Below are 49,180 nucleotides of genomic sequence, written 5' to 3'. Positions count from 1 at the left end.
TCTGCTCCCCGCGCACGCGGGGATGGACCCATGATCCGGGCCGCTGTCACCTCCGTGACGGCCTGCTCCCCGCGCACGCGGCGATGGACCCGTACCACTCGGCAAAGGTGGAACGTTACCCATCTGCTCCCCGCGCACGCGGGGATGGACCCGCTCATGCGCTGGTTGCGTGGACGGACGGGCGCTGCTCCCCGCGCACGCGGGGATGTCGGGCCGCCCTGCGCGCTCGCCCCCAACTCCCCACGCGCGCACGGCGTTCGCCCCACGACAATTTGATGTGACAAGTTTCCGGGTTTTCTGTGTGTCTTTGCCGCCACACCGATTAGATGTGCCGCATGAACGTGGAAAGCCCCGTTTGGGCCCGGTCTGGTGGGCTCTCGCGTGCCGCGCGCACCGTGTGGGCCAAGCATGAGCGGGACGCCGGCGGGTGGCTGCCGTTGTGGCGGCACATGGCCGACAGCGGGGCCGTGGCCGGGCTGTTGTGGGACGAGTGGCTGCCGTGCCAGGTGGCCCGGCTGGTAGCCGACGCGCTTCCCGGTGGGGCGGAGGACGGGCGGCGGCTGGTCGGGTGGCTCGCCGCCACGCACGACGTCGGGAAGGCGACGCCCGCGTTCGCCTGCCAGGTCGAGGAGTTGGCGCACGCCATGCGTGCGCAGGGCCTGGAGATGCCGTTGCAGAAGCAGCTGGTCAACCGGAGGCTCGCCCCGCACGGCCTCGCGGGGCAGGTGCTGATCCAGCGGTGGCTGGAGGAGCGGCACGGCTGGGCGGCTCCGGCGACCGCGCAGTTCGCGATCATCGCCGGGGGCCACCACGGCGTGCCGCCCGGGCACTCCGACCTCCACCACCTCCACGCCCACCCCGCCCTCCTGCGCACCCCGGGCAGCGAGCCCGTGTGGCAGCAGGTGCAGTGGGAACTCCTCGACGTGGCGGCCGAGGCGCACGACGTGCGCGACCGCCTCAAGGACTGGCAGGACGTCAAGCTGCCGCAGCCCGTGCAGGTGCTGCTGACCGCGCTCGTCATCGTCGCGGACTGGATCGCCAGCAACCCCGAGCTGTTCCCGTACTTCCCCGACGAGACCCGGACCGGCGCCGAGCGTGTCGAGGCGGCCTGGCACAAGCTGGCGCTACCGCGCCCGTGGCGCGCGGTGGAGCCCGAGGGGAGCGCCGACGACCTGTTCGCCGCCCGCTTCCGGTTACCGCTCGGCGCCCGGGTGCGGCCCGTGCAGGAGGCGGCCGTACGGATGGCGCGCGAGATGCCCGCCGCCGGGCTGATGGTGATCGAGGCGCCGATGGGGGAGGGGAAGACCGAGGCCGCGCTGGCGGTGGCGGAGATCTTCGCCGCGCGCTCCGGTGCGGGTGGCTGCTTCGTCGCGCTGCCCACGATGGCGACCGGCAACGCGATGTTCCCCCGGATGCTCTCCTGGCTGCGTGCCCTCCCCGACGCCCGCCCGGTGGCCCGGACCGGCGCGTACGCCGTGCATCTCGCGCATTCCAAGGCCGCGCTCAACGAGGAGTACGGCGACCTCGTGCACGCGGGCAAGTACGGGAGCGCGGTCGCGGACGTCGACCGGGACGCCGGGCACGAGGCGTCGGCCCGTAGTGGCGGCGAGCGCGCCGCACCTGCCGAACTCGTCGCGCACCAGTGGCTGACGGGCCGCAAGAAGGGCATGCTGGCGCCCTTCGTCGTCGGCACGATCGACCAGTTGCTGTTCGCCGGTCTCAAGAGCCGCCATCTCGCGCTGCGCCATCTCGCGGTCGCCGGGAAGACCGTGATCATCGACGAGGCGCACGCCTACGACGCGTACATGAACTCCTATCTGGACCGGGTGCTCTCCTGGCTCGGCGCCTACGGCGTGCCCGTCGTCGTGCTCTCCGCGACGCTTCCCGCCGGGCGCCGCCGCGAGCTGGCCGAGGCGTACGCGGGGCCCCGGGCGGCGGGGCACGAGGGAGCGTACGAGCAGCTGGCGGCGGCGGACGGCTATCCGCTGCTCGCCGCCGTGACGCCGGGAGCGGCCCCGCGGCTGGCCCTGCCGGAGGCGTCCGGGCGTGGCACCGACGTCACCGTCGAACGCCTCGGGGACGAACCGGAGGCGCTGGCCGCCGTCCTGGACGAGGCGTTGGCCGAGGGCGGCTGCGCACTCGTCATCCGCAACACCGTGGGGCGGGTGCTGGAGACCGCCGCGCACCTGCGCGCCCGGTTCGGCGCGGACCGGGTCACCGTCGCGCACGCCCGCTTCCTGGACCTGGACCGGAGCGAGAAGGACAAGGAACTGCTGGCCCACTTCGGGCCGCCGGGTGCGCCCGAGTCCGACCCCGAGTCCGCCCCCGACCCCGAAGCCGAGCCCGCCGCGAAGCCCCCGAGGCGGCGCGACGGCGGCCACATCGTCGTCGCCAGCCAGGTCGCCGAACAGTCCCTCGACATCGACTTCGACCTGCTGATCACCGACCTGTGCCCCGCCGACCTGCTCCTGCAACGCATGGGCCGGCTGCACCGCCACCAGCGCGGCGCGGGCCAGTCCGAGCGCCCGGCGCGGCTGCGTACCGCCCGCTGCTGCGTCACCGGGGTCGACTGGACGGCGACGCCGCCCCGGCCCGTCGCCGGTTCGGTCCGCGTCTACGAGGAGTTCCCGCTGCTGCGCGCCCTCGCCGTGCTGGAGCCGCACCTGACCGGCCGCGCCCCGAGCGGCACCACCGTGCGGCTGCCGGAGCACATCAGCGGCCTCGTCCAGCAGGCGTACGGGCCGGGCCCCGTCGGCCCGGACGACTGGCAGCCCGCGCTCACCAAGGCGGCGTCGGCGCATGCCGTCCGGCGGGTGAGACAGCGGGAGAAGGCCAGGACCTTCCTGCTCAACGAGGCCGGACGGGACGGCAGGCCGCTCATCGGCTGGGTCGAGGCGGGGGTGGGCGACGCCGACGACACCCGCGCGGGGCGGGCGCAGGTCCGGGACAGCCAGGAGAGCCTGGAGGTCATCGTCCTCCAACGACGTTCCACGGACGGCGCGTTGACGACCGCAGGCTGGCTCAGCCCGGACCGGAAGGGGAACCCGCGCGGTGGCCTGGAGCTGCCCACCGACGCCGTGCCCGCAAGGCGCCTCGGCCGGATCGCCGCCGCGTCCCGGCTGCGCCTCCCGTACCACTTCTCCTTCCCCAGGGAGATGGACCAGGCCATCGACGAACTGGAGCAGAACTACGTGCCCGCCTGGCAGCACAAGGACTCCGCCTGGCTCGCGGGCGAGCTGGTCCTCGTAGTGGACGAGGATTGTCAGACCTCCCTGGCAGGCTTCGACCTGAGCTACCACCCCGCTGACGGTCTTGAGGTCCAGCGTGCAGAGTGAGCAACCCGAAACCGGCCACCCCTCCCCGCCCTCCTTCGACCTGGTCACCCGGCCCTGGCTCCCCGTGCTGCGCACGGACGGTTCCGAGGCCGAGCTGTCCCTGCTGGAGGTCTTCGCGCAGGCGTCGGACGTACGGCGCCTGGTGGGCGACGTGCCCACGCAGGATTTCGCGCTGCTGCGGCTGCTGCTGGCCCTCCTGCACGACGTGCTCGACGGCCCGGAGGATGCGCAGGAGTGGGCGGAGCTGTGGCAGGAGGTTTCGGAGGGCGGCGCCCTGCCGATGGGGGCGATCGAGGCGTACCTGCGTGAGCACCGTGCGCGGTTCGACCTGCTGCACCCGGTCACGCCCTTCTTCCAGGTCGCCGGTCTGCACACGGCCAAGGGCGACCTCTCGGCGCTCGACCGCATCGTCGCGGACGTACCCAACGGCGCGCGGTTCTTCACCATGCGGGCGCGCGGCGCGCAGCGGCTGAGCTTCGCCGAGGCGGCCCGCTGGGTCGTGCACGCGCACGCCTTCGATCCGGCAGGCATCAAGTCGGGTGCGGTCGGCGACCCGAGGGTCAAGGGCGGCAAGGGTTATCCGCAGGGCGTGGGCTGGGCCGGGAGCCTGGGCGGCGTGTTCGCCGAGGACGCCACCCTGGCCCGGACGCTGCTGCTGAACCTCATCGCCTCGGACACCGACCACCTGCGTGCGGACAAGGACGACCGTCCCGCCTGGCGCAGGCCGCCGGCCGGTCCGGCCCCGCTGCCGGACGTGGAGCTGGCCGCCCGGCCCTCCGGTGTGCGCGACTTGTACACCTGGCAGTCCCGCCGCCTGCGGCTGCACCACGACACCGGCGGTGTGCACGGCGTCGTACTGGCCTACGGCGACCCGCTGGCGTCCCGCAACACGCACGACCGCGAGCCCATGACCGCCTGGCGGCGCAGCCCCGCCCAGGAGAAGAAGCTCCGCCTGGGCACGGTCTACCTGCCGCGTGAGCACGACCCGGCCCGCAGCGCCTGGCGCGGGCTGGGCGCGCTGGTGACCGGCGTGACTCCTGGCGCGGCGCAGCGTCAGGAGGCGGCGGGCACCGTACGGCCGCGCGTCCTCGACTGGGTGGCCCGGCTTACCGTCGAGCGGCACCTTCCCCAAGACCTGCTGATCCGCGCCCGGTTGGTCGGCGCCGCGTACGGGACGCAGCAGTCGGTGATCGACGAGATCGTGGACGACGGCGTGGCCATGCGCCTGGTGCTGCTGCACGCGGACGACCGCGCCCTCGGGCAGACGGCGGTGGACGCGGTCGGCCACAGCGACGCGGCGGTCCGTGCCCTGGGAGACCTGGCCGCCGATCTCGCCGACGCCGCCGGAGTCGGCCCGGAGGCCCCCCGGACGGCCGCCCGCGAGCGCGGTTACGGGGAGCTGGACGGCCCGTTCCGTGACTGGCTGGCCCAGCTGGCACCCGGCGACGACCCCGCCGCATGCGACGCCGACTGGCAACGCCAGGCCCACCGCATCCTGCGCGAGCTGGGCGCCGCACTCGTCGCGGACGCCGGAGACGCCGCCTGGCAGGGGCGGGTCATCGACACGAAGGCGGGCAAGCTCTGGCTCAACTCCTCGCGCGCCGACCTGCGTTTCCGCAGAGCGTTGAACGCCGCCCTCCCGCTCGCCCGCCCCGCGCAGCCACCGACCCCGGAAGGCACGGACCGCCCATGACCGCAGCAAGCCCTGCCCAGCGGCACCGCACCCCGCCGCTGGGGCGGACCGGCACCTTCGTCCGCGGACGCGTCCGCCAGCTCCAGAAGTCCTACCTGGCAGACCACGCTTCGGCCGTGGCCGCGCTCGCGCAGCTGCGCCGCGGCGCCGGGAAGCGCCTCCAGGACGTGCCGGAAGTGTGGGGCCTCACCTGCGACGAGACCTTCATCCCCGAGGGCACCCTGCTGGAGGACGGCCCCAGCCCGCAGGAGAGGGCCGTCCACATCGCCCTCACCCTCTACGCACTGCACCAGCAGTCCCGCAGTGAGCCCATGCACCAGGAGGGCCACGGCCTGGGCGCCGCCGTACGGCAGCTGGTGTCCGGACCGGACGTCGACGACCCGATGCGCGTACGGCTCGTCCAGGTGGGCAGCGCCCACCACATCGACGCGCTCGCCGTCCGGCTGCGCGAGCTGGTCAGCAGACTGCGGACCGACGGCGTACCGCTGGACTACGGGCTGCTGGCGGACCAGCTCGTCAGGGCCCAGCGGCCGGGCGGCATGGCCGAGGTCCGCCAGGTGTGGGGGCGCGGCTTCCACGCGCACCGCGCCAAGGCGTACTCCGGCGAGGACGACGACGGCGCGGAGCCCGGTCCGCCCGGCGACGCACCCCCGCCGACCGACGCCTGAACACACCACAGACCCGACCGACCACCCCGCCGACAAGGACGTCCCATGGGCAGCCGCACCATCCTCGATCTGCACGTGCTCCAGACCGTGCCGCCGAGCAATCTCAACCGTGACGACACCGGCGCGCCGAAGACCGCGATCTACGGCGGCGTACGGCGCTCGCGGGTCTCCAGCCAGGCATGGAAGCGCGCCACCCGGGCGTCGTTCGCGAGCCTGCTGGACCCGCAGGACCTGGGTACCCGCACCAAACGCGTGGCCGAGCTGCTCGCCGGGGCGATCCAGGAGCTGGACTCCTCCATCGGCACCGACGAGGCGCTGCTGCTGGCCGCCGAGACGCTGACCGCCGCCACGGGGTCGAAGATCGAGGTGCCCGCGCGGAAGGCGGACAAGGCGAAGAAGGAAGGCACTCCGAAGCCGCCGCCGGAGTCCTCGTACCTGATGTTCCTCAGCGCCCGGCAGCGGGACGGCCTCGCGGCGCTGGCGATCGAGGGCCGGGCGGACATCAAGGCGTTCGTCAAGGCCAAGGAGAACAAGGACCGGGCGAAGCAGATCGCGGACACCCGCCACTCGGTCGACATCGCGCTGTTCGGCCGTATGGTCGCCGACGGCGCGGACATCAACGTCGACGCGGCGGCGCAGGTCGCGCACGCCCTCAGCGTGCACGCGGTGGACAACGAGTCCGACTACTTCACCGCCGTCGACGACCGGAACACGGAGGCGGAGCCGGGTGCCGGGATGATCGGCACCGTCGAGTTCAACTCCGCCACCCTCTACCGCTACGCCGCCGTCGACGTCGACCTGCTCGGCCGCAACCTGGGTGCCGGACTGCGCGAGGACGAGCCCGCCGAGGAGCCGCTGCGGCGCGCCGTCGAGGCGTTCGTGCAGGGCTTCGTCACCTCCCTGCCCACCGGCAAGGTCAACACCTTCGCCAACCAGACGCTGCCCGACGCCGTCGTCGTCAAGCTCCGCACGGAGCGGCCCATCAGCTTCGTCGGCGCGTTCGAGGAGCCGGTCCGGTCGGAGGCGGGCAGCGGAAACCTGCGGGCCGCGAGCGAGCGCCTCGCCGCGTACGCCGCCGAGGTCGAGCGGGCGTACGGGGCGGCGGACGCCCAGACCTGGGTGGTGCGGGTCGGCGAGGGCACCGGAAAGCTCGCCGGGCTCGGCACCGAGCTGACGCTGCCCGAGCTGGTCACGGCCGTCGGCGCGGCAGCCGTACGGCAGCACGCGGCATGAGCGTCCTGACACTGCAACTGGCCGGGCCGCTCCAGGCGTGGGGCAGCGCGGGCCGCTTCGCCCGCCGCACGACGGAGCGGGCACCGACCAAGAGCGGAGTGATCGGCCTCCTCGCGGCGGCCCAGGGGCGCGACCGGCAGGCCGACGTGAGCGACCTGGCCGCGCTGCGTTTCGGCGTCCGCGTGGACCAGCGGGGCACCCGCGTACGCGACTACCAGACGGCCGTGCACCCCGACACGGGTCGGCGCATGCCGGTTTCCGAACGCTTCTACCTGGCCGACGGCGTGTTCGTGGCGGCCGTGCAGAGCGACGACGCGGCGCTGATCCGGGAGCTGCACCGCGCGGTCCGGGAGCCGGTGTACCTGCCGTACCTGGGGCGCCGGTCGTGTCCCCCGGCGCGGCCCGTGGACCTGGGCGTGCACGACGGCACTGACCTGGCCGGAGCGCTGGCGGGGGAGGAGTGGCGCGCCTCCCGCTGGCACCAACGGCGGCGTCGCCGCGAGGAGTTCGTCCAGCTGGACGTCCTGCTCGACGCCGCACCCGGCGAGGTCGCACCCCTCGACACCCAGCGCGACCAGCCGCTGAGCTTCGACCCGCTGCACCGCCGCTACGCCCTGCGGAGCGTGAGCGCGGGCAGGGTCACCGTCCGCAACCCGGCAGCTGCCCCCGGCCCGCCCGATGCCAGCCCGTCGAATCCCGTCCCGCCCGACCACGACCCGACCGCAGTGTTCGAAGGTGACTGACCGATGTACCTCACCCGGTTCCGCTTCAACACGGCCCGTGCGGGGGCCCGTCGGCTGCTCACCTCGCCCCAGACGATGCACGCGGCCGTCATGGCCTCGTTCGCCGAACCGCCGCCACAGAGCGAGGCGGGAGCGCCGCGTACGCTCTGGCGCGTCGACCACAAGGCCGACACCGACGTGCACCTCTACCTCGTCAGCCCCGCCGCACCCGACCTCACCCACCTCGTGGAGCAGGCCGGCTGGCCCACCACGGCCACCTGGCAGACGCACGACTACAGCGCCTTCCTCGGCCGCCTGACCCCCGGCCAGACCTGGGCCTTCCGGCTCACCGCCAACCCCGTGCACAGCATCCGCCGCAAGGACGGCGAGCCGACGAAACCCACCGCACACGTCACCCCGCACCACCAGACCGGCTGGCTGCTGCAACGCCAGGAGCGGGCGGGATTCCGGGTCCTGGAGCGGGGGCGGGGGCGCGAGGCCGACGCCGTCGACCGACGGCACCGGCCCGAGGGCAGCCAGTACGAACTGCTGGTGCACGGCCGCAACAGCCGCAACTTCGGGAAGACCGAACGGGCCACAGGCCGCAGGAACCGCGTCCCCCTGGTCTCCGTCACCTTCGACGGACGCCTGGAGGTCACGGACGCCGACGCGCTGCGCCGCACGCTCACGGCGGGTCTGGGGCGCGCCAAGGCCTACGGCTGCGGCCTGCTGACGCTGGCACCGGCGCCGCAGGTGTCGCCATGACGACCGTCGGCACCCGGCGCGCCGCCACACCGCGCGAGCTGACGCGGGCGGCGGACCGGCTCTCCTTCGTGTACCTCGAACGGTGCACGATACACCGGGACGCGAACGCCATCACGGCGGAGGACGGCGAAGGCGTCACCCACATCCCGTCCGCCACCCTGGGCACGCTGCTGCTCGGCCCCGGCACGCGCGTGACGCACCAGGCCATGAGCGTGCTCGGCGAATGCGGGGCAGGCGTGGTGTGGGTGGGCGAGAACGGCGTCCGCTACTACGCGGGCGGACGCTCCCTCACCCGCTCCGCCGCCCTGCTGGAGGCGCAGGCCACCCTCTGGGCCAACCGGAACACCCGGCTCCAGGTGGCCCGTGCGATGTACACCCTCCGCTTCCCCGGCGAGGACGTCTCCGGCCTCACCCGGCAGCAATTGCTCGGCAGGGAAGGCAAACGCGTCAAGGAGCACTACCGCAGGGAAGCCGAACGCGTCGGCATCCCCTGGCGCGGCCGGCGCTACACACCGGGCGACTTCGACTCCGGCGACGCGGTCAACCAGGGCGTCACCGCCGCCGCCCAGTGCATGTACGGCATCGCCCAGGCCGTCGTCGCCGCGCTGGGCTGCGCCTCCGGCCTCGGCTTCGTCCACTCGGGGCACGAGCTGGCGTTCGTCCTGGACGTCGCCGACCTGTACAAGACGGAGATCGGCATCCCCGTCGCGTTCGACGTCGCTGCCGAAAGCACGGAGGAAGTCGGCGCACGCACACGCCGGGCACTGCGCGACCGCGTCCACGAGACGCGCCTCCTCGACCGCTGCGTCACGGACATCAAGCACCTGCTGGCCCCCGGCAGCCCGGCGGACGGGGCACCTCCTGCAGACTCTGCCGACGACCTGACCGACCGCGTCACCCTCCAGTCGGACCACGGCCTTGACGTGGCCTCGGGGCGCAACTACGGGGACGGGGTGATCTGGTGACCGTGCTGGTCCTCGCCAACTGCCCGTCCGGCCTGCGGGGCTTCCTCACGCGCTGGCTGCTGGAGATCTCCCCCGGTGTCTTCATCGGCGGCCCCTCGGCCCGCATCCGCGACGTGCTCTGGGAGGAGGTCCAGCAGTACGCGGGAAACGGGCGCGCGCTGCTGGCCTACTCCACGAACAACGAGCAGGGCTTCACCTTCCGGACGTTCGACCACAAGTGGTCCCCGATCGACCACGAGGGCCTCACCCTGATCCACCGCCCCTCCTCCCCGGACCCCACGGGCTCGACTCCGGCCCCTGCCACGGGCTGGAGCAAGGCATCCAAGCGCCGCCGCTTCGGGGGGCGGTAGGTGGCCTCGTGGGTGGTTTGCGGCATTCCTGGGAAGCGATGGACGACTCTGTGCCCGGAGAGAACCCCCAGGCCATCCAGCCTGCTCCCCGGGCACGTGGGGATGGACCGGAGTGAGCCTCCGCCAACTTGAAGTCGCAGGTCAAAGGGCTGGTGTGATCGATCCTCGGGGTGCTTGTACTGGTCGTGGGTAGCTGTCCGCGTAGTAGATCGTCTGTCAGCGGTTGGGTTTCGATTTTCCGGTGCTTGAATCAGTGGGTGACGTGTGCTTGCCGACCAGTGACAGGCGTAACTCTGAAGCCCGAGCTGTTCGACGTACGATGCCGAGATGCACGCAAACAGCCCTTGGGACGCTCACGCCCTCCTCCTCAATGGCACCGTGGGCGTGGGAAAGACAACCGTTGCCGAGGCCGTGGGCGACCTTCTCGCCGATGCCGGGGTCCCTCATGCCGTCGTGGATCTCGACTGGCTGCGCAAGTCGTGGCCTGCGCTTCCCGGTGACCGTTTCAACTTCGGCATACTGCTGAGGAATCTGCAGAGCGTCACCGGTCACTATCTCGAGGCCGGAGCGAAGCGCCTCGTCCTCGCCGGTGTAGTTGAAGACCAGGACCAGAGGAAGCTACTGGCCGATGCCGTGGGTGTTGAACTCGCGGTCTGCCGGCTCCAGGCTGAGCTGTCGATCATCCACCAGCGACTGGCCCAGCGCCACGACAGCGAGCCCGAAGCACTGCAATGGCACCTGAACCGGTCCGGTGAACTGGACGGAATCCTCAGCCGGTCCGCAGTCGACGACTTCACCGTCGATGTCGGCACAGCCTCCGTCACTGACGTCGCGGTATCTGTGCTCAGGGCAGCGGGCTGGACGTGACCGTCGGACTGCAGCCGTAGTCGTCACGGAGGCTCGATCACACCCAATTTCCGGGAAGCCCCGTCAACGGCCTTCTATGATCTGCACATGCTGGATCCCGAACTGCTGGAACGGATCCGTCCGTCGCTGGCGCGACGAACTCATCGGACTGCTCGCCGCCGGGCTGCTCCCCGCACGTGCGGTATGGGCTGTTGGCCGCAGCGGCGGCCCCGCTCCTCACGTCACCCCGGCTCGCCGCTGACAACTTGGTACGGTGCCCCCGGGCTGCACCGTTCGGGGAGCGCAGCAGCGTTCAACGGTGGGGGGTCGGGCGACGATGCAGGCGTCGGAGGTCTCGCGTGCGGTGGCGGCGGCCACGTCGACCGCTTCGTCGCTCGGCTTGGCGGCCGACGACGTGATCGTCCTTCAGGACTCGAACAAGCTCAGTCTGCGCCTGCTCCCCTGTGACGTCCTGGCCCGCGTGGCGCCTGTGGCAGATCAGGTCGCACAGCTCGAGATCGACATTGCTCGACGACTCGGCGAAGCCGGAAGCCCGGTGGCCGCTTTGGACCCTCGGGTGGAGCCGCGCGTCTATGAACGTGACGGCTACGCGGTCACGCTGTGGACCTACTACGCACCTGCGGAACCCCCAGAAACGGTCCTGCCGGAGGACTACGCCCGTGCACTCAAGCGGCTGCACGTCGGCATGCGCACGCTCGACGTCCCCACGCCGCATTTCACGGACCGAGTCGAGCAGGCCCAACAACTCGTGGCAAGCCGCGCCCGTACGCCGGAGCTTGCGGATGCGGACCGGAAGCTTCTCGCCGACACGTTGAGCAGCCTGCGACGAACCATCTCCGAGCGTGGCAGCGCTGAGCAGGTCCTGCACGGCGAGCCGCACCCGGGAAATGTGCTGACCACGAAGAACGGTCTGCGATTCATAGACCTTGAGACGTGCTGCCGTGGACCCGTCGAATTCGATCTCGCCCACGCGCCGGAAGAAGTCGGCGCGCACTATCCGGGTGTGGATCGAGACTTCCTACGTGAGTGCAGGGCCCTCGTGTTGGCCATGGTCATCACTTGGCGCTGGGATCAAGACGACCAACTCCCCGGCGGGCGCCAACTCGCAGCACAGTGGCTCAACCAGCTCCGAGCAGCGCTTGATCGCGATGGGCTGGACGATCCAGCCTGATCGCGAGCTCCAGCGTCGCAGCTGGGAGCATGTCCTGCGACTCCGGTCCCAGCCGAGATCACGGCAGCGAACGACGTGTGTCTCACGGGTCTAGCCTGGCCCGATGAGCTACCCAGCGGGTGATTTGCCGCATTCTTGGGAAGTGAACGAAACCGGCCTCCCCGCCGGATAAACCCCCAGGTCATCCAGCCTGCTCCCCGCGCACGCGGGGATGGACGCAGCCCGTACTCCGGCCGCTGGGAGCTGGACTGCTGCTCCCCGCGCACGCGGGGATGGACGCGGAGAGCTAACTATGTTGTTGGCAGCGATCACCTGCTCCCCGCGCACGCGGGGATGGACGCGTATGGAGTTGGGGAGGGCTGCCCAGAAGGTTCTGCTCCCCGCGCACGCGGGGATGGACGCCACTGGGGGTTCTGGGCGTCGTCCCTGGTCATCTGCTCCCCGCGCACGCGGGGATGGACGCTCGCCCTGCCGGGCGCTGATCACCCCGGCTACCGCGAAGAGTGGCCGTAGCCGTACCCGGACACACGGAAGCGCGCGTTCGGGGGCTCTACCGCAAGGCGGTGTCGTGCCCGGCCCCGACCGGGGCAGGCGTGTCGAGCCAGAACTGCTGCCCGGTCCGGGAGACGGCCAGCCCGTGCCGGGCGGGCTCGGGTTCCCCGGCCGCACGCCAGCCCGTGTAGGCGGCGACGACTTCAGCCCATAGGTCGCGCGACCCATAGCTGGTCACCGCACCCTCCTCCTGCCACCGGCCGTAGTTGACGAGCGTCACCGAAGTGCCGGCCTGGTCCCAGAACTGGGCCTGCCGCTGATCGCCGTCACCTCGATGGGCGAAGTCGATGTCCGGCACCCGCAGTCCGACGGCGAAGTCCTGCGCCCAGCCCCCGCACATCACCTCAGCCGGATCGAGAACGGCCGCCGTCCTGCGCTTCTCGTCAGGCGGGTTGATCACGCGCTGGGGACGCTGGCCGCGAACCCACATGTAGCGGGCGGTGCCCACGAACCGGCCAGACGCTGCCCCGTCTTCGACGGTGAGGCGGGCGAGGGCGCCAGCAGCGTAGGCGGTGCCGACCGGCGTGACGATGACCGCTCCCTCCACCGCCTGCTCCACCCACGGGTACGGCACGCTACGGAGGGCGGCTGTGGCGATGATCCGGTCGTAGGGGCCGTTGCTGGCGCCGCTTTCCGTCCCGTCACCGCAAATGACCTTCGGGTGGTAGCCAGCCTCCGCCAGGTTGCCTCGTGCCCAGCCGGCCAGGTGCGGATCGACCTCGATGGTGGTCACGTTGGTGGCGCCGACTCGCTCGCAGAGCAGCGCCGCCGAATACCCGGACCCGGTTCCGATCTCCAGGACCCGCATTCCCGGCTGGAGATCGAGGCGGGTCAGGAGGTCGCACACGGTGTCGGGTGCGGAGATGGACGAGGTGAAGTCCCCGCGCGCCGCAGTATCCGGGAGTCGGTGGTCATCGAACTGGGTGATGACGCTGCGGTGAGGATGCCAGACGGCCCGCTGCCACGCCTCGGGGTCCGTGTCGCGGCTGATGACCTGGTAGAGGCCGTCGGCGCCGGGGGTTTGGGTCCAGATGCGGGCGGGCGTGAACCGGGCGCGGTCGACGGTGGTGAAGGCACGGCGGACCCAAGGGGTCCGCAGGGATGCGTCGGCGTCGAGTTCGTCGATGCAGGCCTGCCGCGGGTCAGTCATTCGCGTCGGGTTTCTTCCCGTCGGGGCTGGGAGGTTCGGGCGGCGGCGTCCACGGCTTGTCGGATGGGTCGCCTCGGTGCTTTCCGTCGGGCATCGCTCGCCTCCGTGTGGTCTCGGGGTGACGGTAGTACCGCCGTAGGGGCCGGGCTAAGGGCGCGCGGAGGGGGCACCGGAGCACCGCGCACACCGCGAGCGCGACAGCGTAGATCAGCAGGATGGTGGGCACCACGAAGGCGCCGATGAACGCCGGGAAGTCGCGGAGGATCAGCGGACGATGCTGCTCCCCGCGCACGCGGGGACGAAGGCGGCCTCGGCCCATGGTCGGGGACGGGACGGGCCCGGGGGCCGATGCGCCCGGTCTCCGTCCTGGGTGAGCATGGCCCGATTGCCGGGTGTGGTCGAAGGGGCGTCATGCGGGTTGAAGCGGTGGACTGGGTGGAGGTGCCGGCGGGGCCGGTGTGGCGGGGGACGCCCGTGGGGGAGGTGGCGGGTGTGGCGCGCCGCTATGCCGACACCGGTGTCCCCGTGGAGTGGTATGCGAAGGAGGCGCCGCGTACGGAGGTGCACGTCCCGGCCTTCCGGATCGCCCGCACCCCGGTGACCGTGGGCCGGTGGACGGACTTCGCCACCGCGACCGGACGCCCGACGCCTCAGGGGCCGCCGGATCATCCGGTGATCGGCGTCAGCTGGGCGGAGGCGGTGGCCTACTGCCGGTGGTTGGGAGGGGAGTTGGGCGATCCGGGGGTGCGGCTGCCCACGGAGGACGAGTGGGAGCGCGCCGCCCGTGGCGACGACGGCCGGGAGTTCCCCTGGGGGAACGAGTACCGGAGGGGGCTGGCCAACCTGGTGGACCTCGGCATCGGTACCACGACGCCGGTCGGCTCGTTCCCCGAAGGCGCCAGCCCGTTCGGCGTCCTGGACATGGCGGGGAACGCCGACGAGTGGACCTCCACCCGCTACGCCCCCTACCCCGGCGCTCCGCCCGAGGTGCCGCAGGTGGAGGGCTGGGCCTGCGACCCGCACGTCACCCGGGGCGGTGCCTTCCGCCATGACCGGGACCTGGCGCGCTGCGCCCGCCGCCACGGCGCGTACGAGCGGGACCTGACAGCGATCGGCGTGGGCCTGCGCCTCGCGGCGGCGCCCAGCAGAGCCGCGGCACCGCAGAGTTGACCGACTGGCAGGCAGTGCGGCCCCGGCCGCCGCGACCTGTCAGGCGCGTTCCACCGGAATCCACAGCTCCGCGTCCGCCGCCGTCCCGTCCGGCGAGAGCTGGGTGCGGAGGATCTCCGGCCCGGGCACGCTCTGGTACGGATTGGACGGGAACCACTCGACGTACACGTCCCGCCAGAGGTGCTGGAGGGCCTGCGGGAACGGCCCCGCGCTCTCGAACACCGCCCACGTCCCCGCCGGTACGTGCAGCGCGTCCATGTCCTCGGGCACGGAGCGGCCGGACACCACCCCGTGGTGGTAGTCCAGTTCGGTGCCCTCGGCCCGGCTCTCGTCCAAGTCGCTGCTGACCGTCACGATCCCGCGCGGCTCCTGGTCCGACAGCTTTTCCATACGCCGCAGGGTCTCCGGCGGGATGGCCCGTACGAACTCGACGATCGACGGGTTGAGCCCCTCGTGCACGAGCGGGACGCGCGCCCGCTTCCCCACCACCTGGAACTCCTCCTTCTCCACGATCCGGTACCTCATGCTGCTGCTCCCTTCGACGACGAGATGAAAGGACATCCGCGACTGTGCGCGCAGCGCCGCACCCGTGCGCCTGGCCGCCGAGGGTCCGACGCCGTGCTGGGCGGGGAACGCGCGGGCGAACGCCTCGCCCGAGCCGTATCCGTGGCGCACCGCGATGTCGAGCAGCGGCTCGCGCCCCGCGAGCACCTGGGCGCCCGCGAGTGTCAGCCGCCTGCGCCGGATGTACTCGGACAGCGGGATGCCCGCGAGGGCGGAGAAGACCCGCCGGAAGTGGTACTCCGACATGGCCGCGATCCGTGCCAGGTCGGCCCCCTCGATCCGCTGGTCGAGGTGCTGCTCGATGTGTTCCATGGCCTGGTTGAGCCGTTCCAGCACGCCGGCCTCCCTTCCTCGCTGAGCCCTCAACCTAGGCGCCCGCCGCACCGCCGGGCCCGACCATCGGTGCCCGTCCCGGTCGGGTGGCGCCGGTCGGGGCCGGTCGGAGCCCGTCGGGGCCGGGGAAATTCGGAGGCCCGGCGGGCGGGGCCGTTGGTACGGTCCGGCCATGTCTGAAGCCCCCGCAGCCGCCCTCCGCCCCGTCACCGCCGATGATGTCGCCCTCGCGGTGCGGCTCTCGCTCGCCACGCTCCGGGCGGAGACCCGGGAGGGCGAGGACCGGGTGGCGGGGGACTGGTCCGTGAAGGCGGGCGCCCTGGAGTGGGACTGCTGGGAGACGGTCGAGCACCTCGCCGACGACCTGATGCAGTACGCGGCGCAACTGGGGCCACAGGCACCGTCGCGCGAACGGAACCTCGCGTTCACCTGGTTCCCCAGGCGGCCGGGCGGGCCGTACAACGTGGTGCACGTCGAGCGCGAGTCGGGTGTCGCCGGGCTGCTGGAGGTGCTGGAGGCTTGCGGCGCGCTGCTGGTGGCGATGGTGCGGACGGCTCCGCCCGAGGCGCGGTCCTTCCACGTCTTCGGGGTCTCGGACCCGGAGGGCTTCGCGGCCATGGGCGTCGTGGAGACGCTGCTGCACACCCACGACATCGCCGCCGGGCTGGGGCTGCCCTGGGCTCCGCCGGACGACCTGTGCGCACGTGTCCTGCACCGGCTGTTCCCCGACGTACCGGCAGGCACCGACCCGTGGCCCACGCTGCTGTGGGCCACCGGGCGCGGTGTGCTGCCCGGCCGCCCCCGCCGCACCTCCTGGCGCTGGGACGGCACGCCGCGCGGGAGCTGAGGGGGTCGTCGGGAGAACGGCACACCGGATGTCCCGGCGCCATGCCCGCCACGGTGGGGGCGTGGTGGACGCGGCGGTGGAGAGCGCGGCCCCACCGCCACGCGACGGCGGCCCGCGTGAGGTCAGAGGCCCAGCAGGTCCACCACGCCCGCGAGGGAGGTGACCTCGTGCGCGTGGTAGTAGGGAGCGGAGGGCTCGGTTCCCCTGTTGAGGTAGACCGTGTCCCGCACGCCGAGGTCGGTCGCCGACTGGAGGTCGTAGCGCGGGCTGGACGACACGTGCATCGTCTCCTCCGGGCGGCAGCCCAGCTGCTCGTACATGAACTCGAACGCGCGCAGCCTCGGCTTGTACGCACGCGACATCTCCGCCGTGTACACCGCGTGGAAGCGTGCGCCGAGCTTCGCGGCGTTCTGCGCGGCGTGGGCGTCCGAGGCGTTGGAGACGATGACGAGGGGGAAGTGCTCGGCGAGCTTCGCGAGGGCCTCCGGGACGTCGGGGTGCGGGCCCCATCCGGGGATCTCCGCGTAGACCTTCGCGGCGTCACCCGGCCGGAACTCGACCCCGGCGCCGTGGCAGGCCCGTTCGAAGGCGCGGGTGATCACCTCTTCGTACGGGCGCCAGTCGCCCATCGCCTCGTCGAGCTGGTAGCAGCCGAACAGGTGGAGGAAGGTCTCCAGCCGCTCGGGCGGGGCCACGTCCGCGACCACCGCTTCGGCGGCGGCTTTGATGGCGAAGTCGGTCAGGGTGCCGTACATGTCGAAGGTGAGGTACTGGGGAGCGGCGCCGTTCAACGGAATCTCCTGGGGAAGGTGGCTGCTCCGGCCCGCTGCGGCGGGCCGGAGCAGGGTGGCTGCTGGCCACAACCGTAGCGACCTGCGCGGGATTCCCCGGCAGGTCGCGGGCGGGTGCGGGGCGGCCGGACCACGGCCGCCCCGCACCGGTGTGCCTCAGCGGCGCAGCACCTCAGCAGCCGCGCGTCACCTCAGCCGCGCAGCGCCTCCTCGATCAGGTCGGCGGCGCGCGGCGCCCCGCCCTCCGCACGGGCCTGCGCGCGCAGGCCGTCCGACCGGCGGGCGACCTCCGGGTCGGAGGTCAGCTCGGTCAGCGCCGAACGCAGGGCCTCCGCCGTCGCGTCGGCTGTGTCGAGCCGGCGGGCCACGCCCAGCTCCACGAGTTTGTCGGCGTTGGCGAACTGCTCGGCGGCCTGCGGGACGGCGATCATCGGCACCCCGGTGAACAGGCCCTCGGAGCTGCCGCCCATGCCCGCGTGCGTGACGAACGCGTCGGCCTGCTCCAGGATCGCCAACTGCGGTACCCAGGAGTGGACTTCCACGCCCGGCGGGAGATCCCCGAGCACCGCCGGGTCGGTGTACTTGCCGATCTGGAGCACCAGGTGCCAGCCCGGCAGCCCGCCGAACGCGGCCAGGCACCGGCGGTAGAACTCCGGCTGCCGGGTGCTCGCCGAGCCCAGCGAGACCAGGAGTACGCGCTCGGCGCCGGCGGGCCGCGTCCAGCCGCCCTGGTCCGCGCGCTCGCCCAGGCAGGGGCCGACGAAGGTCACCACCTCCGGGTCGACCAGGTCCGCGTAAGGCTGCATGGCGCGCGGGATCATGGCGAGGGCGCGCGCGGGGTGCCCGGCGAACGTGTCGACGTCCGTGGTGGTGGCCCCGCAGCGGGCGAGCCAGTCGGCGAACTTCCCGAGGTGGGCGTCGGCTCCGGGCAGCGCCTTGAGCTGCGCGCCCACCTCCTCCTGGTAACCCTTCCAGGCCACGTAGGTGGGGGAGAGCTGGACGGTGGGCCTGCCCTGCGCCTCGGCGAGGGCGCGCGCGGCGTAGGACCCGATGTCGTACAGGTACAGGTCGGCGGGGTCGTCGTCGTAGAGCGCCCGCAGCTGCGGCAGGGCCTGGATCTGGTCGTCGAGGAAGACGTCCATCGCGGCGATCGGGTCCTGCGGCCAGTCGTTGTCCGCGACGGGCAGCGTGGACGCGTACGGCCGGAACTCGGCGCCGGTGGGGGCGATCAGCTCGGCCACAGCCGGGTCGTTGGCGTACGTCACCCGGTGGCCGCGGGAGACCAGCGTGCGGATGATCTCCAGGCTGGGGAGGGTGTGGCTGACGGCCGGGATGCCGATCATGGCGATATGGGCGCGGGCGGCTGAGGTGCCGTGGCGGGACATGTGCGATCACTTCTTCTCAGGTCTGTGGCGAAAAGGGACACGACGGCCCGGCACCCGGGCGCATGGCGGCGCCGGGGTGCGGGCGGGGAGGGCGGGGCGGAAGCGCCGCCCGCAGGCCGCGTCAGCCGTAGATCTGGAGGAAACTCATGAGTGGGAGGCTAGTCCTTCGGGGAGAGGGAGGGCCACCGGATTTCGCGCTCACCGGCGGCGGCGCCACTCCTCGATGATCGGCTCGGGGTCGAGGGGGGAGAGGTTGAGCGGCGGGCCGGGCGCGGGGTGCCGGAGGGCCTCGCGGATCTTGTCGTTGAGGTCGGCCACGATCCGCCGCGCCCGCGCCTCGGACGGCGCGCTGACCGCCTCGGCCACGGTGTCCTGCGCCTCCTTGCGCAGGGCGAGCGCGGGCGGCAGGTAGGAGAGGCCTTCGCGCTCCATCTTCTCCTTGACCCACCACAGTTCGTCGTACGGTTTGTCGAGGCCGGGCAGCGGCTTGCCCGCGCCGGGCAGGTCGTCCAGCTCGCCGCGTTCGGCCGCTTCGCGGATCTGGCGGTCGGCCCAGCTCTCGAAGCTGAGGCCGGGCGGTTTGCGCTCGGTCACGGAAGTCTCCCTCGGAGTGCGCGGGTCCCGCCGTCCGCGGGTCTGGTGCGGCACGGGCCCGGATGGTCGCCTGCTTTGATGATACCGGCGTACCATAAAAATAGGCAGGTTCTCCTCGCCGCACCCCGGCCCGGGAAAGCGCCTGACCCTCCGTCAGTTGACGCAGGCCGGCGCCCCCCCCGCACTGCACTGCGTAAGGATGGCGCCCATGGCCACCGCACCCGTGCCGATCCCTGTCGATCAACTTCGGCGTGCCTCGGACGTGGCGCTTCGGCACATGGAAGCGTCAGCCGGGGCCACCGTGACGCTCAAGGAACGAGATCCGCGCGATCGGCCAGGACGTTCCCTGAAAGGGCTGCCGCCGTGCCGCGCCCGTAACGGCGGTCGCTCATGTACCGACCTGGGAGGAACCCTGTATGACCCCCGTGCCGACAGTCCGACGCGTGTTCGGCGACGGTCCCTTCGCCGAGATCGGAGAACCCTCTCCGGCCGTCGTTGACGAGCGCTCGCGGACGGTCGCGGTGGGTGGGGACCTCGGACACGTCCAGTGGAGTGGCAGTGGGACCGCGGACTCCCGGTGGACGGGGTACCGGATCGGTGTCTATGAGCAGAGCGGGCTGCGGTGCCGGCACCTGGTGCGCTCTTGGTACCCGGTCCGGGCTCTCGCCTTCCACCCCGTTCTTCCCCTGTTGGCCGCTGGTACGGGGCGCTACGACGGCGGCTACTCGTTCGCAGGTGAGCTGCTGCTGATCCACCTGGACTCCGGCGAGGTGGTGTCCGCCCTGGAGGACCCGCGGGAAGTGCTCGGCGTGGAATGGCGCAGCGAGAGGGCACTGCGTCTGGTCCTGGCTCCGTGCGACGACTGGGAGAACCCGCAGGCACACGAGCAGGGTCATGCGGTCGATGTGGCTCGCCCGGACTGGGGTGCCGTCGGGCGGGGGGAGATCGGTGCCGAGGAGCTGGCCGCCCCTGCGGAACCGGTCGTCCGGGAGAACCGCAGCGGTCAGGCCCGCCGAATCCTCGCGGACCTCGCGACCTCGGCTGGCCGACGGTGGTCCGTACGCCGCCGGGTGTGGGCTGTCGAAGGAATGGAGGACGGCCGCGTGCTGGCCGCTTTGGACGGGGTCCTGGCGGAGTCGTGGCTGCCGTCAGGAGACCTGCAATGGGCGGTCGAGGACGAGGAAGGGGGCCGGCAGCTGCTTCTGGCCTCCGACGGCACATCGGTCTGGACCAACGCCGAACGTCGCAGTCGCCACAGGGGAAGTCGCTGGGGGCCGTCCGCTCCCCGGGTCGCCCGGATCGCCGTCGAGAGGGGGCAGGTGCTGGAGACCTTGAGCCCGGAGGTGTTCACGGTTCTCGTCGCAGGCGGCCGGAAGACGATCCTCCGGCCGTTGGACGACCGCCGCAAGCCTCCCGCACGGTTGATGATGTGCGACCTCGACGGTCCGGTGGAGGGGCCGGAGGTCGGCCACTTCGACCTGTTCAACCACCCCTTCGCCGTCCGCCGCGCGAGCCGCCCGTACGTCCTTGTCGGCACTGACCCGGACGAGCCGCACAAGGACAAGTGGGTCACCGCCCTGGACGCCGACGGGACGTTGCGGCGGCTCTTCCCGCACTCCTGGGTGCCGGAAGAGCATCATTTCGGGGGGCCCGCGGTCGAGATCGGGCAGTCCCTGGTCCATGCGGGAGCCGTCCACCACGGTCACGGGCTCCAGCCCGGTGGCGCCTACGTCGTGCGGCGGTCCCTGAGCGGCTCGGTGTGGTGGCAGTACCGCACCGATCATCCTGCCACCGCCCTCGACGCAAGTGGGGACACGGTCTACGTGGCCTACAACTCCGGAGCCCTGGCCGCACTGGACGCTGCCGACGGCTCGCTACGGTGGCACACCGACCTCGAGGTCGACGGAGCACCGACCACCGCACTGTCCCTCGCTGTGGCACCCCGGGGAAACTTGCTCATCGGGACCGTCGACGGCCGAATCCTGGAGTGCCGTCCTCGGCCGTGACCCGCCTCGTTCCTCGTATTTCCATGGTTCACCGCGATGGCGGCGGCGCGCAGGCTCTACGGCGCGACGGCCAGCGCCTCCGCGTGCGCGACCGCGCCTCGAGTGCGGCCCGCCGGACCGCACCGACACCCCAGGCGCCGCGCGGCGCAGGCGGGTGCTTGAGAGGGCGCAACCGGCGTGGCAGCATGCGGAGTTCGGCACAGGGGGCAGGGCGAGGGGAGAGGTGACATGGCGTTCCGGGCGACCGTCGAACCAGCGGGCAACGCCACGGGGGTGCGGGTACCGGCCGAGGTCGTCGAGGGCCTCGGCGCGGGCAAGCAGCCCCGCGTGGTCATCACGATCAACGGGCACACCTGGCGCAGCCGCGTCGCGTCCACGGGCGGATACCACCTGGTCGGCATCAGCGCGGCGAACCGCGCGGCCAGCGGGATCGCCGAGGGCGACGAGGTGGAGGTGTCCCTGGAGGCCGACACCGAGCCGCGCGTGGTGGTCGAGCCGCCCGAGCTGACGGCCGCCCTGGACGCCGACCCGGAGGCGCGCGCGGCGTACGACAAGCTGGCCTACACGCACCGGCGGCGGCACGTGCTCTCCATCGAGGGGGCGAAGACCGCGGAGACGCGGGCGCGGCGCGTGGCGAAGACGCTCGAGGCGCTCCGGACGGGCGGGCGGTAGCTCCTCACGGCTCTCGTACGGGTGTGCGCACGTGGTTTACCGTGACGCAATGAGACTCCTGAGCCATGACCGCTACTGTGCCGAAATCCTCGTGCAGACCGATCAGTTGAGGCTCCGTGTCGCCGATGCGGACCTGACGGCCCCGGTGCCTTCCTGCCCCGGCTGGGACCTCGGCAGACTCGTGCGGCACCTCGGCGGCGCCCACCGCTGGATCGAGACGGCGGTACGGACCCAGGGGACCCGCTTACTGATCGAGGAGGACCCCTACGGCGCCGCCGGGCCGGGCGGGCCCGACAGCCCCGGTGCCAAGGACCCGGCCGTGCTGGGAGAGTGGCTCGCCGAAGGGGCCGGGATGCTGGTGGAGAGCCTGCGGGCGGCCGGGCCCGAGGGCTCGGTGTGGACGGTCGTGCCGGGGCATGCCGAGTCGTCCTGGGCGCGCCGCATGCTGCACGACACGCTCCTGCACCGCGCCGACGCCGAACTGGCCCTCGGGGTGCGGTGCGAGGTGGCGCCGGACCTGGCCGCCGACGCGATCGAGGAGTGGCTGGAGCTGGCTTCGCTGCCGCCCCTGCTCGCCGCGGAACCGGCCCTGGCGGAACAGGTGCTCGCGGAGCTGCTGGGCCCCGGCCGTACGCTGCGGCTGCGCGGCGACGGGGGCATTGCGGGCGGCGCGGCGGGCGGCGCGGGCGCCGTCCCGGAAGCCGCCACCGGCGCCGCGGCGGCCGACTGGCTGGTCGACCTGACCGGCGACGCGCCCCGCTGGCACCGGCTCGGCGAAGGCGCCGCCCCGGCGGAGGCCGCCGTCACGGTGCACGGAGCGCCGGCCGAACTGCTGCTCCTGGTCTACGGACGCCGCTCGGTGCGCGAGGACGCCTTCCGGCTCAGCGGCGACGCCGCGCTCTTCGACGACTGGCGGGTTCGGGCCGGGTCCTGGCACCGCGGCTGACCCGCCCGGGGCCTCCCCGGCGGCGCGCCCGCGCCTTCGCGGCGGCCCCGTCCGTCCCCTCGTGCCCGCCCCGGCCCTCGCTGCGCCCGCCGCTCCCTGGGGGCCGTCAGCCTTCGGGCGGCAGCACCCGGCGGGCCTCCCCCTCCCCTACGGGCTCCGCGGCGCACACCCCGTGCAGCACGCCGGCCAGGATCTCCGCGCCCCGCACCACCCGGGGCCCCGGCCGGTTGAAGTAGGCCGGACCGTCCAGGACCCACACCTCGCCGCGCTGTACGGCGGGCAGTTGCGCCCAGCCGGGCAGCGCGGTGAGCAGCTCCCATTCGCGCAGTGTGCGGTCCGGGGCGAAGCCGCAGGGCATCAGCAGCAGTACGTCCGGCGCGGCGGCGCGCACTGCCTCCCAGGCCACCGGCCCGGTGTGCTCGCCGGCCGCCGCCAGCAGCGGGTCCCCGCCCGCGTACCGGATCTGCTCGGGCACCCAGTGACCGGCGGGCCACAGTGGGTCGAGCCACTCCAGGGCCGCCACCCGTGGCCGCGGGCGGCCGGTGGCGAGCCGCTGCGAGGTCAGCTGCCGTACGGCCGCGAGCCGTTCGCGCAGCAGGGTGCGGCGGGCCAGCGCCGTACCGCGCGCGCCGAGCAGCTCGCCCACCTGGACCAGGCAGTCCAGCACGTCGTCCAGGGTGTGCGGCTCCAGGCTGAGCACGCGGGGGCCGCCGTCCAGCATCCGTACGGCGTGCGAGACCGAACGGTAGGAGACCGCGCACACGTCGCACAGGTCCTGGGTCAGGATGACCTCGGGCGCGAGCGCGGCGAGCAGCTCGGTGTCCAGGGGGTAGAGCGTCGAGCCGGTGTGCGCGGCACCGCCGACGGCGTCGGAGATCTCGCGGCTGCCCAGCGCGTCCTGGTCCAGCCCGGCGGCGGTGACCACGGGCACCGCGCCGACCGCGTCCGGCGGCCAGTCGCACTCGTGGGTGCGGCCCACCAGATCACCGGCCAGGCCGAGTTCGGCAACGATGTCGGTGGCCGCCGGAAGCAGGGAGACGATGCGCATGCCCAGACCCTACGGGGCGGCGGGGCGCCGTACGGGGGCGACGTGATAGCTGTGGGCCGTCCGACGAACAAGGGAGAATCCCGGCGTGTCCACACTCTTCCCGGCGCTGGCCGCAGGCTCGGACCGGACGGCCCTGCGCTTCGGCGACCGCGCCCTCACCCACGCCGAACTCGCCGCCGCCGCAGGAGCCCTGGCGTCCTCGCTCACGGGCGGCGGCCGTACGGGCGCCGGTGCCGCCGCCGTGCCCCGGGTCGCGGTCTGGGCCACGCCCGGCCTGGAGACCGCCGTCGCCGTGGTGGCGGCGCTGCTGGCGGGCGTACCCGCCGTGCCGCTCAACCCCAGGACCGGCGCGCGCGAACTGGCGCACATCCTGGCCGACAGCGCCCCGTCGCTGGTCCTGGCCGCCCCCGGCGACGCGCTGCCGCCCGCGCTGGCCGCGCTGCCCCGCATCGACGTGGACGCCACCGCACGGGCGCCGGCCGCGCTCCCCGCGGAGCCGGCGGGCGAGACCCCGGCACTGATCGTCTACACCTCGGGCACCACCGGGCCGCCCAAGGGCGCGGTGCTGCCCCGGCGCGCGATCAGCGCCACCCTCGACGCGCTCGCGGACGCCTGGCGGTGGACCGCGCAGGACGTGCTCGTCCACGCCCTGCCGCTCTTCCACGTACACGGGCTGATCCTCGGCGTCCTGGGGCCGCTGCGGCGCGGCGGCACCGTGCACCGCCTGGACGGCTTCAGCACCGACGGCGTGGCCCGTGCGCTCGCGGCGGGCGGGACGATGCTCTTCGGCGTACCGACGATGTACCACCGCCTCGCCGAAGCCCTGGCACACGATCCCGCGCTGGCCGAGGCGCTCGCGGGCGCGCGGCTGCTGGTCTCCGGCTCGGCCGCGCTGCCCGTCCACGACCACACCCGCATCACGGCCGCCACGGGGCGCGGCGTCATCGAGCGCTACGGGATGACGGAGACCCTCATGAACACCAGCGTCCGCGCCGACGGGGAGCCGCGCCCGGGCACGGTCGGCGTCCCCCTCCAAGGGGTGGCGCTGCGGCTGGTGGACGACGCGGGACGCGAGGTCTCCGAGCCGGACGCGGTCGGCGAGATCCAGGTGCGCGGCCCGAACCTCTTCCTGGAGTACCTCAACCGGCCCGACGCGACCGCCGCGGCCTTCGACCACGGATGGTTTTGCACCGGCGACATGGCGACCCGGGACACCGACGGCTACGTGCGCATCGTCGGCCGCCGCGCCACCGACCTCATCAAGAGCGGCGGTTACAAGATCGGTGCGGGGGAGATCGAGAACGCCCTGCTGGAACACCCCGGCGTACGGGAGGCCGCGGTCACCGGGCAGGCCGACGAGGATCTGGGGGAGCGGATCGTCGCCTGGATCGTCCCCGCGGACCCCGAGGCGCCCCCCGGCCTGGCGGAGCTGGCGGACCACGTGTCCGGGCAACTCGCCCCGCACAAGCGCCCGCGCGTCCTGCGCGTCCTGGCGGAGCTGCCCCGGAACGACATGGGCAAGATCATGAAACGCGCGCTCACCGACGGGCGGTGACCCTCCCGCCGGGCGGGGCGGCACGTCAGCGGAGAGGGTAGACGATCACCCGGTGGTCCTTCTGCGGGAAGATGCCGTGGCGGCCGGCGATCATCGTGGGCACCTGCGTCCCCTCGCGCAGCGGCTTGGCCGCACCCTTGGACAGCAGTACGGTGACCGGAGTGCCGGAGCGCGTCCCGTACGCCGAGCCGTCCTCCGCGTCGACGCCCGCGAGGGGAAGGGCGGCGCGGCCCTCGGCGGTGGAGCAGTAGGCCTTCTTCTCCTTGAGCTGGAAGGCGGTGCTTCCCACCGTCAGGTACGTGCCGCCGTCGCTCAACCGGGGCCCGCCGCCTGCGCCGTCCCGCCCGTGCGCTCCGGAGTCGGCCTCGCACGGCGTCGCCGCCTCGACTTCTCCGGTCCTCGCGTCCTGCAGTGCGATGACGTGGCCACCGCCGGTCCGGGCGGTCCACCGGGAGACGATCCGCCCGCCCAGATAGGCCACGATCGAGGCGTCCCCGTCCGCCCTGGCACCGGCGGGCCGGTGGTCGTCGCTGTGCCAGCCGCCCGCACCGCCCCGCCAGTACGCGCCGCCGCCGCCGACCAGCGGACCGTGCGGGGTCATCGCCTCGATCCGCGGGGCGGCGCCGCAGTCGGCCGCCGGACCCCCGCAGGCCGCGGCCCCCGCCGGGGCCGCGAGATCCGAGTCCTTGAGGGCCGTCCGCCTGCCGGTGACCAGGTCCACCGCGAAGGCGCGCGCGCCCTGCTGCACGAAGGCCAGGCCGTTGTCCTGGACGGCGTACCCACCGGGCCGGACCCTTCCGGGTACGTCGATGATCCGCGCGGTCCGGCGCGTGCTCCGGGACGCCACCGGATACACGGCGAAGCGCGTGACCTCCTTCGCCTCGGCCGCGCCGTCGCCCGCCAGCTTCCCCGAAGCGCCCACCACGGCGTAGTCCTTGCCGTCCCGGCTGGTCATGAACATCTCGGGCTTGAGCCCCGGTCCGCCCGAACCGGCCACCGGGGTCTCGACCTTCTCGCCGGTCCAGCGCCTCGTCCCGGAACGGAGGTCGCGCGCCTCGACGCGTAACGCCCCGCCGGCCGTGCCGGCGCGGAAGACCAGCGCACCCGCGTGCGGCGCGTGGAGCGGGGCGACGGGGGAGTCCTGGACGACCCAGCCCCTGGTGGTGTCGAAAGAGGGCGGGACCCGTATCTCGGGGGCCTGCGGCGCGTCCTGGCCGCTCCCGCCGGAGCCGCCGCGGCCGGAGCCGCCGCCCACCTCCTGCCGACCGCCCTTGCCGCTCTCGCGGCCTTCGTCCTTCGGGCCGTCACCCGCGTCGCCGGAGCCCCCTCCGCACGCGGCGAGCAACAACGCGGCCGTCGCGGTCGCCACGGCGACGGCCGCCCGAACTCTCGCTCTCACTGGTGAACCCCCCAGATCACGCGGTGTCGCGGATTCGCCGGCACCGCTTGGGCGAGTGGGCACCGGGCCGGGCAGGAGACCCGCACGCGCCTGGCGCGGCTCACCTCGTCCGCCCCGCCCCGGGCGGCCCTCCGTGTGCACGGGGGACGTTACGGGATTCATGGCTCACGCATTCACGGCTTGAGGAGGAAACCGGCGGGATCATGGAAATCGGGCTTCGGCCCCGCGTGCTTCAGCGCCCAGTAGCTGAGTTCGCCGCTGTCGTCCTCGACCACGGCGGCCGGCGTCATCCCGCCCGCGTACGGCAGCCCGCGGAGGTCTGCGCGTACTTCGACCTCCAGGCGGTCCTCCGCACGCGCGACACGGATTTCGGGAGGCTGCCGCGGATTCACCCGGTCCAGGTTCTCGTGGTAATCCTCGAACGCGTACAACGCCCATTCCGTGGACGGCGAGGCATTCAGCTCGTAGTAGGCCGGAGCACCCGCGGCCCGGCGGGCGAACATCTCGAAACAGGTGTGCTGCCACAGCCCGTCCGCACGGCGGGGCGTACGGCTGACCGGTATGCGGAGCCGGGACAGATCCGCGTCCAGCACGTACCGCAGGACCAGAATTCCCGGAGCCGGTTCGGTGAGGCGCACGTCGAGCGCGCGCACGAGGCCGGCCGGGGGAGGAGAGAAGGGCTTCAGCGGGACACTGCACGGAAAACGTAAGGACATGGCGCGGGATTCTACCGGCCGGGAATTCCCTCCGCCGGGCCGGGACCGCGTCGACTTCCGTGCCCGGATATCCCGCCCGTGTGCATGCACGCCGCACCGGGCCGCGTCCTGCTGACGGATATCGGCGTTCGCCGGGGCTCCTGCCGCGAAGACGGCGGCAGCCGCCGGGTACGTAGTTCCGTAGTGCGCCCGCGGCCCGCTGAACCTAACTTCGTGAGTACCGGAGCAGCGGCCGGACCCACCAGGACCGGACCGCGCTGCGGCGGACTTCCCCGCAGAAACCGAACGGAAGGGTAAAGCATGCCGACCATCGTCACCACGACCGTAGCGTGCCTTGTATGTGACAGCGCCCTGGACGTCGAGAGCGGATCGGAGAAGGGCGAGATCCTCGAGTGCGGCACGTGCGGTCAGGAGCACGAGCTGACCAGCGCGTCGGAGAGCGGCTACGAGGTCTCCCTGGCCCCCGAGGTCGAGGAGGACTGGGGCGAATGAGCACCGCAGCCACCGATGTCCTGCTGTCGGTGACGGTGCTGCGCCCCGACGAGCGTCGGCTCCTGGACGCCCTGCGCGCCCAGGGGCTGACCGCCCGTCCGGTCCTCCCACCCGACCTGGCAGAGGTCCTGGCGGACGAGGGGCAGCGGCCACGGTTGACCGTCCTGCGCAACCTGTCGCACCGCGAGGCCATCGGCACCGCCCGCCGCCTGGAACAGGCCGGGGTCCCCACGCTGAACAGCGCCTCGGCGATCGAACTCTGCAACGACAAGGGCCTGCAAGCCCTGCTGTTCGCCCGGCTGGGCATCCCGCACCCGGCGACCCGGCACGCGTTCACCTACGAGCAGGTGCACCAGATCGCGACCGGCTTCGGCTGGCCCGTCGTGGTCAAGCCCGTCTCCGGCTCCTGGGGGCGCGGGGTGACCCGCCTCTCCCACGAGGAGGAACTGGAGGCATGGACCGGCGGACGGGAGTCCGCGGACGCGGCGGGGAAGCTCTTCCCCGTCCTGGTGCAGCGTTACGTCGAGAAGCCGGGGCACGACCTGCGCGTCGTGGTCGTCGGGGAGGAACCCGTCGTCGCCATCCGCCGGAAGTCCGACAACTGGCGCACCAACACCCACCTCGGCGCCCAGGTCGAGCGGGTCGACCTCACCGGCGGCATGCGGCGGCTGTGCGCCCAGGCCGTCGCCGCGCTCGGCCCCGGCTTCTACGGCGTGGACATGATGGAGGACCGGCGCACCGGCGAGATGACGGTCCTGGAGGTCAACGCCAACCCCGAGTTCGCCCGTTCGTCCGAGACGCACGGGGTGGACGTCGCCGGACTCTACGCACGCCACGTCGTCGGGCTGCTGGACGCGGCCCGCCCGGCGCTCGCCGTCTGAACCGGCACCCCACTCCACCGCGCCACCCCGTGCGGGGCCGCCGGGAAGTGCCACTCACAGATCGAGGAGACGCTCATGGAAGCGCACGACACCGCGCTCGTCCTGACCCGGGTCCTGACCTCCGGCATCGTGATGAGCATCGAGAAGAACGACAAGGAACTGCCCTCGCTGGAACGGTTTCTGACGAAGCGGAGCGGACGTCTCAAAGCGGTCCTGGTCAACAGCCGGAGCGCCGCCGTGCACGCGGCGCTGACCGGCCAGGGCATCGGCCACGGCGACCAGGCCGTGCTGCCCGCCGGGCTCGGCGACCGCCTCCGCGCGTTCGTCGGCTGGCTCGGCGTCCAGGAGGCCCCCGCGCCCGCCTCCGCACCCGCCTTCGACCTGCTGACGCTCACCCCCGAGAACGCCGGCGACCTCGCCCGGTCGGCCGCACAGTCCGCCGCGCCCGCCCTGGTGGTCGACCTCACCGGTCTCGGCTTCGGGCCCGCGGCAGCGGTGCTCACCGACGACGAGCGGATCTGGGCCCGTGCCGAACGGCTGAAGATCTTCGGCGCCTTCGACCTGCGGACCATGTGGACGCAGGAGGAGGCCGAGCCCGGGATGGCGCCGGGCGTGCAGTTCAACTACCGGCTCAGCCCCCTGGTCGCCGCGTGCGCCCGGATGGCACTCGCGCAGGCCGGCTCCCGTACGCCCGCGACGACCGGAGGCACCCCCCGATGATCACCGACTTCCCGGCCTCCCCGCTGGCCCTGCCCGACCCGGACGAGATCACGGCCGAACTGGCCGAGTTCGGCGGCGCGGCGATGATCCCCAAAGAGGTGCGGCGCACCGTCTTCCCGGTGATCACCAAGGAGGACGTCTTCACCATGCTGCTCGCGCAGCGGTCCGACCCGGACAAGGTCGTGGCCGCCTTCGCCGAGGAGTACCGGTCCTACGTCGGCGCGCACCGCGCCCTGCCGACCGCCAGCGGAACCTCGAGCCTCCACCTGGCGCTGATCGGCGCCGGCGTGCGGCCCGGCGACGAGGTCATCGTGCCCGCGTTCACCTTCATCGCCACCGCGCAGGCCGTGGTCGCCGCCAAGGCGGTGCCGGTCTTCGTGGACGTCGACCCGCTGACGTACTGCATGTCGGCCGAGGCGGCCGAGGCGGCGGTCACCGAACGCACCCGGGTGCTCATGCCCGTCCACGTCCACGGGCTGCCCGCGGACCTGGCCGCCCTGCGCGAGGTCGGCGACCGGCACGGGCTGGCGCTGGTGGAGGACGCCTCGCACGCGCACTCCGCGAAGATCGGCGACCAGGTGTGCGGCTCCCTGGGGGACGCCGCGGGCCAGAGCCTGATGGCGGACAAGAACTTCCCCCTCGGCGGCGAGGGCGGCATCGCCTTCTTCGGCAGCGACGAGGCCCACCAGCGGGCCGCGGACTTCCTGGACCGCAACGGCATCGACTACGGCATGTCCTGGGTCGCCGCGGCGTTCGGGGCCGCCCAGCTCAAGCGGCTGCCGTACTACGACGCGATCCGGGCGCGGAACGCCCGTCTGCTGGCCGCAGCGCTGCGCGAGACCGGGCTGTTCACCCCGCCGCACGTGCCACAGGGCCACACCCACGCCTACAACATGTACCGGATCGGCCTGGCCCCGGAGGCGGTCGGCCTGGCGGACCTGCCCGTGTGGGCGGTCAAGGAGGCGGTGCACGAACTGCTCACCGCCGAGGGCGTGCCGGCCCGCGAGTGGCAGAACACGCCGATCCCCTGCCACCTCCCGTTCCAGGAGCGCACCGGCTTCGGCAACGGCTACCCCTTCACCCTCAACCCGGCGGCGGTACGCGACCACCGGCCGTCGGACTTCCCGCACATCGCCGCGATGCTGGAGAGCACCGTCGTGCTCTGCCGCGAACTGCGCTCCCCGGTGGAGTACGAGCGGGTCACCCGCTACGCGGACGCCTTCCGCAAGGTCGCCGCACGCCCCGACGCCATCCGCAAGCTGGTCGCCGCACGCGAGTACGTGCGGCCCTACGAGAAGGCGGCCCGCCTTGGCTGACAACGACCGCATACGCGTGGCGGTGCTCGGCGCCAGTGGCTACACCGGCGGCGAACTCGTCCGGCTGCTGCTGGGACACCCGCGCGTCGAACTCGCCTACCTCTCCTCCGAGCGCAACAGCGGGCACCTCATCTCCTCCGTGCTGCCCGGCATCCGCAACCACCCCGGCGCCGCCCGGCTGCGCTTCGGCCCGCTGGAGGCGTGCGACGAGGTCGACGTGGCCTTCGCGTGCCTGCCCACCGGCTCACTGCCCCCGCTGATGCCCAAGCTCTCCGAGCGGGCCGGGCGGGTGATCAACCTGGCCGGGGACTTCCGGCTCACCGACCCCGGCCAGGCCGCCCTGCACTACCCGCAGTCGGCGGAGTGGACCGACGCCTTCGAGTACTTCGTACCGGAGTTCTCACCCCCGCCCGGCGACGCCCGGTTCCTCAACCTGCCCGGCTGCATGGCCGTCTCCACGCTCTACGCCCTCCAGCCCATGGTGGCCGCCGGACTGGCGGCCGGAGACGTGGTCGTCGAGGCCAAGACCGGCGCCAGCGGCAGCGGCAACAAGTCGACCGAGCACCCCGCCGAGCGGATCGGCAACTTCCGGGTGCACAAGCCCTACGGACACCGGCACGCCCCGGAGATCGCCCAGGCGCTGCGCACCTTCGCCGGCCGCGCGCCCGAACTGCGCTTCTCCACCTTCAGCCTGGACGTCTCCCGGGGCATCCTGGTCTCCGCCTACGGGCTGCTGCGCCCGGACGTCTCCCGGCTCGACGTCAAGCGCGCCTACGGCACCGCCTACGCGCGCAGCCCCTTTGTCAAGGCGCGCTCCCAGCTCAGGACTCCGGCGGACTTCCCGATGCTCAAGAGCGTGGTGGGCTCCAACATGGCGGAGGTCGCGGTCGCCGTCCGCGGCGACCAGTACGTGGCCGTCACCGCGATCGACAACCTGATCAAGGGCGCCGCCGGACAGGCCGTGCAGACCCTCAACCTCGTCCACGGATTCGACGAGTCCACGGCCCTGCCCTTCACGGCGGTGACCCCGTGAGCGCGCGCCCGCTGTACGTCATCAAGGTCGGCAGCAGCACCCTGCTGCATCCGGCGATCTTCGCCGAGATCGCCGCCGTGCACGGCCGGGGCGCCCGCGTCCTGGTCGTCGCCGGCGGGGCCGAGGGCATCGCACGCCACTACGGCCACCTCGGCCGCACGATGCCCTCCCTCACCCTGCGCAACGGTGACACCGTGCGCTACTGCCCGCCCGGGGAGATGCCGCACATCGCGGACGCCTACCTCCAGGTGACCCTGCCCGACGTCGAGGCCGGGCTGACCGCGCACGGCCTGCGGGTCCTCACCCGCCTCGCCGCACACGACGGGCTGGTCACCGGGACCGTCAACAAGCCGCTGCGGGTCACCGAGGACGGCCGCTCCAAGGTGGTACGGGACCACCGCGCCGGCACGGTGGCCGCGGTCGACGCCCAGCGCCTCGCCGTCCTGCTGGACGCCTACGACGTGGTCTGCCTCTCCCCGCCGGTGCGCGACACCGAGGGCGGCAGCGACCTCAACGTCGACGCCGACGTGCTCGCCGCCACCCTGGCGAACGCGCTGGACGCCGACCACCTGCGCCTGGTCACCGGGACCGCCGGAATCCTCACCGACCCCGCAGACCCGGCGTCCACGCTGCGCGACGCCTTCCCCGGCACCGCCGGCGCGTACGCGGGCGGCCGGATGAAGCAGAAGGTGCGCGCCGCGGAACTGGGCCTGCGCGGCACCGCCGACGTCGCGGTGACCGGACCGCACACCATGGACGACCCCGCGGGCTGGACCCGCTTCTGGGCGGCCGGTGAGCCCGCGGAGGACCTCGCGCTGCTGAGCCGGGCGACGCAGATCCCCTCCACCTCGTACGACGAGCACGAGGTCGTGCGGTACCTGGTGGGGTGGTGCCGGGAGCGCGGCATCGAGGCACGGGCCGACGAGGCGGGCAACCTGGTCGCCGAGCGCGGCGAGGGGCCGCGCACCCTGCTGCTGCTCGGGCACGCCGACACGGTGCCGTTCCACTGGCCGGTGCGCTGGGAGGCCGCCACCGGGCCGGACGGAACGGACGGGCCGGACGCCGTACTGCACGGGCGCGGCAGCGTGGACGCCAAGGGGTCGCTGGTCGCCTTCCTGGAGGCGCTGGCGGACGCGACGGTCCCGGACGGCTGGCGGCTGCGCGTCGTCGGCGCGGTGGAGGAGGAGGTCTCCTCCTCCAAGGGTGCCTTCCACGCCCGCGACCACTACCCGGCCGACGCCGTCGTGGTGGGCGAACCCAGCGGCTCCGGCGCCCTGACGCTCGGCTACTTCGGCCTCTTCAAGCTGCGGGTGACCGTGACCGTACGCAGCGGTCACTCGGCCGGCTTCCAGGCCCGCTCCGCGCCCGACCACCTCACCGACGCCCTGGCACGCATCCGGGGGGCGGTGCTGAAGGAGGCCGACGAGGCGCTGAGCGCGGTCATCGACCTCGCCAGCTCCGCCGGCGCGGAGAGCCAGACGGCGACGGCGATCCTCAACTTCCGGGTGCCGCCGATGGCCGACCTGGACGCGCTGCGCGCGGCGGCCGAGGACGCGGCCGGCGAGGACGTCACGCTCACCGTCCTGCGGGCCACCCCCGGCTACGCCGGAGGCCGCGCGACCCCGCTGGCCAAGGCGTTCGGCCGGGCGCTGAACCGCAAGGGCATCCGCCCCCGATTCCTGCTGAAGAAGGGTACTTCGGACATGAACACGCTGGCGACGACCTGGCGCGGCGTCCCCATGGTCGCCTACGGGCCGGGGGACGCGGCGCTGGACCACACGGCCGAGGAGCACATCGGCGCCGCCGAGTACCGCCGGGGCCGCGCCGTACTGCGGGAGGCGCTGACCGCCTTCTTCGACCTGGCCGCCCCGGCCGCCCCGGCAACTCCGGCCGCCCCGGCCGGTCAGGACCGCGCGCACGCCCGGGGAGGTGCCCGGTGACCACCTCCGTCCCGGAGGCCGTCCGCCCCGGCCTCGTCCTGACGCCCTTCGCCCCGGCCGCCCCGGCTCCGCCGGTCAGGCCGCTCGCGCTCGCGCCCGCCGCTCCGTCGGCCTCCGTACTCCGCGCACGCGCCCTCGCCGCCCGCCGGCTGGTGATCGACATGGCGGCCACCCCGACCGGCTGCCACCTCGGCGGGAGCCTGTCGGTGATGGACATCCTGATCGCCGCCCTGGACCGCACGGCCGCCGACGACGACAGCGAGGTCGTACTGAGCAAGGGCCACGCCGCCGCCGGACTGTACGCCGCGCTGCACGTCACCGGCATCCTCGGCGAGTCCCCGGTGGCCCACTACGGCGCCGCGACCCACCACTTCACCGGCCACCCGGGCCCCAGCGTGCAGGGCGTCCGCTTCCCCACCGGGAGCCTCGGCCACGGCGCCCCGTACGCGCTCGGCTGGGCGCTGAGCCGACGGCTGGCGGGCACCCCCGGGCTGGGCATCGCCGTCCTGGGCGACGGCGAACTCCAGGAGGGCCTGGTCTGGGAGACCTGCCAGGTCGCGGCGGCCCAGCGGGTGGGGAACCTGGTCCTCGTGGTGGACCGCAACGGCGGTCAGAACGACGGCATGGTCGCGGACATCTCCCCCGCCCCCGAACTGGCCGCGCGCTTCGGCGCGTTCGGCTTCGAGGTCCGCGAGGTGGACGGCCACGACGTGGCCGCGCTGCGGGAGGTCTTCGAGCCGGACCGCCGCGGAGCTGACCGGCCGCTGGCCGTCCTCGCCGACACCGTCAAGGGCAAGGGCCTGCGCCCGGTGGAGGGCAAGGCCGCCTCCCACTACGTGACCATCGACGCCGCCCGCGCCGCCGCCTGGAAGAGGATCGTGCGATGACGCTGCCCGGACGCACCGCCTACCGCGACGAGCTGGCCGCCCTCGCCGCCGACGACCCCCGCATCCTGTGCCTGGAGGCCGACCTCGGCGGCCGTGCCCACCCCTTCGCCGACCGGTTCCCGGACCGCTTCTTCAACGTCGGGATCGCCGAGGGCGCGATGATCGACATGGCCGCCGGGCTGGCCGAGGGCGGCTACCGGCCCTTCGTCTCCACCTTCGCGCCGTTCGCCGCGCTGCGGGCCGCCGAGAGCCTCAAGCTCGCTCTGGGCTACCTGGGCGCGGGGGTCACCGTGGTGGCGCCGTACGCGGGGGTCTCCGGCGGCTGGTTCGGCACCACGCACCACTGCCTGGAGGACTTCGCCGTACTGCGCGCCATCCCCGGCGTGACGGTGGCCGCCCCGTACGGGGAGGAGGAGATGCGGGCCGTCGTCCGGCGGGCCGCGCGCTCCGGGCAGCCGCACTACATCCGCACCGGCCGGAACGCCGCCCCGGTGAGCCTCCCCTGGGAGGGCACCGAAGCGCCCGTCGTCAACTGGGACGACGCGGGCGCCGTCCGGGGCGGCACCTGCCTGGTGTCCGTCGGCGAGGTCGGCACCGGCCTCTGCCTGGCGGTGCGCCGGGCACGGGCGGACCTGCCGCACGCGCACCTGTGCTTCGTCGACCAGCCGCACCTGGAGCGGGCCGCCGCCGAATTGGCGGCACGCTACGACCGGTTCGTCGTGGTCGAGGAGCACCGGCCGGCCGGCAGTGTCGCCTCCGCTCTTGCCCTGCTGCTCCCCGGCAGGGAGGTGCGGTCGCTCAACGCGGGCGAGAGCTGGCCGGTGCACGGCGGCAGCCACGAACAGGTACTGGACGAACTCGGCCTCAACGAGGCGGCGTTGTGGAGGGCCCTGGCGCCCGACGCGGAAGGGCCGGGGAGCACTCCGGCCCAGAGGGAGGAAAGGCCATGAGCAACCACCGGATCGGACTGGCACAGGGCACCGCGATCTACGTCGGGGCGATCCTGGGCGCCGGCATCCTCGCCCTGCCCGCCCTGGCCGCCGAAGTGGCCGGACCCGCCTCGCTGCTGGCCTGGCTGGCGCTGCTGGTCTTCTGCGTGCCGGTCGCCACCAGCTTCGCCGCGCTCGGCGCCCGCTACCCCGACAGCGGCGGCGTGGCCACCTTCGTCTCCAAGGCGTTCGGGCCGCGCGCCTCGGGAGCGGTCGGCTACTGGTTCTACTTCGCGCTGCCCGCCGGGGCGCCGGCCACGGCCTACGTCGGCGGCCAGTACGTGGCGCACACCCTGGGCGGCGGCCAGCGCGTGACGCTCCTGGTGGCCGCGGTGCTGCTGCTGGCCGCGTTCGGCAGCAACACCGTGGGGCTGCGCATCTCCGGGCGCCTCCAGCTGATCCTGGTCGGACTGCTGGCGGTGCTGCTGCTGATCGCGGTGATCACCGCGCTGCCGCACGCCCGCACCGAGAACCTGACCCCGTTCGCGCCGCACGGCCTGGGCGCCGTCGGAGCGGCGGCCAGCCTGCTCTTCTTCACCTTCGCGGGCTGGGAGGCGGTCACCCATCTCTCGGGCGAGTTCCGCGACCCGGCGCGGGACCTGCGGCGGGTCACCCTGATGACGCTCGCGGTGATCGCCGTGCTCTACCTGGGCCTCGCGCTGACCTGCGTGCTCGTACTCGGCCCCGAACTCGCCAGTACCAGCGCGCCGTTGACGCTGCTGCTCCAGCAGGGCACGGGCTCCGCGGCCTCCGCCGTCACCGCGGTGATGGCCCTGCTGCTGACCTTCGGCACGATGAACGCCTACCTGGCCGGGGCCTCCCGGCTGGGTGCGGCCCTCGCGCGGGACGGCGTACTGCCCGCCGCCCTGGCCAAGGGCCACCGTCCGGGCGAGGTGCCGCGCCGGAGCCTGGCGCTGCTGTTCGGGCTCAGCTCCCTGGTCTGCCTCTTCGTGCTGGTGACCGGTACGCAGCTCGGGCCGGTCATGCTGGCGGCCTCGGCCTGCTTCATCGCGGTCACCGTGGCCGGCCTGCTGGCGGGCGTACGGCTGCTGCCGCGCGGCAGCGCGGTGTGGTGGGGCGCGGTGCTGGCGGCCGTGGTGATGACGGTCGTCCTGGTCTTCTCCGGGTGGTTCCTGCTGCTTCCGCTGGTGCTGGGCGCGGTGGCCGTCGGCTGGTCCGTGCGGACGTCGCGGCGCCGTTCGGCCGCACCGGCTCCGGCGCGGGCGCCCCGTACGCCGCAGGTCCAGGTCGCGGAGGTGGCGGACACGGTCTGACACACGCCGGGCCGGGCCTGGCACATGCCGGGCCCGGGGCAGGGGAAGAGCGGAGAGCGGAAGCGTGCACGCGGCGGCTGGAGGGATGTACCGATGGATCTCGGGTTGAGCGGACGGGTCGCGATGGTGGCGGCCGGGACGAGCGGTATCGGGCTGGCGGTCGCCCGCCGGCTGGCCGCGGAGGGCGCCGCGGTGTCGGTCTGCGGACGTTCCGCGGACCGGCTGCGGGAGGCGGTGGCCCTGCTGGAGAAGGAGGGCGGGAGCCCGGTGCACGGCGCGGCCGTGGATGTGACCGACCACGCGGCCCTCGAGGGCTGGGTCGGCGAGGTGGCCGAGCGGTTCGGCGGACCGCACGTGGTGGTCGCCAACGCCGGGAGCCCCGCGGAAGGGGGCGCCGGGCGGTTCGGCGTCGCGGACTACCGGACGGCGGTCGAGCTGAGCCTGCTCTCCGCCGTCACCCTCAGCCGCGCGGCGCTGCCGCGCATGCGCCAGGCGGGCTACGGGCGGGTGCTGTTCGTGACCTCGCTCTCCGCCAAGCAGCCGATCGAGGGGCTGGCGCTGTCCAACACCTTCCGCCCGGCGGTCGTCGGCTACGCCAAGTCGCTGGTGCACGAACTCGCCTCGCTCGGCGAGGGGTCGGTCACGGTGAACGTGCTCGCCCCCGGCATGACCCGTACGCCGACGCTCCAGGCGTGGGCCGAGCAACTCGACGGCGGCATCGAGGGGTTGTGCGCGGACATCCCGATCGGCCGGCTCGCGGAACCGGAGGAGGTCGGCGCCGCCGCCGCCTTCCTCGCGTCCGCGCCCGCCGGGGCGATCACGGGAACGGTCCTGCCGGTGGACGGCGGGGCCACCCGGGGTCTGCTGTGAGCGTTCCGCCGCGCCGCGAGCGGCCCGGGCCCGGCCGGTCTCTCCGGACCCGCCGGGCCACGGCCGCTCGCGTGCACGGCCGCTCTACGCGGCGGGGCGGCCGTGCAGCGCGACGGCGAGCTGGGCGCGGCGGCTGATGGCGAGCTTGCGGTAGATCCTGGTGATGTGCTGCTCCACCGCCCGCGAACTGACGCCGAGGCAGGCGGCCATCTGGCGGTTGGTCATGCCGTCGAGCATCATGCGGCTGATCCGCGACTCGTGGGCGCTGAGCGCCTCGTCGGCGAGCGGCGGCGCGGCGGCCCGGTCCCGCACGGCGGCGGCCGTCGCCGGTCCTCCTGCCGGGCCCGGGCCCGTGCCCGTGCCGACGGCGGTGAACGCCGCGTTGCCCCCTCCCGCCGACGTGCCCGGCCCCGCGTGGGACGGCCCCGCGTGGGACGGCCGCTCCGGCGGCCCGGCGTGGTGCCAGCTGGGCCCGTCGCCGAGCTGGCGTGTGCGGATGTCCACCACCAGGCTCTCGTGCACGTACGGATCGCCGCCCAGTAAGCGGCGCAGCGCGGTGGCGTCGTCCACCTGCACGATCAGGGTGTCGCCGGGCCCCTCGGCCCAGACCCCGCCGTAGAGCAGGACCCGGTCCCGGGCCATCCGCCGCCAGTACGAGTGGTGCCGGGGCCGGGTGCGTCGCAGGTGGGCACCGTCCCGCAGCCGCCGTTCCACCAGGTACTTCATCGCTGCTCCCGTCGTGGGGGACGTGCGGGCGGGGTCCGAGCACCCCGCCCTCCTGAGGTGCAGACTGCGGCGGCGCACTCCCGCCCCGGTCCCGTTCCGGTACCTGCCCCGCGAAAGTGTCCGGGAAGTCACTCACTGTGCGCACCCGCCCCGGTGGTTAAATGAAATCCGCGCAGGGCGGCGTGCGCGTGGTCGCGGGGGCACCTCTGAGCGGCGTGAAGGGGGAACGTGCGGGAAGTGCGGCTGGCCCGGTTCAACATCCTCGGAAGCCTTGAGTGTCTGACGAGCGACGGGGTGCAACTGCCCTCCGGCGGGCTGGTGCAGGAACGGGTTCTGGTCGCGCTGCTCCTCTCCCCGGACCGCGTACTGCCGGTCAGCCGGCTGGTCGAGGCCGTGTGGGACGAGGAGCCGCCGGCCACCGCCGCGCACCAGGTGCGCAAGGCCGTCGCCGAACTGCGGCGCCGCATCCCCGGCGGCCGGGCCCTGATCGTCACCGAGGGGCCGGGCTACCGGATCGCCGTCGAGCCGGGCCAGTTGGACCTGACCGCCTTCTTCGACCTGGTCCGTGTGGCCCGCGAACAGGCGGCGGACGACCTCCCCGAAGCCGCGGTCGACACCCTGCGCGAGGCTCTGGCGCTGTGGCGCGGGCCGGTGCTCGTGGGCTCCGGCGGCTCGGTGATCGCGGCGGCCTCGGCGGCCCTGGAGGACCGGCGGCTGGCGGCCCTGGAGCTGTTCTTCGAACTCCGGCTGGGCCTCGGCGAGGTCGGCGATCTGGTCGGCGACCTGCGCGACCTGGTCGCGGCGCATCCCTTCCAGGAGACCCTGTGCGGGCAGCTGATGCTGGCGCTCTACCGTTCCGGGCGCCAGTCCGAGGCCCTCGCGGAGTACACCCGCGTACGCAAACTGCTCGCCGACGAACTGGGCGTGGACCCGGACGGGCGGGTGACCGCGCTGTACGAGGGAATCCTGCGCAACAGTCCCGAACTCGCCACTCCGCCGCGCCGCAGGCGAAGAGCCGTACCGGCCGGTCCGCCCCCGGCCGGTACCGAGCCCGCCCCTGACGCAGCCGCAGCCCGCGCCGGGACCGGCGCGCACACCGCAGCCCGCCCCGCGGCTCACCTGGCAGCCGACGCACCGGCCGACGCCGGGCCCGGTGCCGCCGCTGGCACCGCGGCCGGCACCGCGGCTGACCCCGCGTCGCACGCCCCGTCCGCCGGCGCCCGCGTCGTCCTGGCGTCGGGGCCGTCCCACGAACCGCACCGCTGCACGCTGCCGTACGACCTGCCCGACTTCACCGGCCGTGACCGGGAGCTGGAGCAGTTGCTGTCCGACCCGGACGGGCCCGACGGCCGGCGCGGCGCCCGCATCATGGCGATCGACGGGATGGGCGGGAGCGGCAAGACCTCGCTCGCCAACCGGGTCGCCCACCGGCTGGCCGGCCAGTACCCGGACGCGCACCTCTACCTCGACCTGCGCGGCCACACCCCCGGCGAGGCACCCCTGCCTCCCGGCGCCGTCGCCGAGGGACTCCTGCGCATGCTCGACGTCCCCGGCGAGCGGATTCCGGACGACGAGGCGGGCCGCATCGCGCTGTGGCGGACCACCGTGAAGCAGTACCGGCTGGTGCTGTTCCTGGACAACACCATCGACAGCGCCCAGGTTCAGCCGCTGCTCCCGGCGTCCGCCGACGCCCTCGTACTGATCACCAGCCGCGCCCGGCTGATCGACCTGGACGGCGCCGAGTGGATCTCCCTCGGCGGGATGCCCCCGGAGGACAGCACGGCGCTGGTCTCCCGCATGCTGGGGGAGGAGCGTACGGCCGCCGAACCGCAGGCCGTCGCCGAACTGGTCGAACTCTGCGCCCACTTACCCCTCGCGCTGCGGATCGCCGCGGCCAAGCTGCGCAACCGGTCCCGGTGGACCGTGCAGTACCTGGTGGAGCGGTTGGGCGACGAGACCCGGCGGCTGGACGAGCTGCGTTCGGGTACCCGCGGCGTCACCGCCACCCTGAACCTGACGTACGAGGGCCTCAGCCCGACGCACCAGGCCGCGTTCCGGCTGCTCGACAGCCACCCGGGTGTGGAGTTCGACCCGTACTGCGCCGCCGCGCTGCTGGGCACCGACCCCGGCGCGGCCGAGGACGTCCTCGAACACCTCCTCGACACGCACCTCATGCAGCAGTACGAGACCGGCCGCTACGTCTTCCACGACCTGGTGCGCAGTTTCGCCAAGTGGCTCCGGGGCCAGGCGGGCGAGGACCCGTCAGAAGTCGACCAGCACGCGGTGGAGCGGCTGCTCGACTACTACGTGGCCGCCACGGAAGCGGCCTGCGACCTCGCGTTCCGAGGGCGGGCCCCGTTCAGCCGGGCACCGGAGGACGCCCCGCGCGCCGCCGCCGCGCTGCCCGCGCTGCGCAGCCCCGTACGGGGGCGGCAGTGGCTGGACCGGGAGGAGGAGAACCTGCTGGCGGCCGTCACGCTCGCGCGCCGCCGCGCGTTGCACGGGCATGCCGCGGAACTCGCCCGCAACGTCGTCTTCCAACTCGACGGCCGGGGGCGCTTCGAGGAGTTCCGCGAGGTCGCGGGCATCGGCGTCGCCGCCTCCCGGGAGGTGGGAAACCAGTACCTGCTGGCGCTGAGCCTGTCCAACCTGGCCGTCGCGGACTGGAAGCTGGGCAGGTTCGTCGAGGGGCTCACCATGGCGCAGGAGAGCCTGGAGCTGTCGGTGCGGCTGCGGGACCAGCGGGGCGAGGCGAAGAGCACCGGGATGCTCGGGCTGCTGCTGGCCACGCTGGGCCGGTTCGACGAAGCGCTGCCGCACCTGGAGCAGTCCATAGCCATCAAACGGGAGCTGGGCGCTCCGCGCGCCGAGGCCGAGTCACTGACGAACCTCAGCTCCCTCTTCGAGCACATGGGCCGGTACGCCGAGGCTGCCGCCGCCGCTCAGCGCTCCGTCGAACTCAACCAGCGCATCGGCGCCCGGGAGAACGAGATCGTCGCGCTGACCGACCTCGCCCTCGCCTTTCTCGGCCTCGGCCGGGACGACGACGCGCGCGGCTGCCTGGACCGGGCCCTTGGGCTGTGCGACGAAGCGGCGCCGCTGGGCGACAGCGCACTCGTCTTCGCCCTCTCCGCCAAGGTGTGGCACGGCCGGCGGGAGCTCGAACGGGCGGCGGCGCACGCGGCGCAGGCGCTGGAGCTGACCCGCGGCAGCTGCGCCCCGATCAGGCAGGCGGCCGTCTGGAACATCCTCGGCGGTCTCCGCCTGCTGCGCGGCGACTACGAGGAAGCGCGGGAACTGCACTGCGAAGCGCACCGCATCGCCTCGGCGATGGGCTACCGCATCGAGATGGCGCGCGCCCTGAAGGGGACGGCCGAGGTGCTGGCGGCGCTCGGCGAGGACGCTGCCGCCGACGCCCGCCGGGCCGAGGCGGCCCAGCTGCTGAACGCCATGAACGCTCCGGCGGCCGAGCACCGCGACGCCTGACCCCGACGTGAGGTGCGCGCGGTGCGGGTGGTGCCCGCTCGGGCCACCGCCGCGGGCAACCCGCTCAGTTCGCGAAGGCCGGGCCCTCGCCCGAGCCCGGGGTCGGCGCCACGATCGCCGGTCCCTCGCCGGAAGCGAGCACCTGGCCCGCCGCGTGCCGGCCGCTGCCCGCCGTGTGCCCCCACACCGCCTGCGCCGCGACACTTCCGGAGGCCGCGAGCACGACCGTCGTGAGAACCCCGGCCGCCTTGTACCGCATGCTGTTCATCTGGTGCCCCCTCGTTGAATGACTTGCGACAGCCATCAACCTGTCGGCAGTCGTTCCCGGACGAGTACGGGCTCGATACCGCCCGGATACCCCGGGTGCGGGAATCCGGCGGGAACCGGGCCCGCTCGGCGGCGGACCCGGCACACCGGCTCCTCCCGTACGCCCGCGCAGCGGCTCGCGCGGTCGGTACGGGGGCGGCGGGCAGGCGCGGCGGGTCCGGCTCCGGGCCCGGGTCCGGAGCGGGGCCCGCCGGCACGGCTCACCAGGGGCTTCCCTGCCCCAGCCGCATCTCGTCGAAGCCGTTCGCCTCCGGGTGCACGGCACCGGGGAGGTCCTCCTCCCGCGCGCCCGAGGGGTGGCCGGGCTCGCAGTCCCGCACGATGACGGTCACCTCTTCGAGGGAGCAGCCGGTCACCCGGGAGGCGGTGGCGGCCAGTTCGGACGCGAGGTTCGTCCGGCGCTCCTGGTCGTTCCCCTGCCGCCAGTCGACGGTGATCACAGGCATGATGAGGCTCCTCATGGGGCGTGGGGCGACGGACGGTGCTGATCCGTATCCGCCGCGACGGCGGACCGAGGCGAGAGCCTGGTCCGGATTGCCCGCCACCGTCCCCGCCCTTGTTCCCGGACCGTTCCTCCCCGAGTCCCGCGGCGCACGTACGGCGGCGCCATCCGCGTCGGACTTCCTGTTCCGGCCGGGCCGCGTTCCTCGGTAGCGGCCCGGCCGGACCGCCCCACCCGGAGGTGTTCCTGCCGCCGACGGCCGGCGCGGCGCCCGCACGCCGGGCTTGCGGTGCTCCCGCGCGGCGCTCCGGGCACCCCGACCACGCCGTGCCTGGCGGCCACGTACTACGGGACGACCGCAGGCGAGCCGGTGGCGCCGAGGCGGGAGGCGTGGTCGACCACCGCTCTGCCGCAGGCGGCGAGAACCGCCGGTATCGGGTGCTTGAGCCGGTAGAAGACGCCGCTCAGGCCGCCGCCCAGGCCGCCGCCCAGGTCCTCACGCCAGGCGCTGTCCGGGGATCTCAGGCAGCGGGCCGCAGGCGCTCGGGCCGCCCACATCGCCGAACGCCCCGCCCAGGCTCCCGCATTCGGCGACGGCGGCCCGGGCCGGCTCGGCGGCATCGCCCTCACGGGCGCCGGGGACGACGGCCGCCGCTCGGCCGCGAGCCCCTCGGCCACGGCCCTGCCGCTCCCGGAACCACGCCAGGTGACGAGGACGGCCTTGTCGATGAAGCGCTGCATGGGGCGACCTTCCCGCTCGTCCGGACGGCTGCCTCGGACCTGCACAGGCAGCCTTCATCACACGACACGTATCGTGTCGTTTCTCTGTCAGGGAGTCTGCGCGCCCGGACCTGCATTTGTCAACACGACCCGTGTCGTTTCCGTAGTACGCTGGAGCCATGCCCGAGCAGAGCGGACTTCAGCAGCCCGACCCCCGGCGGCGCAGCGAGAAGAGCCGCCGCGCGATCCTCGACGCCGCCCTGGACCTGTGCGAGGAGCAGGGGTACGGCCCGGTGACCGTCGAGGCCATCGCCGCCCGGGCGGGCGTCAGCAAGAAGACGATCTACCGCTGGTGGCCCTCCAAGGGCGCCGTCGTCCTGGAGGCGGTGGACGACGCCGCCAATCCCGCCGCCGGCTTCCCCGACACGGGGGACCTGCGCGAGGACTTGGCGACGCAGCTGGAGGGCCTGCTGCGCGGCCTGCTGGCCGACCAGCGCACCGGCCGCGCGCTGAGCGGGCTGATCGCCGACACCCAGCACGACCCCGCGCTGGCCCGCGGCCTGGACGAGGAGCTGATCCAGCCGCGGGCCGACGAGGCGCGCGCCCGCCTGGCCCGGGCCCGGGCGCTGGGGCAGATCCACCCCGAAGCGGACGCCGAACTGGCCATGGAGCTGCTGTACGGGCCGGTCTACTACCGGTTGCTCCTCCACCAGGGGGACCTGCACAGCGGCGAGGAGATCGCGACTCTCGTCGACCACGTGATGCGTGCCCTGGCTCCGCCCGGCGCGCCCTGATGGCGGGGAAGGCAGCACGATGATTGTCGACGCCGGTCTGTACCTCTTCGACCACCGGCGGTACCAGGAGGAAGTCGTACCGGCCATGCGGCGGCTGCACGCCGACGGGGCGGTCGAACCGGCCTGGGAAGCGCTGTGGAGCGGAGGGCAGGTACGGGCCACGCCCTTCCCGCGCTTCACACCGTACCTCCGGGGCCTCACCTCCGGCTTGATGGCCGAGCGCGATCTCGCGGGCGAGCTGCCCGCGGAGTTGTACCCGCGTCCCGCGTCCCGCCCCAAGCGTCGACCGCGGCCCGGGGCGGGCCAGTTGGTGCCCCCGGCCGGGGACGGGGGCGCGCCGCCGCCGGACCGCGACGGCTGGCCGGCGCTGTGCGCCCTCTTCCAACTGGCCGTCGAGGCGACATGCGTGGGCGGCGGCGTCTTCATGGGAAACGCGACGCTGCCCGGTTCCCTCCTCGCCTGTGCCGGAGCCCCGGAGGTCCTGAGGCACGATCCGGACGTCGGCACCCTGCTGGAATGGCTGGAGAGCCGGGGTGACGCCTGGCGGCAGGCCGCCGTCGACGGCGTCGAGGGCATCTACGGCTGGCTCGACCCGGACGAGACGTGGCTGCTGGCCGCCGTGCTCGACGGCGTACCCCGGCCGCCGGCCGAGGCGACCGCTCCCGAGACCGAGCACGCCCGTGCCGCCGGGTCAGGGGCGTGCACCGACGGGAACGGCTGCCCGCTGCTGCTCGCCTCCCTCCGCGCCCTCGCGCGGCGCGCGACCACGGAAGGGCGGGGCCTGCTGTGGGGGCTGGACGTGAACTCGCCCGCACGGGCGCGACCCGCGTAGCCCGCCCGTACGGCACCGAGCGCCGACTCGCGCCGCCGAGTGGCGCGAGCCAGCCTGACAGCTCGTCAACTGCTTGTTTCTTCACGAGTGTCGTCCGTGCCTGCGGTGTGATCCGCGAGCGTCCGCCGGGCAGTTCGCGCAACCGGTCCAGCCCGGCGAGTTTGCTCAACTTGCCGCGTAGCGGCTCCAGCCAGCCGACGCCCCTGACCCGGGCGGGGTCACCGGCGTCACGCATGATCGGCACCGGCCGCTGGAAGCCCGGTGGTCAGCGCAGTCGGCGCCGAGGCGGTGTGCCTGCCGGAAGGCGCACCGCGCTCAGCACTCGATGACGTTGACCGCGAGGCCGCCGCGGGCCGTCTCCTTGTACTTGACCTTCATGTCCGCGCCGGTCTCCTTCATCGTCTTGATCGCCTTGTCCAGCGAGACGTGGTGGCGGCCGTCGCCGCGCAGGGACATGCGGGCGGCCGTCACGGCCTTCACCGAGGCCATGCCGTTGCGCTCGATGCAGGGGATCTGGACGAGGCCGCCGACCGGGTCGCAGGTGAGGCCCAGGTTGTGCTCGATGCCGATCTCGGCCGCGTTCTCCACCTTCTCCGGCGCACCGCCCAGTACTTCGGCGAGGCCGCCCGCCGCCATCGAGCACGCGGAACCGACCTCGCCCTGGCAGCCGACCTCGGCGCCGGAGATGGAGGCGTTCTCCTTGAAGAGCATGCCGATGGCACCCGCCGCCAGCAGGAAGCGGACCACGCCGTCCTCGTCGGCGCCGGGCACGAAGTTCGTGTAGTAGTGCAGCACCGCCGGGATGATCCCCGCCGCGCCGTTGGTGGGGGCGGTCACCACGCGACCGCCGGCCGCGTTCTCCTCGTTGACCGCCATGGCGTAGAGCGTGATCCACTCCATGGCGTGCGCCTCGGCGTTGCCCTCGGCCCGCAACTGCCGAGCCGAGTTGGCGGCCCGCCGCCGGACCTTGAGGCCGCCGGGCAGGATGCCCTCCTGACCCATGCCGCGGGCCACGCACTCCTGCATGACGCGCCAGATCTCCAGCAGTTCGCGGCGGATCTCGCTCTCGGTGCGCCACGCCTTCTCGTTCTCCAGCATCAGCCCCGAGATGGACAGGCCCGTCTCGCGGGTGAGCCGCAGCAGTTCGTCGCCGGTGCGGAAGGGGTGGGTCAGCGGGGTGTCGTCCAGCTTGATGCGGTCCTCGCCGACCGCGTCCTCGTCCACCACGAAGCCGCCGCCGACCGAGTAGTACGTCTTCTCCAGCAGCGGGGTGCCGGCGGGGTCGTAGGCGAAGAGCGTCATGCCGTTGGCGTGGTAGGGCAGGGAGCGCCGGCGGTGCAGGATCAGTTCGCGCGACTCGTCGAAGTCGATCTCGTGGCTGTCCCCTATCTCCTCGGCCAGCAGCCGCAGCCGCTTGGTCTCCCGGATACGGCGCACCCACGCGTCCGCCTGCTCGACGTCGACGGTCGCGGGCGCGTGCCCCTCCAGGCCCAGCAGGACGGCCTTGGGGGTGCCGTGGCCGTGCCCGGTGGCACCGAGCGAGCCGAACAGCTCGACCCGTACGGACGCGGTGTGCGCCAGTACGCCTTCGTTCTTGAGGCGGCGGGCGAACATCCGTGCCGCGCGCATCGGGCCGACCGTGTGGGAGCTGGACGGGCCGATGCCGATCGAGAAGAGGTCAAAGACGGAGAGGGCCATGGGTCGCTCCCTGGCGTTCGGGCGGGGGCGGGCGTGGGGGCAGGGCAGGGGGCGCAGGTGCGGTGCGGGGCGCCCCGGCGGGGGGCCGGGGCGCCCGTGCGGCCTACGCGTTCTTCGCGCTCAGGCCGGGGTAGAGCGGGTGCTTCGCGGCGAGCGTGGCGACGCGCTCGGCCAGTGTCTTCGCCTTCGCCTCGTCGAAACCGGCGCCGAGGGTCTCGGCGATGATGTCGGCGACCTCGGCGAAGTCCTCGGCCCCGAAGCCCCGGGTGGCCAGGGCGGGAGTGCCCACGCGCAACCCGGAGGTGACCATCGGGGGACGCGGGTCGTTCGGCACCGCGTTGCGGTTGACGGTGATGCCGACCTCGTGCAGCCGGTCCTCGGCCTGCTGCCCGTCCAGCTCGCTCTCGCGCAGGTCGACCAGGACCAGGTGCACGTCCGTGCCGCCGGAGAGGACGGAGACGCCCGCGTCCACCGCGTCCTGCCGCGTCAGGCGCTCGGCGAGGATGCGCGCGCCCTCCACGGTGCGCTGCTGGCGCTCCCGGAACTCGTCGCTCGCCGCGATCTTGAACGAGACCGCCTTGGCGGCGATCACGTGCTCCAGCGGACCGCCCTGCTGGCCGGGGAAGACCGCCGAGTTGATCTTCTTGGCGTGCTCCTGCCGGGACAGGATCACGCCGCCGCGCGGGCCGCCGAGCGTCTTGTGCGTGGTGGTGGTGACCACGTCGGCGTACGGCACGGGGCTGGGGTGGAGCCCCGCGGCGACCAGCCCGGCGAAGTGCGCCATGTCGACCATCAGGAGCGCGCCGACCTCGTCCGCGATGGCGCGGAAGGCGGCGAAGTCCAGCTGGCGGGGGTAGGCGGACCAGCCCGCGATGATCATCTGCGGCCGGTGCTCCCGCGCGAGGCGGCCGACCTCCTCCATGTCGACCAGGCTGCTGTCGGCGTCGACGTGGTAGGGCACCACGTTGTAGAGCTTGCCGGAGAAGTTGATCCGCATCCCGTGCGTGAGGTGCCCGCCGTGGGCCAGGTCCAGGCCCATGATCGTGTCGCCCGGCTTGAGCAGGGCGAACATCGCGGCGGCGTTGGCGGAGGCGCCGGAGTGCGGCTGCACGTTGGCCGCCTCCGCGCCGAAGAGGGCCTTCACCCGGTCACGTGCGATGTCCTCGATGACATCGACGTGCTCGCAGCCGCCGTAGTAGCGGCGGCCGGGGTACCCCTCGGCGTACTTGTTGGTCAGGACGGAGCCCTGGGCCTCCAGGGCGGCGACCGGGGCGAAGTTCTCGGAGGCGATCATCTCGAGGGTGGACTGCTGGCGGTGCAGCTCGGCGTCGACGGCGGCGGCGACGTCCGGGTCCACCTCGTGGAGGGAGCTGTTCAGAAGAGTCATGAGGTCTTCCTGGTGGGAGGGCGGGTGCTCAGTTTCCGGCGGCGAAGGAGGCGTACTCGTCGGCGGAGAGCAGGCCCTCCGGCTCACCGTCCACCTTCACCTTGAACAGCCAGCCGCCCTCGAAGGGGGCGGAGTTGACCAGCGACGGGTCGTTGACGACGTCCTCGTTGACCGCGGTGACCTCACCGGTCACCGGGGAGTAGAGGTCGCTGACCGACTTCGTCGACTCGAGCTCGCCACAGGTGCCCTCGGCGGTGACCTGCGCACCGACCTCGGGAAGCTGGACGAAGACCACGTCGCCGAGGGCGTCGGCGGCGTGCGCCGTGATCCCGACTGTCGAGACGCCGTCATCGGCGGCCGACAGCCACTCGTGCTCCTTGCTGTAGCGCAGCTGCTGGGGGTTGCTCATGGGGCAATTCTCCTGGATGGGTGATCGGTGGGTACGGGCGGGCGGCCGGGGGCCCCGCGAGGGGCTCCCGCGTACGGTCTCGGACGGCGCTTCGCCGGTGCCGGCGCCTGCCGGTGCGCCGGCGTCCGGCTACTTCTGGCGCTTGTAGAACGGCAGCGCGACGACCTCGTACGGCTCATGAGTACCGCGAATGTCCACCGCGACGCCGTCGCTGCCCGGCTCGGCGTGTGCCGCGTCCACGTACGCGATGGCGATCGGCTTGCCGAGCGTGGGGGAGGGGGCGCCCGAGGTGACCTCGCCGATCACCGTGCTCCCGCCGCCGGCACCGGCCGCGACCACCGGATAGCCCGCACGTGGCACCCGGCGGCCCTCGGCGACGAGGCCGACCAGCTTGCGCGGGGGAGCGGCGGCGGCCCGCTCGGCGGCGGCCTCCAGCGACTCGCGGCCCACGAAACGGCCG

Annotated in this window: 45 protein-coding genes and 1 CRISPR repeat array (1 of these 46 only partly in view); of the genes, 29 read left to right on the top strand and 16 right to left on the bottom strand. The window is 73.4% G+C overall.

The window, feature by feature from the left end:
- Window positions 1-449 precede the first annotated feature (449 nt).
- From cas3 to H299_RS0130675, 10 genes are all read left to right on the top strand, one after another.
- Window positions 450-3,335 (top strand): CRISPR-associated helicase Cas3', encoded by a 2,886-nt coding sequence (cas3, locus tag H299_RS0130720; RefSeq protein ID WP_199782531.1) that lies wholly within the window; start codon window positions 450-452, stop codon window positions 3,333-3,335.
- The gene (gene casA / locus H299_RS0130715; protein WP_051263000.1) at window positions 3,325-5,028 is read left to right on the top strand and encodes a type I-E CRISPR-associated protein Cse1/CasA; all 1,704 of its coding nucleotides are present in this window, start codon (window positions 3,325-3,327) and stop codon (window positions 5,026-5,028) included. Before cas3 ends, casA begins: the two co-directional genes overlap by 11 nt.
- Entirely contained in the window at window positions 5,025-5,696 is a 672-nt protein-coding gene (gene casB / locus H299_RS37110) for a type I-E CRISPR-associated protein Cse2/CasB (protein WP_051262999.1), read from the top strand. Before casA ends, casB begins: the two co-directional genes overlap by 4 nt.
- A 45-nt stretch (window positions 5,697-5,741) precedes the next feature.
- Window positions 5,742-6,929 (top strand): type I-E CRISPR-associated protein Cas7/Cse4/CasC, encoded by a 1,188-nt coding sequence (cas7e, locus tag H299_RS0130705; protein WP_027751568.1) that lies wholly within the window; start codon window positions 5,742-5,744, stop codon window positions 6,927-6,929.
- Window positions 6,926-7,672: a type I-E CRISPR-associated protein Cas5/CasD gene (gene cas5e / locus H299_RS0130700; RefSeq protein WP_027751567.1), complete on the top strand. Its 747-nt coding sequence runs from the start codon at window positions 6,926-6,928 to the stop codon at window positions 7,670-7,672. Before cas7e ends, cas5e begins: the two co-directional genes overlap by 4 nt.
- Window positions 7,673-7,675: 3 nt before the next feature.
- A complete protein-coding gene (gene cas6e, locus H299_RS0130695) occupies window positions 7,676-8,416 on the top strand; it encodes a type I-E CRISPR-associated protein Cas6/Cse3/CasE (RefSeq protein ID WP_027751566.1) in 741 nt (246 codons plus the stop codon).
- Window positions 8,413-9,381 carry a type I-E CRISPR-associated endonuclease Cas1e gene (gene cas1e, locus H299_RS0130690; protein ID WP_027751565.1) on the top strand — a complete coding sequence of 323 codons (969 nt, stop codon included), beginning with the start codon at window positions 8,413-8,415 and terminating at the stop codon, window positions 9,379-9,381. Before cas6e ends, cas1e begins: the two co-directional genes overlap by 4 nt.
- Window positions 9,378-9,731 carry a type I-E CRISPR-associated endoribonuclease Cas2e gene (cas2e, locus tag H299_RS0130685; protein WP_027751564.1) on the top strand — a complete coding sequence of 118 codons (354 nt, stop codon included), beginning with the start codon at window positions 9,378-9,380 and terminating at the stop codon, window positions 9,729-9,731. Before cas1e ends, cas2e begins: the two co-directional genes overlap by 4 nt.
- Before the next feature lie 327 nt (window positions 9,732-10,058).
- Window positions 10,059-10,598 (top strand): ATP-binding protein, encoded by a 540-nt coding sequence (locus tag H299_RS0130680; protein ID WP_027751563.1) that lies wholly within the window; start codon window positions 10,059-10,061, stop codon window positions 10,596-10,598.
- Between the two features lie 316 nt (window positions 10,599-10,914).
- Window positions 10,915-11,769, top strand: coding sequence for a phosphotransferase (locus H299_RS0130675; protein WP_027751562.1), 855 nt, complete (start codon window positions 10,915-10,917; stop codon window positions 11,767-11,769).
- A 190-nt stretch (window positions 11,770-11,959) separates the two neighbouring features.
- Window positions 11,960-12,232: direct repeats of the CRISPR family, unit length 29 nt; unit sequence CTGCTCCCCGCGCACGCGGGGATGGACGC.
- Window positions 12,233-12,319: 87 nt separating this feature from the next.
- Here the strand turns inward: H299_RS0130675 and H299_RS0130670 are convergent.
- The gene (locus H299_RS0130670) at window positions 12,320-13,471 is read right to left on the bottom strand and encodes a methyltransferase domain-containing protein (RefSeq protein ID WP_027751561.1); all 1,152 of its coding nucleotides are present in this window, start codon (window positions 13,469-13,471) and stop codon (window positions 12,320-12,322) included.
- A gap of 411 nt (window positions 13,472-13,882) precedes the next feature.
- On the opposite strand from H299_RS0130670, the gene H299_RS0130665 reads away from it, so the two are divergent.
- A complete protein-coding gene (locus H299_RS0130665) occupies window positions 13,883-14,641 on the top strand; it encodes an SUMF1/EgtB/PvdO family nonheme iron enzyme (RefSeq protein WP_027751560.1) in 759 nt (252 codons plus the stop codon).
- Window positions 14,642-14,680: 39 nt separating this feature from the next.
- On the opposite strand, the gene H299_RS0130660 is transcribed toward H299_RS0130665, so the two are convergent.
- The gene (locus tag H299_RS0130660) at window positions 14,681-15,541 is read right to left on the bottom strand and encodes an AraC family transcriptional regulator (protein ID WP_027751559.1); all 861 of its coding nucleotides are present in this window, start codon (window positions 15,539-15,541) and stop codon (window positions 14,681-14,683) included.
- A gap of 169 nt (window positions 15,542-15,710) precedes the next feature.
- Between H299_RS0130660 and H299_RS0130655 the strand changes: the two genes are divergently transcribed.
- Entirely contained in the window at window positions 15,711-16,385 is a 675-nt protein-coding gene (locus H299_RS0130655) for a hypothetical protein (protein ID WP_027751558.1), read from the top strand.
- Window positions 16,386-16,507: 122 nt separating this feature from the next.
- Here H299_RS0130655 and H299_RS0130650 read toward each other — a convergent pair whose 3' ends face one another.
- The 3 genes from H299_RS0130650 to H299_RS0130640 form a co-directional block, all read right to left on the bottom strand.
- Window positions 16,508-17,176, bottom strand: a complete 669-nt coding sequence (locus tag H299_RS0130650) for a haloacid dehalogenase type II (protein WP_027751557.1) — start codon at window positions 17,174-17,176, stop codon at window positions 16,508-16,510.
- A gap of 191 nt (window positions 17,177-17,367) precedes the next feature.
- Window positions 17,368-18,561 (bottom strand): macrolide family glycosyltransferase, encoded by a 1,194-nt coding sequence (locus H299_RS0130645; RefSeq protein ID WP_027751556.1) that lies wholly within the window; start codon window positions 18,559-18,561, stop codon window positions 17,368-17,370.
- 198 nt (window positions 18,562-18,759) lie between these two features.
- A complete protein-coding gene (locus H299_RS0130640; RefSeq protein ID WP_027751555.1) occupies window positions 18,760-19,155 on the bottom strand; it encodes a DnaJ family domain-containing protein in 396 nt (131 codons plus the stop codon).
- A gap of 689 nt (window positions 19,156-19,844) precedes the next feature.
- Here H299_RS0130640 and H299_RS0130635 point away from each other — a divergent pair.
- The 3 genes from H299_RS0130635 to H299_RS0130625 all read left to right on the top strand — a co-directional run bounded on the left by H299_RS0130635 (window position 19,845) and on the right by H299_RS0130625 (window position 22,779).
- The gene (locus H299_RS0130635) at window positions 19,845-21,161 is read left to right on the top strand and encodes an outer membrane protein assembly factor BamB family protein (protein WP_486587496.1); all 1,317 of its coding nucleotides are present in this window, start codon (window positions 19,845-19,847) and stop codon (window positions 21,159-21,161) included.
- A gap of 228 nt (window positions 21,162-21,389) precedes the next feature.
- Window positions 21,390-21,833 carry a YdeI/OmpD-associated family protein gene (locus tag H299_RS0130630; RefSeq protein ID WP_027751553.1) on the top strand — a complete coding sequence of 148 codons (444 nt, stop codon included), beginning with the start codon at window positions 21,390-21,392 and terminating at the stop codon, window positions 21,831-21,833.
- Window positions 21,834-21,882: 49 nt separating this feature from the next.
- A complete protein-coding gene (locus tag H299_RS0130625) occupies window positions 21,883-22,779 on the top strand; it encodes a maleylpyruvate isomerase N-terminal domain-containing protein (protein WP_027751552.1) in 897 nt (298 codons plus the stop codon).
- Between the two features lie 106 nt (window positions 22,780-22,885).
- On the opposite strand, the gene H299_RS0130620 is transcribed toward H299_RS0130625, so the two are convergent.
- Window positions 22,886-23,827 carry a cobalamin-binding protein gene (locus H299_RS0130620; protein ID WP_027751551.1) on the bottom strand — a complete coding sequence of 314 codons (942 nt, stop codon included), beginning with the start codon at window positions 23,825-23,827 and terminating at the stop codon, window positions 22,886-22,888.
- 85 nt (window positions 23,828-23,912) lie between these two features.
- Between H299_RS0130620 and H299_RS0130615 the strand changes: the two genes are divergently transcribed.
- A complete protein-coding gene (locus H299_RS0130615; protein WP_027751550.1) occupies window positions 23,913-25,382 on the top strand; it encodes an acyl-CoA synthetase in 1,470 nt (489 codons plus the stop codon).
- Between the two features lie 25 nt (window positions 25,383-25,407).
- On the opposite strand, the gene H299_RS0130610 is transcribed toward H299_RS0130615, so the two are convergent.
- Complete coding sequence (locus H299_RS0130610; protein WP_158692415.1) at window positions 25,408-26,781, bottom strand: hypothetical protein; 1,374 nt, start codon at window positions 26,779-26,781, stop codon at window positions 25,408-25,410.
- A gap of 173 nt (window positions 26,782-26,954) precedes the next feature.
- Window positions 26,955-27,497: a DOMON-like domain-containing protein gene (locus tag H299_RS0130605; RefSeq protein ID WP_158692414.1), complete on the bottom strand. Its 543-nt coding sequence runs from the start codon at window positions 27,495-27,497 to the stop codon at window positions 26,955-26,957.
- A 300-nt stretch (window positions 27,498-27,797) separates the two neighbouring features.
- On the opposite strand from H299_RS0130605, the gene H299_RS0130600 reads away from it, so the two are divergent.
- The 10 genes from H299_RS0130600 to H299_RS0130555 all read left to right on the top strand — a co-directional run bounded on the left by H299_RS0130600 (window position 27,798) and on the right by H299_RS0130555 (window position 37,899).
- A complete protein-coding gene (locus tag H299_RS0130600; RefSeq protein WP_027751547.1) occupies window positions 27,798-27,989 on the top strand; it encodes a lysine biosynthesis protein LysW in 192 nt (63 codons plus the stop codon).
- On the top strand, window positions 27,986-28,870 hold the full coding sequence (locus H299_RS0130595; protein WP_027751546.1) for a RimK family alpha-L-glutamate ligase: 885 nt from the start codon (window positions 27,986-27,988) through the stop codon (window positions 28,868-28,870). The genes H299_RS0130600 and H299_RS0130595 overlap by 4 nt, the downstream gene beginning before the upstream one ends.
- A 75-nt stretch (window positions 28,871-28,945) precedes the next feature.
- Window positions 28,946-29,590, top strand: coding sequence for a hypothetical protein (locus H299_RS0130590; RefSeq protein ID WP_027751545.1), 645 nt, complete (start codon window positions 28,946-28,948; stop codon window positions 29,588-29,590).
- The gene (locus tag H299_RS0130585) at window positions 29,587-30,906 is read left to right on the top strand and encodes an aminotransferase class I/II-fold pyridoxal phosphate-dependent enzyme (protein WP_027751544.1); all 1,320 of its coding nucleotides are present in this window, start codon (window positions 29,587-29,589) and stop codon (window positions 30,904-30,906) included. The genes H299_RS0130590 and H299_RS0130585 overlap by 4 nt, the downstream gene beginning before the upstream one ends.
- Window positions 30,899-31,939, top strand: a complete 1,041-nt coding sequence (gene argC / locus H299_RS0130580; protein WP_027751543.1) for an N-acetyl-gamma-glutamyl-phosphate reductase — start codon at window positions 30,899-30,901, stop codon at window positions 31,937-31,939. The genes H299_RS0130585 and argC overlap by 8 nt, the downstream gene beginning before the upstream one ends.
- Window positions 31,936-33,879 (top strand): M20/M25/M40 family metallo-hydrolase, encoded by a 1,944-nt coding sequence (locus H299_RS37105; protein WP_078513167.1) that lies wholly within the window; start codon window positions 31,936-31,938, stop codon window positions 33,877-33,879. The genes argC and H299_RS37105 overlap by 4 nt, the downstream gene beginning before the upstream one ends.
- A complete protein-coding gene (locus H299_RS37100) occupies window positions 33,876-34,766 on the top strand; it encodes a 1-deoxy-D-xylulose-5-phosphate synthase N-terminal domain-containing protein (protein WP_486587495.1) in 891 nt (296 codons plus the stop codon). Before H299_RS37105 ends, H299_RS37100 begins: the two co-directional genes overlap by 4 nt.
- Window positions 34,763-35,716: a transketolase gene (locus tag H299_RS0130565; protein ID WP_027751542.1), complete on the top strand. Its 954-nt coding sequence runs from the start codon at window positions 34,763-34,765 to the stop codon at window positions 35,714-35,716. The genes H299_RS37100 and H299_RS0130565 overlap by 4 nt, the downstream gene beginning before the upstream one ends.
- Entirely contained in the window at window positions 35,713-37,029 is a 1,317-nt protein-coding gene (locus H299_RS37095) for an amino acid permease (RefSeq protein ID WP_051262996.1), read from the top strand. The genes H299_RS0130565 and H299_RS37095 overlap by 4 nt, the downstream gene beginning before the upstream one ends.
- Window positions 37,030-37,122: 93 nt before the next feature.
- Window positions 37,123-37,899 (top strand): SDR family oxidoreductase, encoded by a 777-nt coding sequence (locus H299_RS0130555; protein WP_027751541.1) that lies wholly within the window; start codon window positions 37,123-37,125, stop codon window positions 37,897-37,899.
- Window positions 37,900-37,983: 84 nt separating this feature from the next.
- Here the strand turns inward: H299_RS0130555 and H299_RS40060 are convergent, their stop codons facing one another.
- A complete protein-coding gene (locus H299_RS40060; protein ID WP_051262995.1) occupies window positions 37,984-38,625 on the bottom strand; it encodes a helix-turn-helix domain-containing protein in 642 nt (213 codons plus the stop codon).
- A 228-nt stretch (window positions 38,626-38,853) separates the two neighbouring features.
- Between H299_RS40060 and H299_RS37090 the strand changes: the two genes are divergently transcribed.
- Entirely contained in the window at window positions 38,854-42,111 is a 3,258-nt protein-coding gene (locus H299_RS37090; protein ID WP_037761470.1) for a BTAD domain-containing putative transcriptional regulator, read from the top strand.
- 64 nt (window positions 42,112-42,175) lie between these two features.
- Here the strand turns inward: H299_RS37090 and H299_RS0130540 are convergent, their stop codons facing one another.
- The 3 genes from H299_RS0130540 to H299_RS37080 all read right to left on the bottom strand — a co-directional run bounded on the left by H299_RS0130540 (window position 42,176) and on the right by H299_RS37080 (window position 43,621).
- Window positions 42,176-42,379, bottom strand: coding sequence for a hypothetical protein (locus tag H299_RS0130540; RefSeq protein WP_027751539.1), 204 nt, complete (start codon window positions 42,377-42,379; stop codon window positions 42,176-42,178).
- A 259-nt stretch (window positions 42,380-42,638) separates the two neighbouring features.
- The gene (locus tag H299_RS37085) at window positions 42,639-42,884 is read right to left on the bottom strand and encodes a tautomerase family protein (RefSeq protein WP_037761468.1); all 246 of its coding nucleotides are present in this window, start codon (window positions 42,882-42,884) and stop codon (window positions 42,639-42,641) included.
- A 341-nt stretch (window positions 42,885-43,225) separates the two neighbouring features.
- Complete coding sequence (locus tag H299_RS37080; protein ID WP_051262993.1) at window positions 43,226-43,621, bottom strand: hypothetical protein; 396 nt, start codon at window positions 43,619-43,621, stop codon at window positions 43,226-43,228.
- Window positions 43,622-43,779: 158 nt separating this feature from the next.
- Here H299_RS37080 and H299_RS0130525 point away from each other — a divergent pair, with 158 nt between their 5' ends.
- Together H299_RS0130525 and H299_RS0130520 are read left to right on the top strand one after the other, a co-directional pair.
- Entirely contained in the window at window positions 43,780-44,394 is a 615-nt protein-coding gene (locus H299_RS0130525) for a TetR/AcrR family transcriptional regulator (RefSeq protein WP_027751538.1), read from the top strand.
- 19 nt (window positions 44,395-44,413) lie between these two features.
- Window positions 44,414-45,226 carry a hypothetical protein gene (locus H299_RS0130520; RefSeq protein WP_027751537.1) on the top strand — a complete coding sequence of 271 codons (813 nt, stop codon included), beginning with the start codon at window positions 44,414-44,416 and terminating at the stop codon, window positions 45,224-45,226.
- A gap of 315 nt (window positions 45,227-45,541) precedes the next feature.
- On the opposite strand, the gene H299_RS0130515 is transcribed toward H299_RS0130520, so the two are convergent.
- From H299_RS0130515 to gcvT, 4 genes are all read right to left on the bottom strand, one after another.
- Window positions 45,542-46,924, bottom strand: a complete 1,383-nt coding sequence (locus H299_RS0130515; RefSeq protein WP_027751536.1) for an L-serine ammonia-lyase — start codon at window positions 46,922-46,924, stop codon at window positions 45,542-45,544.
- Window positions 46,925-47,027: 103 nt separating this feature from the next.
- Window positions 47,028-48,311: a serine hydroxymethyltransferase gene (locus H299_RS0130510; RefSeq protein ID WP_027751535.1), complete on the bottom strand. Its 1,284-nt coding sequence runs from the start codon at window positions 48,309-48,311 to the stop codon at window positions 47,028-47,030.
- A gap of 28 nt (window positions 48,312-48,339) precedes the next feature.
- Window positions 48,340-48,720, bottom strand: coding sequence for a glycine cleavage system protein GcvH (gene gcvH / locus H299_RS0130505; RefSeq protein ID WP_027751534.1), 381 nt, complete (start codon window positions 48,718-48,720; stop codon window positions 48,340-48,342).
- Window positions 48,721-48,849: 129 nt separating this feature from the next.
- Window positions 48,850-49,180, bottom strand: the end of a protein-coding gene (gene gcvT, locus H299_RS0130500; RefSeq protein ID WP_027751533.1) for a glycine cleavage system aminomethyltransferase GcvT. 848 nt of this gene lie beyond the right edge of the window; only the last 331 of its 1,179 coding nucleotides appear in the window; its start codon lies beyond the right edge, outside the window — the gene reads right to left on this strand; the stop codon is at window positions 48,850-48,852.

It is taken from the genome of Streptomyces sp. CNH287 (assembly GCF_000424825.1).
This window is presented reverse-complemented; position numbering and strand designations above follow the sequence as displayed.

Excerpts from the sequence above, each read along its gene's own strand:
- cas1e (WP_027751565.1), top strand. The coding sequence starts at position 8,413 with ATGACGACCGTCGGCACCCGGCGCGCCGCCACACCGCGCGAGCTGACG.
- H299_RS0130630 (WP_027751553.1), top strand. The coding sequence starts at position 21,390 with ATGGCGTTCCGGGCGACCGTCGAACCAGCGGGCAACGCCACGGGGGTG.
- cas5e (WP_027751567.1), top strand. The coding sequence starts at position 6,926 with ATGAGCGTCCTGACACTGCAACTGGCCGGGCCGCTCCAGGCGTGGGGC.
- H299_RS0130605 (WP_158692414.1), bottom strand. The coding sequence starts at position 27,497 with ATGTCCTTACGTTTTCCGTGCAGTGTCCCGCTGAAGCCCTTCTCTCCT.
- gcvH (WP_027751534.1), bottom strand. The coding sequence starts at position 48,720 with ATGAGCAACCCCCAGCAGCTGCGCTACAGCAAGGAGCACGAGTGGCTG.
- H299_RS0130665 (WP_027751560.1), top strand. The coding sequence starts at position 13,883 with ATGCGGGTTGAAGCGGTGGACTGGGTGGAGGTGCCGGCGGGGCCGGTG.
- H299_RS37095 (WP_051262996.1), top strand. The coding sequence starts at position 35,713 with ATGAGCAACCACCGGATCGGACTGGCACAGGGCACCGCGATCTACGTC.
- H299_RS0130555 (WP_027751541.1), top strand. The coding sequence starts at position 37,123 with ATGGATCTCGGGTTGAGCGGACGGGTCGCGATGGTGGCGGCCGGGACG.
- H299_RS0130680 (WP_027751563.1), top strand. The coding sequence starts at position 10,059 with ATGCACGCAAACAGCCCTTGGGACGCTCACGCCCTCCTCCTCAATGGC.
- H299_RS37085 (WP_037761468.1), bottom strand. The coding sequence starts at position 42,884 with ATGCCTGTGATCACCGTCGACTGGCGGCAGGGGAACGACCAGGAGCGC.
- H299_RS0130675 (WP_027751562.1), top strand. The coding sequence starts at position 10,915 with ATGCAGGCGTCGGAGGTCTCGCGTGCGGTGGCGGCGGCCACGTCGACC.
- H299_RS0130620 (WP_027751551.1), bottom strand. The coding sequence starts at position 23,827 with ATGCGCATCGTCTCCCTGCTTCCGGCGGCCACCGACATCGTTGCCGAA.
- H299_RS37080 (WP_051262993.1), bottom strand. The coding sequence starts at position 43,621 with ATGCAGCGCTTCATCGACAAGGCCGTCCTCGTCACCTGGCGTGGTTCC.
- H299_RS0130590 (WP_027751545.1), top strand. The coding sequence starts at position 28,946 with ATGGAAGCGCACGACACCGCGCTCGTCCTGACCCGGGTCCTGACCTCC.
- H299_RS0130595 (WP_027751546.1), top strand. The coding sequence starts at position 27,986 with ATGAGCACCGCAGCCACCGATGTCCTGCTGTCGGTGACGGTGCTGCGC.
- casB (WP_051262999.1), top strand. The coding sequence starts at position 5,025 with ATGACCGCAGCAAGCCCTGCCCAGCGGCACCGCACCCCGCCGCTGGGG.
- cas3 (WP_199782531.1), top strand. The coding sequence starts at position 450 with ATGGCCGACAGCGGGGCCGTGGCCGGGCTGTTGTGGGACGAGTGGCTG.
- H299_RS0130600 (WP_027751547.1), top strand. The coding sequence starts at position 27,798 with ATGCCGACCATCGTCACCACGACCGTAGCGTGCCTTGTATGTGACAGC.
- H299_RS0130625 (WP_027751552.1), top strand. The coding sequence starts at position 21,883 with ATGAGACTCCTGAGCCATGACCGCTACTGTGCCGAAATCCTCGTGCAG.
- H299_RS0130585 (WP_027751544.1), top strand. The coding sequence starts at position 29,587 with ATGATCACCGACTTCCCGGCCTCCCCGCTGGCCCTGCCCGACCCGGAC.
- H299_RS40060 (WP_051262995.1), bottom strand. The coding sequence starts at position 38,625 with ATGAAGTACCTGGTGGAACGGCGGCTGCGGGACGGTGCCCACCTGCGA.
- H299_RS0130645 (WP_027751556.1), bottom strand. The coding sequence starts at position 18,561 with ATGTCCCGCCACGGCACCTCAGCCGCCCGCGCCCATATCGCCATGATC.
- H299_RS0130540 (WP_027751539.1), bottom strand. The coding sequence starts at position 42,379 with ATGAACAGCATGCGGTACAAGGCGGCCGGGGTTCTCACGACGGTCGTG.
- H299_RS0130510 (WP_027751535.1), bottom strand. The coding sequence starts at position 48,311 with ATGACTCTTCTGAACAGCTCCCTCCACGAGGTGGACCCGGACGTCGCC.
- H299_RS0130520 (WP_027751537.1), top strand. The coding sequence starts at position 44,414 with ATGATTGTCGACGCCGGTCTGTACCTCTTCGACCACCGGCGGTACCAG.
- H299_RS0130565 (WP_027751542.1), top strand. The coding sequence starts at position 34,763 with ATGACGCTGCCCGGACGCACCGCCTACCGCGACGAGCTGGCCGCCCTC.
- H299_RS0130525 (WP_027751538.1), top strand. The coding sequence starts at position 43,780 with ATGCCCGAGCAGAGCGGACTTCAGCAGCCCGACCCCCGGCGGCGCAGC.
- H299_RS0130655 (WP_027751558.1), top strand. The coding sequence starts at position 15,711 with ATGTCTGAAGCCCCCGCAGCCGCCCTCCGCCCCGTCACCGCCGATGAT.
- H299_RS0130515 (WP_027751536.1), bottom strand. The coding sequence starts at position 46,924 with ATGGCCCTCTCCGTCTTTGACCTCTTCTCGATCGGCATCGGCCCGTCC.
- cas6e (WP_027751566.1), top strand. The coding sequence starts at position 7,676 with ATGTACCTCACCCGGTTCCGCTTCAACACGGCCCGTGCGGGGGCCCGT.
- cas7e (WP_027751568.1), top strand. The coding sequence starts at position 5,742 with ATGGGCAGCCGCACCATCCTCGATCTGCACGTGCTCCAGACCGTGCCG.
- H299_RS0130670 (WP_027751561.1), bottom strand. The coding sequence starts at position 13,471 with ATGACTGACCCGCGGCAGGCCTGCATCGACGAACTCGACGCCGACGCA.